This is a genomic window from Pseudomonas sp. N-137, assembly GCF_034555295.1.
Lineage (GTDB): Bacteria > Pseudomonadota > Gammaproteobacteria > Pseudomonadales > Pseudomonadaceae > Aquipseudomonas > Aquipseudomonas rhizophila.
Map to the genome: position 1 here is coordinate 904,949 of NZ_JAXUDQ010000030.1, position 57,671 is coordinate 962,619.

Genomic DNA, 57,671 nt, shown 5'->3' on the forward strand with positions numbered 1-57,671 from the left:
ATTAACCGTCGATTAACCCGGCGACGATCGGCAGGTAGCAATGATCGCCCATGTTTGCCGTACTCGTCGCATAATGTCGGCTTAATCGGCCGGCGGCCTAATGTACCTTTTTCCACGGGGCTTACCATGCACGTACTGGTCTGCGAAGACGATGAGTTGATCGCCAGCGGGATCGTCGCCGGGCTCACGGCCCAGGGCCTGACCGTCGAACACGTCGCCACGGCGTCGGCGGCGCGGGCGATGGTTGGCGTGGCCCGGTTCGACGTCATGGTGCTGGACCTGGGGCTGCCCGACGAGGACGGCCTTAAATTGTTGCGCCAATTGCGCCAGCAAGGTCTGGAAATACCGGTGCTGATCCTCACCGCCCGGGACTCGGTGACCGACCGGGTCGACGGCTTGCAGGCCGGTGCCGATGATTATCTGCTCAAACCCTTTGATCTGCGTGAACTCGCGGCGCGCCTGCACACCTTGCTACGGCGCGTGGCGGGGCGCAGCGTCAATCTGATCGAGCACGGTCGCCTGACTTACGACCCCAGCAGCCGGGAAACCACCCTCGGCGGACAGCCGGTGGACCTTTCCCGGCGTGAGCAGTCATTGCTGCAGGCGCTGTTGCACAGTCGCGGTCGGGTCCTGTCCACCGAGCAACTCAAGGACAGCGTCTACGGGTTCAATGACGAACTGGAAAGCAACGCCCTCAACGTCCATATCCATCACCTGCGGCGCAAGCTCGGCAATGGCATTGTCGAGACGGTCCGCGGGCTGGGTTATCGGCTGGGGCCGGCCGACGACGGGGAGTCCTCCAAGTGATGAGCCTGCGATTGCGCCTGAGCCTGACCCTGGGCGCGGCCTTCGCCCTGATCTGGGCCCTGGCGGCGGCGTGGATGCTCAGTGATCTGCGCAACCAGATGATGTTTTCCCTCGACCAGCGACTGGTGGCTTCGGCGCGGATGGTCGCCGGGCTGCTGGAGCAGATGCCGCCATTGCCCAGCAAAGGTGAAGGCACGCACCTGAGGACCGAGCATGTGAGCATTCCGGGGGGCATGGCTTGCCAGGTCAGCTCCTTGCGGGGGGAGATCCTGGCCCGCAGCCATGGCACCCCAGACCAAACCCTGGAAGCCGAGAAGCTGGGCTTTCACGACCAGATGATCGACGGCGCGCCCTGGCGCAGTTTCACCCTGGCCCGAGGGGATTTGCGCATCACCACCGCCGACCGCCAGATCGAACGCGAAGCCTTGAACATGTCGGTGCTGTTGGCGGCCTCGGTACCGGTCGGCGTGGCGCTGCTGGGCTGCCTGTGCCTGTTATGGCTGGGCATCGGCCAGGGCCTGGCACCGCTCAATCGCATGCGCGATGCATTGATGCGACGCAATGCCGACTCCCTGGAGCCTCTGCAGATCCATCCGCTGCCCAGTGAGCTGCGGCCGTTGCTGGAGACCCAGAACCAGCTGTTCCAGCGTATCGGCAAGACCATTGAGCGCGAGCGCCGGCTGACCGGCGATGCCGCCCATGAGCTGCGCAGCCCGTTGACGGCTATCAAGACTCACCTGCAAGTGGCGCGCATGACCGAAGGCGTCGCCCGCGATCAGTCCCTGGCCCGGGCCGAGGAGGGCGCCGACCGCTTGCACCGCACCCTCGAACAGTTGTTGCTGCTGGCCCGGGTCGAGGGCAGCCTGTCGTTCGACGATGGCGTGCAATGCAACGCCGAGCAAGTGGCGCGACTGGCGATCCAGGATGCGACCGGCGGCGCTCCCCAGCCGATCAAGCTGCACTTGGCACCCGGGGTGTCCGACGCGCCGGTGCAAATGCCGGCGGTGCTTTCCATCGCCGCCTTGCGCAATCTGCTGGACAACGCCTTGCGGCATACGCCGGACGGGACCGAGGTGCAATTGAGCCTGGAAATGATTGGCCAGCGTGTACGCTTCCAGGTTCGCGATCATGGTCCCGGCATTGACGCCGACGATATCCAGTACCTGACCCAGCGCTTCTGGCGCAATGGCCAGAGCACCGGCTGCGGACTGGGGTTGGCGATTGTCCAGGCCATCGTCCAGCGTTGTGGTTGCGGTCTGCATTTCGACAGCCGTCCGGACGGATTGCGGGTTGAATTGACGATGCCTGTACAGGTGGGTTAACCCAGGTCTACCGGGGAGCTGCATACATCCGTTGTAACGACCTGCCATTGGCGCACCCACCTCATCCGGGGCTATGTTTTTCTCAGCTCGACTCAAGGACTGAGGAACACCGCGCCATGGAACCACTCATTGAAATCAGCACCGCCACCCCCAGCGATGCCGGCATCATCAGCCGGATCGCCGAACGCTCCATCCGCCTCGGATGTGCCGCCGAACACCGTAACGACCCGCGCATCGTGGCAGCCTGGATACGCCACAACACCCTCGCTCACCTACAACCCTTACTGCTCGACCCAAGGTTGCGCCTGACCCTGGCGCGTTTGCAGGGGCGGCTGGTGGGCACCGCCATGGCCTCGGTTTCAGGCCGGATCGCGTTCTGCTATGTGCAACCGGAATGGTTTCGCCGCGGTGCCGGGCGAGCGCTGGTACGGGATATCGAGGGGTGGTTGCGCGGTCGCGGGGTCGTCCAGGTGACACTCAACAGCACACGCAGCAGCCATGGGTTCTATCGACATCTGGGGTTCAGGCAAAGCGCCGAGGCGTTCGCCATCGGCGGTGTCACCGCCATTGCCATGCACAAGCCACTGGTCGAGCCTGCGGGGGAAAGTTCGATTCCAGAGTAAATCCTTGCCGCGCCGGTGCGTTTCCACAACAGGAAACCTGCACGTGCGCCCCGACCGGATGCGCACCTGCCCGGTGTGCCATTTGGGTCACTACTACAGTGTATTGCGGGGTCGAGAGATGTCAGTCGCCAATAGTCTTATCGAAGCACAGCCGGCGCGGGTCAGTTGCGCGCCGACCGAGACGCTCTACCAATTCAACGAGTCGCCGCTGCTGGCCCGCCAGAGCCGGCAGGAGTCCAACGCCCGCAGCTATCCACGGCGCATTCCCTTGGCCCTCAAGCGCGCCAGGGGTTTGTATGTCGAGGACGTCGAGGGTCGCACTTTCATCGACTGCCTGGCCGGGGCCGGCACCCTGGCCCTGGGGCATAACCATCCGGTGGTGATCGAGGCGATCCAGCAGGTGCTGAGCGATGAGTTGCCTTTGCATACCCTGGACCTGACCACGCCGGTCAAGGATCGCTTCGTTCAGGACCTGTTCGGCCTGTTGCCGGCGGACCTTGCCGCCGAGGCGAAGATCCAGTTCTGCGGCCCCACCGGCACTGATGCGGTGGAAGCTGCTCTCAAACTGGTGCGCACGGCCACCGGGCGCAGCACCGTGTTGTCGTTTCAGGGCGGTTATCACGGCATGAGCCAGGGGGCGCTGAGCCTGATGGGCAGCCTGGGACCGAAGAAACCCTTGGGCGCCTTGCTCGGTAACGGTGTGCAATTCATGCCTTACCCCTACGATTACCGCTGTCCGTTCGGTTTGGGCGGTGCCTCGGGGGTGAAGGCCAATCTGCATTATCTGGAAAACCTGCTGACCGACCCCGAGGCCGGCGTGCAATTGCCGGCGGCGGTGATCGTAGAGGTGGTGCAGGGCGAGGGCGGGGTCATACCGGCCGATCTGGATTGGTTGCGCGGGTTGCGGCGCATCACCGAGCAGGCGGGCGTGGCGTTGATTGTCGACGAGATCCAGAGTGGTTTTGGCCGCACCGGTAAAATGTTCGCGTTCGAACACGCCGGCATCATTCCAGATGTGGTGGTGCTGTCCAAGGCCATCGGCGGCAGCCTGCCGCTGGCGGTGGTGGTTTATCGCGACTGGCTCGATACCTGGCTGCCGGGAGCCCATGCCGGGACCTTCCGTGGCAATCAAATGGCCATGGCTGCCGGTTCCGCGGTGATGCGCTATCTGGTGGAACACAACCTGCCGGCCCACGCCAGCGCCATGGGCGATCGCTTGAGCGAACACCTGCACGTCCTGCAGCGGGATTTTGCGCAACTGGGCGATATCCGTGGTCGCGGGCTGATGCTCGGCGTCGAACTGGTTGACCCGGCCGGAACGCCGGATGCCTTGGGCCATCCGCCGGTAGATGCGCGCCTGGCGCCACGGTTGCAACGTGAATGCCTCAAACGTGGGTTGATCCTGGAGTTGGGTGGCCGGCAGGGCGGCGTGGTGCGTTTCCTGCCGCCGCTGACCATCACAGCGACGGAGATCGACCGGGTTGCCGAGATTTTCGGACGCGCCTTGAAGGCTGCCGTTGCCCAAGCCTAATTTTCACCCGGCTCCAAACGTTCCTTTCATACCCTGGCTGCGCATGCGCCGCAGTGAACCTCGAGCAAAGATGGAGAGACACCCATGACTTCAGTATTCGACCGCGAGGACATCGTCTTTCAGGTCGTGGTCAACCACGAAGAACAGTATTCGATCTGGCCTGAGTACAAAGCCATCCCCGAAGGTTGGCGTGCGGTTGGCAAAAGCGGCTTCAAAAAGGACTGCCTGGCCTACATCGAAGAAGTCTGGACCGACATGCGTCCCTTGAGCCTGCGCAAGAAAATGGATGAGCAGGTGGCTGTGGTTCACTGACTGCAGAGCATGTAAGAACGCCTCAACCCCTGTGGGAGCGAGCCTGCTCGCGATAGCGGTGGATCAGCGACATTAATGTTGGCTGGCACTCCGCTATCGCGAGCAGGCTCGCTCCCACAGGGTTTTGTGTTGTTGCGGGTTACTTGAACCGCCGCTCCACCCCTTTCTCCACCAGGATCTTCGCCGAAATCTCCTCCACGGAAAAATGCGTGGAGTTGATGTGGGGAATGTTCTCCCGCCGGAACAGGTTTTCTACCTCGCGCACTTCGAATTCGCACTGGGCGTAGCTCGAATAGCGGCTGTTGGGCTTGCGCTCGTTGCGGATCGCGGTGAGGCGATCCGGATCGATGGTCAGGCCGAACAGCTTGTGCTGGTGGGCGCGCAGGGCGCTGGGCAGTTGCAGGCGCTCCATGTCGTCCTCGGTCAGCGGATAGTTGGCCGCGCGGATACCAAATTGCATCGCCATGTACAGGCACGTCGGCGTCTTACCACAGCGCGACACACCCACTAGGATCAAATCGGCCTTGTCGTAATAATGCGTACGGGCGCCATCATCGTTGTCCAGGGCGAAGTTGACCGCCTCGATGCGTTCCATGTAGTTGGAGTTATGACCAATGGAATGGGACTTGCCGACCGAGTAGGACGAATGCTCGCTCAGCTCCTGCTCCAGAGGCGCCAGGAAGGTGGAAAAAATGTCGATCATGAAACCATTGGACGTTGCGAGAATCTCACGGATGTCCTGATTGACGATGGTATCGAAGATAATCGGGCGGAAACCGTCGGTTTCGGCGGCTTTATTGATTTGCTGTACCATGGCCCGCGCCTTGTCGACACTGTCGATGTACGGACGTATGAATTTGGCGAAGGTAATGTTTTCGAATTGCGCCAACAGGCTTTGGCCCAGTGTTTCGGCTGTAATGCCGGTGCCGTCGGAGATAAAGAAAGCAGATCGTTTCATTTGCGCCTTGGGCCCTAGTGAGCTAGTGACGATTCTTGGATATGATAGGCGCGATTTGCCGGCCGCCAGTGGCCCGCATTCTCACTTATTTTCCAGGTCCAGGCCATATCGCCGGTATTTGCTCCCCTGGAGCCACCGGTGCCTTGAGCTTTTCCAACACAGTTAGTGGAGAGATCACCTTGGTAGAGTACGTAGTTTCCCTCGATAAGCTCGGCGTCCATGATGTAGAGCATGTGGGGGGCAAGAACGCATCCCTGGGCGAGATGATCAGTAACCTCGCCGGTGCCGGCGTATCGGTGCCAGGTGGCTTCGCCACGACGGCTCAGGCTTATCGTGACTTTCTGGAACTGAGCGGCCTGAACAAACAGATCCACGACGCGCTCGATGCCCTGGACGTCGATGACGTCAACGCCTTGGCCAAGACCGGCGCCCAGATCCGCCAATGGATCATGGAAGCCGAGTTTCCCGAGAAGCTGAACGCCGAAATTCGCACCGCCTTCGCCAAACTGTCCGAAGGCAATCCCGACGTTGCCGTCGCCGTGCGCTCCTCGGCCACCGCCGAAGACCTGCCGGATGCCTCCTTCGCCGGCCAGCAGGAAACCTTCCTGAATATCCGTGGCGTGGAAAACGTCATCCGTGCCGCCAAGGAAGTCTTCGCTTCCCTTTTCAATGACCGTGCCATTTCCTACCGTGTGCATCAGGGCTTCGACCACAAACTGGTCGCCCTGTCTGCCGGTGTTCAGCGCATGGTCCGCTCCGAAACCGGCACCGCCGGGGTAATGTTCACCCTCGACACCGAGTCGGGTTTCCGTGACGTGGTGTTCATCACTGGCGCCTACGGCCTGGGTGAAACCGTCGTACAAGGCGCGGTGAACCCGGATGAGTTCTATGTCCATAAAGGCACACTGGAAGCCGGTCGTCCGGCCATCCTGCGCCGTAACCTGGGCAGCAAGGCCATCAAAATGATTTACGGCGACGAAGCCAAGGCCGGTCGTTCGGTCAAGACCGTCGACGTGGACAAGGCCGAGCGCGCGCGCTTCTGCCTGAGCGACGCCGAAGTCAGCGAGCTGGCCAAGCAGGCGATGATCATCGAGAAGCACTACAAGTGCCCGATGGACATCGAATGGGCCAAGGACGGTGACGACGGCAAGCTGTATATCGTGCAGGCCCGTCCGGAAACCGTGAAGAGCCGTACCCAGGCCAATGTCATGGAGCGCTATCTGCTCAAGGAAACCGGCACCGTGCTGGTGGAAGGCCGTGCCATCGGCCAGCGCATCGGCGCCGGCAAGGTGCGGATCATCAAGGACGTCTCGGAGATGGATAAGGTCCAGGCCGGCGATGTGCTGGTTTCCGACATGACCGACCCGGATTGGGAACCGGTGATGAAGCGCGCCAGCGCCATCGTCACCAACCGCGGCGGACGTACCTGCCACGCGGCGATCATCGCCCGTGAACTGGGCATTCCGGCTGTGGTCGGTTGCGGCAACGCCACTCAGTTGCTCAAGGACGGCCAGGGCGTCACCGTGTCCTGCGCCGAAGGCGATACCGGCTATATCTTCGAAGGCGAACTGGGCTTCGACATCAAGAAGAACTCCGTGGACGCCATGCCGGACCTGCCGTTCAAGATCATGATGAACGTCGGCAACCCGGATCGCGCCTTCGACTTCGCGCAACTGCCGAACGCGGGTGTGGGCCTGGCCCGCCTGGAATTCATCATCAACCGCATGATTGGCGTGCACCCCAAGGCGTTGCTGAACTACGACGGCTTGCCGCCGGAGATCAAGGACAGCGTCGACAAGCGCATTGCCGGTTACAACGATCCGGTCGGTTTCTACGTCGAGAAACTGGTGGAGGGCATCAGCACCCTGGCGGCTGCGTTCTGGCCGAAAAAGGTCATCGTGCGCCTGTCGGACTTCAAGTCCAACGAATACGCCAACCTGATTGGCGGCAAGCTCTACGAGCCGGAAGAAGAAAACCCGATGCTGGGCTTCCGAGGCGCTTCGCGTTACATCAGCGAATCGTTCCGTGACTGCTTCGAACTCGAGTGCCGCGCCCTCAAGCGTGTGCGCAACGAGATGGGCCTGACCAACGTCGAGATCATGGTGCCGTTCGTGCGCACCCTGGGCGAAGCGAGCCAGGTTGTCGATCTGTTGGCGGAAAACGGCCTGGCCCGTGGTGACAACGGCCTGCGCGTGATCATGATGTGCGAGCTGCCGTCCAACGCGATCCTCGCTGAAGAATTCCTTGAATTCTTCGACGGTTTCTCCATCGGCTCCAACGACCTGACCCAGCTGACCCTGGGCCTGGACCGTGACTCCGGCATCATCGCGCACCTGTTCGACGAGCGGAACCCGGCGGTCAAAAAGCTGCTGGCCAATGCCATTGCCGCCTGCAACAAGGCCGGCAAGTACATCGGCATCTGCGGTCAGGGCCCTTCGGACCACCCGGATCTGGCCAAGTGGCTGATGGAGCAGGGCATCGAAAGCGTTTCGTTGAACCCCGACTCCGTGCTGGAGACCTGGTTCTTCCTGGCTGAAGGTCAGGCTGCAGTCTGATTGAGTGAAGGGGCCTCACCGGTGATGTAAGCCGGGTAACCTTTGTGGGAGCGAGCTTGCTCGCGATAGCGGAGTGTCAGCCAAGATTATTTTTGCTGATCCACCGCAATCGCGAGCAAGCTCGCTCCCACAGTCGTCTTTTTTTTGTGCAAGAGCATTATGCAAAGCAGCAGCAACCTTTTTCCTGTCGCCCTGATCAGCGCCGAGCGGCGTGGTGATCTGAGCGAAGACGTCTATCGTCTGAAGCCCGGCAACAGCCCGGACTACAGCGTTGAACTGGCCGTCACCCGACTGGGCATGGCCGACGGCAGCGAGGTTCGCGGCGTTCCCGTGATCCTGCTGCACGGCAGTTTTTCCAACCGGCGCTTCTGGTATTCGCCTAAGGGCCTGGGACTGGGGGCCTATCTTGCGCGGCTGGGCTTTGACGTGTGGATTCCCGAAATGCGCGGTCATGGCCTGTCCCAGCGCAATCACGACTACCGCAAGAACCGCGTGGCCGATTACGCTCGTTACGACCTGCCGGCCATCGGTGCTTTTGTGCGTGAGCAGAGCGGGCAGGTGCCACACTGGATCGGCCACTCTTTGGGCGGCATCACCCTGGCGGCGGCGTTGGGCGGTCACTATCTGGGCGAGCCGGCGGTGGCTTCGGCGGCGTTTTTTGGCACCCAGGTCAGCCGCACCTATTGGCCGCTGAAGATCCCGCCGGTGGAATGGAGCGGACGTTTCATTCTCAAGCGTTTTGCCCAGTTGTCCGGTTCGCGGCTCAAGCGCGGCCCGGAGGACGAGCCCATCGGCCTGGCGCTGGAGAGCATGCGCTGGTATGGCCTGTTCGGGCGTTTTGGTGATGCGCAGAAGAACTGGTGGGCGGGGCTGGCCGATGTGCAGGTGCCGATACTGGCGGTGAGCGCGGCCGGCGACCAGCAGGATCCGACCTGGGCTTGCCGCAAACTCTTCGAGCAGGTCGGCTCTGCGCACAAGCAGTTTGTCTGCCTGGGTCGGGAGCAGGGCTTTACCGACGATTTCGGCCATGTCGAGATGCTGGTCAGCAAAGCGGCCCATGCTGAGGTCTGGCCGCTGGTGGCGCGTTGGCTGGCAGATCAGCATGCACCGCTACTGGCGGATCCATCCAGGCTGGCCGAAGCGGTTTGAAGCGAAGGCTCTGACAAGGGCATTTCGCTCTTGTCGGCTTGCGGCTAAGATATGACGCGATACGCGGTTCCGGTCACAAACGGTTGCTCACTCAGCCTGACGTTCCAGCCTTTACAGGAGTTGTTCAATGAACCATTACCTCACGCCCGACCTGTGCGACGCCTACCCGGAGTTGGTGCAAGTGTTGGAGCCGATGTTCAGCAATTTCGGTGGCCGCGATTCCTTCGGCGGCGAAATCGTGACCATCAAGTGCTTCGAGGACAACTCCCTGGTCAAGGAGCAGGTGGAACTCAAGGGCAACGGCAAAGTGTTGGTGGTCGATGGCGGCGGCTCACTGCGCCGGGCATTGCTGGGTGACATGCTGGCCGAAAAAGCCGCGAAAAACGGCTGGGAAGGGCTGGTGATTTACGGTTGCATCCGCGACGTCGACGTCATTGCCCAGACAGACCTTGGTGTCCAGGCCCTGGCCAGCCATCCGATGAAAACCGACAAGCGGGGCATCGGCGATCTCAATGTCGCGGTGACCTTTGCCGGCGTGACGTTTCGTCCAGGCGAGTATGTCTATGCGGACAACAACGGCGTGATTGTGTCGCCCAGCCCGCTGAAAATGCCTGAATGAAGCGTCAAAGCCATAAGGGATGAGGATGTTCGAGGAAGAAAACGCGCAATGGGGGCTGGTGCATGCCCTGGTGCTGGACGGTAATGGTGGCGCGCGTTCGATAGCCCGGACAGAACTCGACGATTTGCAGTTACAGGCCCACGAAAGCTTGTGGCTGCACTGGGATCGCAGTCATCCGCAAACCCACACCTGGCTGCGCAAGTCCAGTGGCCTGAGCGAATTCAACTGCGACCTGCTGCTGGAGGAGAACACCCGGCCGCGCCTGTTGCCGCTGCCCAACGCCGAACTGCTGCTGTTTCTGCGCGGCGTCAACCTCAATCCGGGCGCAGAACCGGAGGACATGGTGTCGGTGCGGATCTTCGCGTCCCCCCAGCGAGTGATCTCCCTGCGCCTGCGTCCGTTGCGCGCCACCGATGAACTGTTGACGCAACTGGCCGAGGGCGAGGGGCCAAGGACTGCGTCGGAACTCATCCTTTATATGGCGCAGTACCTGACCAACAAGGTGCAGGATCTGGTCACCCAGCTCTCGGAAATCGTCGATAGCGAAGAAGAAAAGATTGATACCGACGAACGGTATACCCCCGAGCATGATGCCATTTTGCACATTCGCAGAAGGGCGGCCGGGCTGAAGCGGTTCCTGGCCCCCCAGCGGGATATTTTCGGCCAGATGACACGGCTCAAACTGCCGTGGTTTGTCGAGGATGATGGCGATTACTGGAATGAATTGAACAACAGCCTGACCCGCTACCTCGAAGAGCTGGAATTGACCCGAGAGCGCGTGGGGCTTGTGCTGGAGGCCGAGGACCGGCGTCTGTCGGTGCGTATGAATCGCACCATGTACCGCTTCGGCATCATCACCGGGATTTTTCTGCCGATGAGTTTTCTCACCGGTCTTTTGGGCATCAACGTCGGCGGTATTCCGTTCTCCGAAAGCCCTTATGGCTTCCTGGTTGCATGCCTGTTGATGGTCGGCGTGGCCCTCGGTCAGTGGTGGCTGTTCCGCCGTTTGCGCTGGGTTTGACGGGGCGCCATGTGACCTGCCGAAATTTGATCGCGTCTTTCACAGACATCACGAGAGGTGCGTATGCACGATCCGTTTGAACAGTCTTTGCGCGACATGCTCAAGGCTTCGCCGTCCAGCCGGGACGACGATGCATGCCTGGGACGTGTACTGAAAACCGCCAACCGCCAGGTTGGCGCCGGCGATCTGTTCAGCCTGCTGGGCCGCTGGTTGCCCGCGCTGATGATCGCCCTGAATAACGGGTCGGCCCACGTTTCGCCGGTTTCCCGTCGTAAACCTGTTACTCGCACCGCTGATAAGGCTGATTGAATATGGAACTTGATCTCTGGACCCAGAGCCTCGTCACGGCAATGACCGCGTTGTGGACCAAGGTGGCTAATTTCATCCCCAACCTCTTCGGCGCCCTGGTGGTGCTGTTGTTGGGGTTCGTGGTGGCCAAGCTGCTGGACACCCTGCTTTCAAAACTGCTCGCCAAATTGGGGCTCGACCGCCTGATGGGCGGCACCGGCCTGACCAAGCTGCTGTCGCGCGGTGGCATTCAGGTTCCGATCTCGACCTTGGTCGGCAAGATCGTCTACTGGTTCGTTCTGCTGATTTTCCTGGTTTCTGCCGCTGAATCCCTGGGCCTTGAGCGAGTTTCAGCTACGCTCGATATGCTTGCGCTGTATTTGCCGAAGGTTTTCGGTGCCGCGCTGGTATTGCTGGTGGGCGTTCTGCTGGCGCAATTGGCCAACGGGCTGGTGCGCGGCGCGGCCGAAGGTGTCGGGCTTGACTACGCCCAGGGCTTGGGGCGAATTGCCCAGGGCCTGGTGATCATCATCAGTATTTCGGTCGCGATCAGCCAGTTGGAGGTCAAGACTGACCTGCTCAACCATGTGATCGTCATCGTATTGATTACCGTTGGTCTGGCGGTTGCGCTGGCAATGGGGTTGGGAAGCCGGGAAATCGCCGGCCAGATTCTTGCGGGAATCTATGTGCGTGAATTGTATGAGGTTGGGCAACAAGTGCGTGTTGGCGAGGTCGAAGGCCAGATCGAAGAGATCGGCACGGTGAAGACCACATTGCTGACCGAGGAGGGTGAATTGGTATCGCTCTCCAATCGGATCCTACTGGAACAGCATGTGAGTAGCCGCTAACCCGGCAAACCCTGCTAATGTATGCCGCCGCAAAATGCCCGTTAACGCAGGCTGCGGCGCACATTGACCTAGACTGTCGGCCCGACTTGTTTTGAACAAACCCCAATCGCTATCCACGCGCTACGACCCCCGTGATCTCTCCGATGAGGAGTTGGTCGCGCGCGCGCATACGGAACTTTTCCACGTAACGCGTGCTTACGAAGAATTGATGCGCCGTTACCAGAGAACATTATTTAACGTTTGTGCGCGTTATCTGGGGAACGATCGTGATGCTGACGATGTCTGTCAGGAGGTGATGTTGAAGGTGCTGTATGGCCTGAAGAACTTCGAGGGGAAATCGAAGTTCAAGACATGGCTCTATAGCATCACGTACAACGAATGCATCACGCAGTACCGCAAGGAACGGCGAAAGCGTCGCTTGATGGATGCTTTGAGCCTGGATCCTCTGGAGGAAGCGTCTGAAGAAAAGGCGCCCAAACCAGAGGAAAAGGGTGGGCTGGATCGCTGGCTTGTCCATGTGAACCCGATCGACCGGGAAATTCTGGTGCTACGATTTGTCGCAGAGCTGGAATTCCAAGAGATCGCAGACATAATGCACATGGGGTTGAGCGCGACAAAAATGCGTTACAAGCGCGCTCTTGATAAATTGCGTGAGAAATTTGCGGGTATTGCTGAAACTTAGTTCGGCGCAAATATCTCTTACGTGTAGGCAAGTTCTGATAGACTTGTCGCCGAGTTGTCCCCCGGTTTGCGGGACTGCTTTACAATCACCAGATGGGGATTTAACGGATGAAACTGAAAAACACCTTGGGCTTTGCCATTGGTTCTTTGATTGCTGCCACTTCGTTCGGCGCTCTGGCACAAGGCCAAGGCGCAGTTGAAATCGAAGGCTTCGCCAAGAAAGAAATGTTCGACAGCGCTCGCGACTTCAAGAACAACGGCAACCTGTTCGGCGGCTCGATTGGTTACTTCCTGACCGACGACGTAGAACTGCGTCTGGCCTACGACGAAGTGCACAACGCACGTGCCGAAGACGGTCGTAACATCAAGGGCTCCAACACCGCTCTGGACGCTCTGTACCACTTCAACAACCCAGGCGACATGCTGCGTCCTTACGTATCGGCTGGTTTCTCCGATCAGAGCATCGGTCAGAACGGCCGTAGCGGTCGCAACGGCTCCACCTTCGCCAACGTTGGCGGCGGTGCCAAGCTGTACTTCACTGACAACTTCTACGCCCGTGCCGGCGTTGAAGCTCAGTACAACATCGACCAGGGCGACACCGAGTGGGCTCCAAGCGTCGGTATCGGTGTGAACTTCGGTGGCGGCTCCAAGCCTGCTGCTGCTCCAGTTCCAGCTCCGGCTGAAGTCTGCTCCGACAGCGACAACGATGGCGTGTGCGACAACGTCGACAAGTGCCCTGACACCCCAGCCAACGTAACCGTTGACGCTGATGGCTGCCCAGCTGTTGCTGAAGTCGTACGTGTTGAGCTGGACGTCAAGTTCGACTTCGACAAGTCGGTCGTTAAAGAAAACAGCTACGGCGACATCAAGAACCTGGCTGATTTCATGAAGCAGTACCCATCCACCACCACTACTGTTGAAGGTCACACTGACTCCGTCGGTCCTGACGCTTACAACCAGGCTCTGTCCGAGCGTCGTGCAAACGCCGTTAAGCAAGTCCTGACCAACCAGTACGGTGTTGAATCGTCCCGCGTTCAGTCTGTTGGCTACGGCGAATCCCGCCCAGTTGCCGACAACGCTACTGACGCTGGCCGTGCTGTTAACCGTCGCGTAGAAGCGCAGGTTGAAGCCGAAGCTAAGTAATTAGCCCACAGCTTTGGAAAAGCCCGGCTTAGGCCGGGCTTTTCTTTGCCTGCGATTTATGAAAATCAGGGGCGGGGCTGGAGAAACACAAAAAACTGTGGGAGCGAGCCTGCTCGCGATGGCGGTGTGTCAGTCAGCATCAATGTTGCTGATCCACCGCCATCGCGAGCAGGCTCGCTCCCACAGGTTTGCTGGTGTCTGTGCTATAGCGCCGAAGCCTGGACCCAGGCCGGTTGCGCGCCTGCCAGCTCAGCAGCTCTGGCCACCTCGCCAATCACCAGGATCGCCGGGCTCTTGAGTTGAAATGCGCCTGCATCGGCCTCCATCGAGGTCAGGTCACTGCGACAGTCGCGCTGATGGGGCAGAGAGGCATTTTCAATCATCGCCACCGGCGTGTCCGCCGCCAGGCCTCCGGCCAGCAGTTGCTCGCGGATCTCGCTCAGTTTCGCCACCCCCATGTACACCACCAAGGTGGTCCCGCTTTGTGCCAGGGCTTGCCAGTTCAGGCTGCTACCGTCCTGGGTGTGGGCGGTGACCAGCGTCACGCCCCGGGCAATCCCACGCAGCGTCAGCGGAATATCACATTGCGTCGCACCCGCGAGGCCGGCCGTAATGCCATTGACCAGTTCCACTTCGACGCCATGCTCGCGCAGCCACTGCGCCTCTTCGCCGCCCCGGCCGAAGATGCACGGGTCGCCGCCCTTGAGGCGTACCACGCATTTGCCCTGACGGGCATAACGCAGCATCAGCCGATGGATAAAAGCCTGTGGCGTGGAACGGCATCCGCCGCGCTTGCCGACGGCGATGATCCGCGCGCCAGGGCAGTGCTCCAGCACCGCATCGTTGACCAGATCGTCGATCAACACCACGTCGGCTTCGCCCAAGGCGCGCACGGCTTTGAGGGTCAGCAATTCAGGGTCGCCAGGACCTGCACCCACCAGCCAGACTTTTGCGTTCATAGTGTTTTCCTCACGAGACAGCGGCCACCGGTTGCGCGGTGGCAACCAGCAGGCGTTTGATTTCCGGTACACAGGAGCCGCATTGCGTGCCGCAGCCCAGTTCCTGTTTCAGCCCCTGCAAGTCCAGGCCACGTTCAATGCCGGCGCAGATCGCACGCTGGCTGACGTTCATGCAGTTGCACAGTGTTTTGCTGCCGCCAACGGCGGCGCCGGCATTGCCTGGTGGGGCGCTCAAAGGCGCCAGCAGCCAGCGCCGCAACTGCTCATCGGCGCGGCCTTCCAGCCAGAGGTTTTGCAGCCAGTGGCGGGCCAGGGTTTCGCCGGCCAGGCGAATGGCGGTGATGCGACCGTTCTCGATTCGCACCCGTTTACCGATGGAACGACGCGGGTCGTCATAGGCCAGCACCGGCCCTTCGATCAGCCCCAATTGCTCGTCGATCGCCTGCAGCAACTGCGGTTCGGGGGCGACGGCGCTGGCCGCGCGAATCAGCAACGCGGGACGTTCGCGCCCAGTCAGGCTCAGGCTGACGTAGGCAAACGCCTCACACAGTGGTCGCAAAGTCTCCAAGTGCTGTTGAACATCGCCTTCGACCAGGGCGAAAAGCTGCCAGGGCAGGTTCACCGGTTCCAGGCGCACGCCGCTGTGTTTGAGTTCCGGCTGTTTTGACAGGGGGTCGAAGGCCGGTTGAGTCAGGGTATTGACCCCACCCTTGAGAAAGCGGTCGCCCCAGTGCATGGGCAGAAACGCCTGCCCGGGGCGCACGCTGTCGTCGCTGTCCACCGCCACGATCACGGCGCCACGACGGCTCTTGAGGCTGACCAGGTCACCGGCTTGCAGGCGATGGCGAAGCAGTTCGTCAGGGTGCAGGCTGAGCACGGCTTCGTTCACATGACCGAACAATTGCGCGGCGGTGCCGGTGCGGCTCATGCCATGCCATTGGTCCCGCAGGCGACCCGTGTTGAGGGTCAATGGGTAGCGGGCGTCGCGCAACTCTTTGGCGGCGCGATACGGTTCTGCGACAAACCGCGCGCGGCCATTGTCGGTAGGAAAAATCCCGTCCAGATACAGGCGCGGTGTTCCGCTGCTGGCGCCTTGCGGGAAGGGCCATTGCTGAGGACCGAGTTGATCGATCAGGGCATGGCTGATACCGGACAAGTCCAGGTCGCGGCCACGGGTCAGTTGCTTGTATTCATCGAACAACTGGGCCGGGGTTTCAAAGGCGAACAGGCTGGGTTGACCCGGGCGCAGGCGTTTCTCCAGGCGTTGGGCGAAATCCACGGTAATTGCCCAGTCCGGCCGTGCCTCACCCGGTGCGGCAATCGCCCGGCGGACGTGGGAAATACGCCGTTCGGAGTTGGTCACCGACCCTTCTTTCTCGCCCCAACTGGCCGCTGGCAGCAGCAGGTCGGCAAACGCGGCGGTTTCGGTGGTCCGGAAGGCCTCTTGCAGCACCACGAATGGACAGGCTTGCAGGGCTTCCCGGACCGCCGTCTGGTCAGGCATCGACTGCGCGGGGTTGGTGCAGGCAATCCACAGTGCCTTGATCTTGCCACTGCGAACCTGTTCGAACAGTTCGATGGCGCTCAAACCCGTGGTCGCGGGCAATTGTTCAACACCCCAGTAGCGGGCGACTTCGGCGCGATGTTCGGCGTTGGCGGCGTCGCGATGACCCGGCAGCAGGTTCGACAAGCTACCGGTTTCCCGACCGCCCATGGCATTGGGCTGACCGGTCAGCGAGAAGGGCCCGGCGCCCGGCCGGCCGATTTGGCCGGTGGCCAGGTGCAGGTTGATCAACGCGCTGTTCTTCGCACTGCCGGCGGTGGACTGATTCAAGCCCATGCACCACAACGACAGGAAGCTGGGCGACGTGCCGACCCATTCGGCGCACTGGTGCAGTTGCTCGACGCTGATGCCGCAGATCTGGGCGACCATGGCCGGGGTGTAGTCGCGCACCAGGTTCTTGAGGTCCGCCAGGCCTTCGGTGTGGGCCTTGATGAAGCCGCGGTCGACCCAGTCTTCCCACAACAACAGGTGCAAAATCCCATGGAACAAGGCGACATCGGTGCCCGGCAGGATCGCCAGATGCAGGTCGGCAAGGTCGCAGGTGTCGGTACGCCGTGGGTCGATGACGATGATTTTCATCTGTGGTCGGCGGGACTTGGCGTCCTCGAGGCGGCGAAACAGGATCGGATGGGCGTAGGCCATGTTACTGCCGACAATCATCACACAGTCGCTCAGCTCCAGGTCTTCATAGCTGCAGGGCGGGGCGTCGGCACCGAGGCTGCGCTTGTAACCCACCACCGCCGAGGACATGCACAGCCGGGAATTGCTGTCGATGTTGTTGGTGCCCACCAGTGCCCGGGCGAGTTTGTTGAAGGCGTAGTAGTCCTCGGTCAGCAGTTGCCCGGAGATGTAGAACGCCACGCTGTCGGGGCCGTGTTCGGCGATGGTATCGGCGAAGATGCTGGCCGCGTGATCCAGCGCGCTGTCCCAATCGGTGCGGGCGCGGGACAGGCCCTTGCCCAGGCGCAGTTCGGGATATAAGGCGCGCGCGGCGAGGTCGCCGGTCAGGTGCAGGGTCGAACCCTTGCTGCACAGTTTGCCGAAGTTGGCCGGGTGGGCGGGATCGCCACTGACGCCGAGGATACGCTCGTCGTCATGTTCGATCAGCACGCCGCAACCGACCCCGCAATAACAGCAGGTCGAGGCGGTGGTTTGACGGCTCATCAGCTTGCTTCCCGCAATGCCAGCATCACCCGGCCGTTTTCGACCCGCGCCGCATGATGATGAGCGCAACCCACATCCGGGGCCTGGGCCTGGCCGGTTTCCAGGTCGATCTGCCAGTTGTGCAGCGGGCAGGCCACGCGCTTGCCATAGATCAACCCCTGGGACAGCGGGCCACCCTTGTGCGGGCAGCGGTCATCGAGTGCGAAAACCTCATCGTCGCTGGTACGAAAAATCGCGATATCGCCTTTCGGGCCATTGATGATGCGCGAGCCCAGGGCGTTGATCTCTTCCAGTGCGCAGATATCCAGCCAGTTCATGCCGGTACCTCCAGGTTTTTCACGGTGATGACTTCAAACTCTTTCTTCAGCTGGGGCTGTTCCAGGCGTTCTTTCCATGGGTCCTGTTCCAACGACAGGGAGAACTTCAGGCGGTCATGCAAGGCTTTGCGTCGTTGCGGATCTTCAAGTACCGCTTTCTTGATGTGCTCCATGCCGACCCGTTGCATGTAGTGCACGGTGCGTTCGAGGTAGAAGGCTTCTTCGCGGTACAACTGCAGGAATGCGCCGTTGTATTCGCGCACTTCTTCGGCGGTCTTGAGTTTGACGAAGAATTCGGCGACCTCAGTCTTGATCCCGCCGTTACCGCCGATGTACATCTCCCAGCCGGAATCGACGCCGATAATGCCGACATCTTTGATGCCCGCTTCCGAGCAGTTGCGGGGGCAACCGGAAACGGCCAGCTTCACTTTGTGGGGCGACCACATGTTGAAGAGGTCGTGCTCCAGCTCGATTCCCAATTGGGTGGAGTTCTGCGTGCCAAAACGGCAGAATTCGCTGCCTACGCAGGTTTTTACGGTGCGGATGGATTTGCCATAAGCGTGGCCGGACGGCATGTCCAGGTCTTTCCAGACTCCGGGTAGATCCTGCTTTTTGATCCCTAGCAAGTCGATACGCTGGCCGCCGGTGACCTTGACCATCGGCACGTTGTATTTGTCGGCCACATCGGCAATGCGCCGCAACTCAGACGGATTGGTCACGCCACCCCACATCCGCGGGACGACGGAGTAAGTGCCATCTTTCTGGATGTTGGCGTGGGCACGCTCGTTGATCAGGCGCGACTGCGGATCGTCGTGCGCTTCGCCGGGCCAGGTGGAAATCAGGTAGTAGTTGAGCGCCGGGCGGCAGGTGGCGCAGCCGTTTGGGGTGCGCCAGTTCAGGTAGCTCATGGTTGCGGCGATGGTCAGCAGATGCTGGTCGCGGATCGCCTGGCGAATCTGCCCGTGGTTGAGATCGCTGCAACCGCAGATGGCTTTTTCGCTTTTCGGTTTGACGTCCGCCGCGCCGCCCACGGTGTTGATCAGGATCTGCTCCACCAAACCGGCGCAGGAGCCACAGGAACTGGCGGCCTTGGTGTGTTTTTTCACATCATCGACGCTGAACAGCCCATGCTCCTGGATCGCCTTGACAATGGTGCCCTTGCACACGCCGTTGCAGCCGCAGACTTCGGCGGTGTCGGCCATGTTCATGGCTTTGTCCTGGCCCTGGTGTCCTACGTCTCCCAGGGCGTTTTCCCCAAACATCAGGTGATCGCGGATCTCGCTGATGGTGTGGTTCTCACGGATCTGACGGAAATACCAGCCACCGTCTGCCGTATCGCCGTACAGACAGGCGCCGACCAGCACGTCATCCTTGATCACCAGTTTTTTGTAGACGCCACCAATCGGGTCGGAAAGGGTGATGGTCTCGGTGCCTTCGCCGCCCATGAAGTCCCCGGCGGAGAACAGGTCGATGCCGGTGACTTTGAGTTTGGTCGAGGTCACTGAACCCTTGTAGGTGGCGAAGCCCAGTTGCGCGAGGTGGTTGGCACAGACCTTGGCTTGCTCGAACAGCGGTGCCACCAGGCCGTAGGCGGTTCCACGGTGGCTGGCGCATTCACCGATGGCATAGATGCGCGGGTCGTAGGTTTGCATCGTGTCGTTGACCAGAATCCCGCGGTTGCAAGGGATGCCGGACTTTTCCGCCAGTTCGGTATTGGGGCGGATACCGGCGGCCATCACCACCAGATCGGCCGGGATGATGTCACCGTTCTTGAATTGCACCGAGCCGACCCGGCCATTGCCGGCGTCGTGCAGGGCTTGCGTTTGTTCGCTCAGGCGGAATTTCAGCCCGCGATTTTCCAGGGCGGTTTGCAGCAACTGACCGCTGGTCTTGTCCAACTGACGCTCCAGCAGCCATTCACCCAGGTGCACCACTGTCACGTCCATGCCCCGCAGTTTCAAGCCGTTGGCGGCTTCCAGGCCGAGCAGCCCGCCGCCGATCACCACGGCGTGTTTGTGGGTCTTGGCGGTGTTGATCATCGCCTGGGTGTCGGCGATGTCGCGGTAGCCAATGACGCCCTCCAGGGTGTTGCCGGGAATCGGCAGGATGAATGGCGTGGAGCCTGTGGCGATCAGCAGACGGTCGTATTCGGCTTCGCTGCCGTCCTCGGCGATGACCCGGCGCTTGACTCGGTCGATCTCCACGACCTTGCGGTTGAGCAGCAGCTTGATGTTGTTGTCCAGGTACCAGCTCAGGTCGTTGAGCACGATCTCTTCAAACGTCTGCTCCCCGGCGAGCACGGGCGAGAGCAGGATGCGGTTGTAGTTGGTATGAGGCTCGGCGCCGAACACCGTGATGTCGTATAGCTCATTGCTCAGCTTGAGCAGTTCTTCGAGGGTTCGAACCCCGGCCATGCCGTTGCCGATCATCACCAGTTTGAGTTTCTTCATCAGGGTTCTCCGCAAGCTCAGGCCCGGTTCATCACGGTGCTCGGACTGGCTCGATATTTTTACGAAAACAAAAAAAGGCGTCCCGCTAGTTGCCTAGCGAGGACGCCTTTGTCCTTGTCCCGTTCTCTCGGGAAGCACCGCCCTCATCGTTGGAGGCGTTGCTTTATGTATGGTGAGAGAGGTTATGCAGTGGTTGTGCCAACTGGCTTGAGGGCGCGGATTTATTGGAGGGGAGGCGGGTTGTGCGGATTGGAGCGAGATTTATTGCACCGAATCAAAGCGTGTTGCCCGGTAATGGAGCGTCCCGCAGGCGCAGTTGCAGGGACCATCGGGCCGCCATCGCGAGCAGGCTCGCTCCCACATTGGATCTGTGGTGGACACAAAACCTGTGGGAGCGAGCCTGCTCGCGATAGACGCGACTGGGTTTCAGCCATGAAACGCTAAATACAGCAGCACCAGATTCACCACCAAAGACACCAGCGCCAATGTGCGCCAGACCTTCAGCGGCTCCCTTTCCAGTAGCGGCCGAGGCCTGACGCTCAAGCTGCGCCGTTCACCCTGTTCCAGCAGTAACAGCCATTCCTCGGCGGTTTCAAACCGTTGCCCAGGATCCGCCGCCACGGCACGCTCCAGGCTTTGCCCAAGCCATTCGGCCAGGTCCGGTCGATAGCGATGGGCACTGACCGGTATGCCAAAGCGCGGTCGCTGGAACGCCTCGATTTCGCCGTAGGGATAGTGCCCGGTGAGCAGGAAATACAAAGTCACGCCGACCGCATACAAGTCTTGTTGCGCCGTCGGCGGCGCACCCCCGAAGGCTTCCGGGGCGATATAGCTGGGCGTGCCGGGCAGCACGTTAGCCTGGTCTTCGGACAATCCCGGGCAATACGCCAGTCCGAAATCCAGCAAGCGCAGTTCCCCATCCTCGCCCAGGTGCAGGTTCTCCGGCTTGATATCGCGGTGAAAGATCTGTCTTCGATGCAACAGGCCCACCGCGTGCACCAGCCGCTGCGCCAGGTCCTGCCACTGGGGCAGAGGCAACGGGCCGCCCTGGTTGAACAGCTCGGCCAGGGTCTTGCCCGAATATTCCCGCATGACGTAGTACAAATGCTGACGCTGGGCAACGCCGTGGACTTCCGGAAACTGCCTCCCGGCGACCCGCCTGAGGAACCACTCTTCCGACAGCAACGACTGCCCGGCCTGAGTATCGTCCCGTAGATGCCCCGGCAAGGTTTTCAGCAACCATGGTTGGCCCTGGCCATCGTGTACCCGGTAGAGCAACGATTGCTGGCTCTGGCCGAGCAGGCTTTCGATCTGCCAGCCCTCGAACACTTGCCCCGGTTTCAATGCCGGGGGAAGGGGCCATTGCTGCAACTGGGCCAGCGCATCGCCAATGCTCGCTTCGCCCACCGCATCGACCCGCACCAGCAGTGCGCTGGCGTTGTCCTGGCTGCCGGCCAGGTGCGCAGCGTTGACCAGGGTTTGCGCGGCAATGTCCAGGTCCGGCTGGTCGCGAAGGATACCGGCGATGGCCGTGTCCCCCAGAACCGCCCAGACGCCATCGCTGAGCAGTACGAAGGTCTCGTCGGTGCGCAGTTCGCCATCGAGGAAGTCCAGGATCAGGTGCTGATCCAGCCCCAGGGCACGCTTGAGCACGTGCTGCATGCCCTGTTGTTCCCAGACGTGATCCTCACTGACCCGCTGCAGATGATTGTCGTGCCAGCGGTAGACCCGGCAATCGCCCACGTGGGCCAGGGTGAAGCGCCGGCCCCGCAGGACCAGCGCGCTGACGGTGGTGAGCAGCGGTTGCCCGCCACCGTTGGCTTGCAGCCAGCGATTCTGTGCCAATAACAGCCGGTCCAGCGCTTGGGCCACACCCCAGGTTTGCGGCGTGGAATAGTAGTCCAGGGCCAGGGCCTGCAAGGTCGAACGGGCGGCCAGCCCGCCATCGGCGCATTGGCTCACACCGTCGGCGATGGCGAACAGGTACCCCTTGCTCGCGGCCAGGGCCGGCGCCGGGGTCACCAGGCGCAGGGCGTCCTGGTTTTCTTCCCGAGGGCCAATGGCACTGGCTTCGGCAAAACTCAGTTGCAGGCTCATGGAGGCTATTTATACCCGAGCCGCGGTGACAGCGGCCGAACCCCAGGTGGTCCTCCAGCGACGCTTGACGCCGTACAGGCCGAACCAGGCCAGGACGCCGAGGCTGGCGAACAACCACAGTGCCAGTTGATAGCTGCCGGTGCTTTGCTTGATCGCGCCCATGCCTGCCGCCAGGGCGAAACCGCCGATGCCGCCGGCCATGCCGATCAATCCGGTCATCACGCCGATCTCGCGACGGAAGCGTTGTGGCACCAGTTGGAATACCGCGCCGTTGCCCGCACCCAAACCGAGCATGGTGCAGACGAACAGGGCCAGGGCCGCGTAGGAGCTTGGCAGATTGAAGCCCACTGCCGCGATGCAGACAGCGGCCACGGTGTACATGCCCAACAGGGTGCGAATGCCACCGAAACGATCCGCCAGGGCGCCGCCCAGTGGACGCATCAGGCTGCCCCCGAAGACGCAAGCGGCGGTGTAGTAACCGGCGGTCACCGGGCTCAGGCCGTACTGGTCGTTGAAGTAGCCGGGCAGTGCGCTGGCCAGGCCGATGAAGCCGCCGAAGGTCACACTGTAGAAGAACATGAACCACCAGCTGTCCCGGTCGCCCAGGGCCTTGAGGTAGTCGCCCATGGATTTGGCTTTTGGCCGCTCGGGAGCGTTCTTGGCCAGCCAGGCGAAGAGGATCAGGGTCACGATCAGCGGGATCAGCGCGAAACCGAACACGTTGCTCCAGCCGAATGCCACTGCCATTACCGGTGCGATCAGCGCAGCCAGTACGGTGCCCGAGTTACCAGCGCCGGCAATGCCCATGGCCTTGCCCTGGTGCTGTGGCGGATACCACTGGGAGGCCAGCGGCAGGGCCACGGCGAATGACGCACCGGCCACGCCCAGGAACAGCCCCAGCAGCAAGGCTTGTTCGTAGCTGTGGATGCCCAGTTTCCAGGCACAGAACAGTGCACCGATCACAATCACCTGACCGACCATACCGGCGGTTTTCGGTGAAATCCGGTCGGCCAGCAGGCCCATGAACAAGCGCAGTACGGCACCGGCCAGGATCGGCGTAGCCACCATCAGGCCGCGTTGCTGGGTGGTCAGGTGCAGGTCGGCAGAGATCTGCACCGCCAGTGGACCGAGCAGGTACCAGACCATGAAACTCAGGTCGAAATAGAGGAAGGCCGCGAACAGTGTCGGGGTGTGGCCGGATTTCCAGAAGCTTGAATTCATCGCGCACCTCAGCTGTAAAAGTCTCGAGAAATGAGTCAGTGCCTTGAAGCAGTGCGCCGCCTGTGGCTGCACCACCGACCCCGGACTGTGGGATCAAAACAAAAAAACGCCGCAACCCGAATCGCCAGGGGGCGAGGAGGGTGTGCGACGTCTTTGTCGTAGGTGGGGCAACCGCCGTTGGTTACCTGTGGCTTTGCTAAAGCGAGAACTGTGCCAACAGGGGAGCAGTGTGAGACCTATCGCGAGCAGGCTCGCTCCCACAGTGGATCTTCAGTGGCCATGAAACCTGTGGGAGCGGGCCTGCTCCCACATTGGAGTTCCAGTGGCCACAGGATCTGTGGGAGCGAGCCTGCTCGCGATAGCGCCAGGTCTGGCGCTGCAAGGCTTTCAGCCGAGCAGCTCATTCATCGCAATGATCTGCTCGGCCACCTGGATCAGCTTCTGCTGGCGACTCATGGCCTGGCGGCGCATCAGGGTGTAGGCCTGTTCTTCGTTGCATTCTTTCATCTTCATCAGCATGCCCTTGGCCAGTTCGATGCGTTTGCGCTCGGCCAGTTGCTGGTCCCGGGCCAGGAGCTGGGCGCGCAGGGCCTGGTCGCTTTCGAAGCGGGCCATGGCCACGTCGAGGATCGGTTGCAGGCGCGCGGCGTGGATGCCTTCGACGATGTAGGCGCTCACGCCCGATTTGATCGCCTGGCGCATTACATCCGGGTCGTGCTCGTCGGTAAACATGACGATCGGTCGTGGCTGGTCGCGGCTGACCAGCACCACTTGCTCCATGACATCGCGTCCGGGTGACTCGGTATCGATCAGGATCACGTCCGGACGCACTGTTTCGACGCGTGCCGGCAGGTCGATGGTCAATCCGGATTCATCGATGACTTCGAACCCGGCCTCAATCAGGGCCGCTTTGAGACGGCCGACTTTTTTCGCGGTGTCGTTGATCAGCAGGATACGCAGCATGGTCGTGGCTCCTGTCAGCGGCTGGCGAAGAGGGGAGCCGCATCGCTCAAAGCGTGCAGTTTGAAGCTTTTGGCATAAGCGGCCGGATCCGAGCCGTCCCAGATGGTGCCGTCGATCAATTGGCTGCTGCGCATGTCCTGGCGGGGGGCGGCGATGTCCAGTGCCGCGCAGGCTTGACGGTATAGCCTGAGCTGCTGGACTTGCTGTGCCACGGCCAGGTAATCCGGGTCTTCACGCAGCAGGCCCCAGCGGCGGAACTGGGTCATGAACCACATGCCATCGGACAGGTAGGGCAGGTTCACTTCGCCGTTGCCGTGGAAACGCATCGCGTGAGGGTCCTGCCAGCTGTTGCCCAGCCCGTCGGCGTAAATCCCCAACAGGCGCGGCTCGATGCAATCCAACGGCGCATCCAGGTATTCGGGCGCACTCAATAGTTGTGCGGTGCTGCGGCGGTTCTCGGTGCTTTGCTCAATGAAGCGACTGGCTTGCAGGATCGCCATCACCAGTGCGCGGGCGGTATTGGGGTATTGCTCGACGAATGCACGGGTGCAGCCGAGGACTTTTTCCGGGTGATCGGGCCAGATGGTTTGAGTCGTCGCCAGGGTGAAGCCCAGGTTCTGTTTTACCGCACTGGCGCACCACGGCTCGCCCACGCAGAACCCGTCGATCCGTCCGGCCTGCAGGTGGGCGATCATTTGCGGCGGCGGTACCACCACGCTGTCGACATCCGACAGCGGATGGATGCCTTGAGCGGCGAGCCAGTAATAGAGCCACATGGCGTGGGTGCCAGTGGGGAAGGTCTGGGCGAAAGTCAGTTTCGGGCGAGTTTGGTGCACATGCTGTTCCAGTGCCTCAGGACTGGTCACGCCTTGGGCCTGCAAGCCATGGGAAAGGTTGATGCTCTGGCCGTTCTGGTTCAGCCCCATCAACACCGCCATGTCGGTCGGCGCGACCCCGCCGATGCCCAGGTGCACCGCGTAGATCAGGCCATACAGGCTGTGGGCGGCATCGATTTCACCACTGACCAGCTTGTCCCGCAGGTTGGCCCAGGACGCTTGGCGCTTGAGGTTCAAAGTCAGCCCGTAAGGCTGGGCAAAGCCCTGGGTGGCGGCCACCACCAGCGGCGCGCAGTCGCTCAAGGCCATGAAGCCAAGATTGATCGCGCTCTTTTCCGGGGCATCGCTGCCGTTGACCCAGGCCAGGGGGTTGGCTGGAACTTCATTCATCGCGCATCACCTTTCCACAAAAAAAGGCGCCGTATCCGGACGTTTGCAAGGCCGGATGACGACGCCGTTGTCCTTCAAATACAGTGTGGCACTCATTCCGTCGTTGGCATGGGTGCCGATGAACGCAAGTGGTGCAAGGCATATGCCATCGCCGCTGTTTTGTGCAGGCGCCTCGCGTGCGTCGTCGTAGCCCGGCTATAATCGCCGCCTCATTTCGTCGCCTGAGTCCAAGCCGCCCATGTACACCCTGGCCCGTGAACTGCTGTTCAAACTTTCCCCGGAAACCTCCCACGATCTGTCCCTGGACCTGATCGGTGCGGGTGGACGTTTGGGCCTCAATGGTCTGCTGTGCAAGGCGCCGGCTAAATTGCCGGTGAATGTGATGGGGCTTGAGTTCCCCAACCCGGTCGGGCTGGCGGCGGGTCTGGACAAGAATGGCGCGGCCATCGACGGTTTTGCCCAGTTGGGGTTCGGTTTCGTGGAAATAGGCACCGTCACCCCGCGTGCCCAGCCGGGCAACCCCAAGCCACGGATTTTCCGCCTGCCGCAAGCCGAGGCGATCATCAACCGCATGGGCTTTAACAACCTGGGCGTCGACCATTTGCTGGGTCGTGTGGCTGCCGCCAAGTACAAGGGCGTGCTGGGCATCAACATCGGCAAGAACTTCGATACACCGGTGGAGCGCGCGGTCGACGATTATCTGATCTGCCTGGACAAGGTCTACGCCCACGCCAGTTATGTGACCGTCAACGTCAGTTCCCCGAACACTCCGGGGCTGCGCAGCCTGCAATTTGGTGATTCGCTCAAGCAACTGCTGGCTGACCTGGCTCGACGTCGCGCCGAATTGGCGGTGATCCATGGCAAGCATGTGCCACTGGCCATCAAGATCGCCCCGGACATGACCGACGAAGAGACCGCACAGGTGGCCCAGGCCCTGATCGACACCGGAATGGACGCGGTGATTGCCACCAACACGACGCTGGGTCGCGAAGGCGTCGAAGGGGTGGAACACGCCGACGAGGCGGGCGGGCTGTCCGGTGCGCCGGTGCGGGACAAGAGCACCCATACCGTGAAAGTGCTGGCCGCCGAACTGGCGGGGCGCTTGCCGATCATCGCGGCGGGTGGCATCACCGAGGGCAAGCATGCTGCCGAAAAAATCAGCGCAGGCGCGAGCCTGGTGCAGATTTATTCGGGCTTTATCTATAAGGGGCCGGCGTTGATTCGGGAATCGGTGGATGCGATTGCTGCACTGCGTTGATTCTCAAGGTGCAACGCGATTCAACTGTGGCGAGGGGATTTAACCCCGCTGGGGCGCGAAGCGGCCCCAAACAGCTCACTCGTTAAACCTGACACTCTGAGGGGCTGCTGCGCAGCCCAGCGGGGTTAAATCCCCTCGCCACAACTGTATTCACAGCCCAGCTTTTTGCAGTGTTCATGAAACCCAGGCATTAAAAAGGGCTCCTCGAAGGAGCCCCCTGGGCCGAAGCCCGCCGTCCGGATGGGACGTGCGTGGTTAAATCGATGTGAGTATCAAATTGTCGAGTTCTTGAGTGTTAAGCCCTGTGTCAGCCGACGGCGTGAAGTTCGTTGAGTCTATGGATACCCGCAGTGCCGGTCATACCGTCCCAGTTGTCGCCGCGTCCTTCTCGCCAGCCATTGATCCAGGCTTGACGTACCGACGGTAGAGTAAAGGGGCAAAGCTCACGGGATTTACCACCAACGCCATATTGGTAACCGCGTAAAAATGCTCTTTCCAACGGATCACGCTTAAGTCTTCTCATAGGGTGTTGCCCTCACTTGTTGACTGTTGCTTAGCGTCGACCTCTATCGAGGCCGGGGCAGAATCATTCTGCCGTTGGCGGCTCGTTGCCGGCGTGACGAGCCAAGGTGTTGACGCCGTTGCGACGTCAACCTGTGTTGAGTTCTAACCAAAGCGTCACATGGATGGAATGATCGTTTTGTCATAAGCACGTAACAATAAAGATGTTAGGGCGATAAGTAACATGATGTTCGTCACCCGCTTTCAGGCAAGACCCCTGTATGATCGGCCCTGCATCGAAGGGTGCAGCCCTCAGGCGAATGAGAATGTCCCCCCGTTGCACTCGGGTACTATTCGACGAAAGGGTCGAGTTTTCACAATTTGTTGCACAGAATTTTTTATCTGCCCTCGCCTCTAAGCTCTTTTAACCTGAGCGGCGAGGGTGGCACGGCACACTTTCGTGCCACACGGGTGCTCTTGAGAAAAGCACCTGATTGAACCCGGCCCGGCAATGCGTTGCCCGGTCCACTTAGCCAAAGGCTCTGGAAATCCCATGTCCGATCGTTTCGAACTCTTCCTCACTTGCCCCAAAGGTCTTGAAGGCCTGCTGATCGAGGAAGCCGTCGGGCTTGGCCTTGAAGAGGCGCGTGAGCACACCTCGGCCGTGCGCGGCATGGCCGACATGGAAACGGCTTATCGCCTGTGCCTGTGGTCGCGCCTGGCCAACCGCGTATTGCTGGTGCTCAAGCGCTTCCCGATGAAGGATGCCGAAGACTTGTACCACGGCGTGCTGGATGTGGATTGGCAAGACCACATGCTCGCCGATGGCACCCTGGCGGTGGAGTTCAGCGGCCACGGCTCGGGTATCGACAACACCCACTTCGGCGCCTTGAAGGTCAAGGACGCCATTGTCGACAAGCTGCGTACCCCGACAGGCGAGCGGCCATCCATCGACAAGCTCAACCCGGACCTGCGCATCCACCTGCGCCTGGACCGCGGCGAAGCGATCCTTTCCCTGGACCTTTCTGGCCACAGCCTGCACCAGCGCGGCTATCGCCTGCAGCAAGGCGCCGCGCCCCTGAAAGAAAACCTCGCCGCGGCCATCCTGATCCGTGCCGGCTGGCCGCGTATTGCCGCTGAAGGCGGGGCGTTGGCTGACCCGATGTGCGGCGTCGGTACCTTCCTGGTGGAAGCCGGCATGATCGCCGCCGACATGGCGCCGAACCTGCGTCGCCAGCAGTGGGGTTTTACCGCCTGGCTCGGCCATGTGCCGGCGTTGTGGAAGAAGCTCCACGAAGAAGCCACCGAGCGTGCCGCTGCCGGCCTGGCCAAGCCACCATTGTGGATTCGCGGCTACGAAGCCGACCCACGGCTGATCCAGCCGGGCCGCAACAACGTTGAGCGGGCGGGCCTGAGCGAGTGGATCAAGATTTATCAGGGGGAAGTCGCCACGTTCGAACCCCGCCCGGACCAGAACCAGAAAGGCCTGGTGATCTGCAACCCGCCGTACGGCGAGCGTCTGGGCGACGAAGCCAGCTTGCTCTATCTCTATCAGAACCTCGGCGAGCGCCTGCGCCAGGCCTGCCTGAACTGGGAGGCCGCAGTGTTCACCGGCGCGCCGGACCTGGGCAAGCGCATGGGCATTCGCAGTCACAAGCAGTATTCGTTCTGGAACGGCGCCTTGCCGTGCAAATTGCTGCTGATCAAGGTCCTGCCCGATCAGTTCGTCACCGGCGAGCGTCGTACCCCGGAACAGCGCCAGGCCGAGCGTGAGCTGGCTGAGTACGATCAGGCGCCGGAAGTACCGCAAGAGCGCCAGTACAACAAGAACGGTAACCCGATCAAGCCGGCTCCGGCTCCGGCTCCTGTGGTCGAGCAGGCCCGTTTGAGCGAAGGCGGGCAGATGTTCGCCAATCGCCTGCAAAAAAACCTCAAGCTGCTGAGTAAATGGGCCAAGCGTGAAGGCGTGGACTGCTACCGGGTCTACGATGCCGACATGCCGGAATACTCCATGGCCATCGACCTGTACCACGATTGGGTTCACGTCCAGGAATACGTCGCGCCAAAATCCATCGACCCGGAAAAGGCCTCGGCCCGGCTGTTCGACGCCCTGGCGGCGATTCCCCAGGCACTGAACGTTGACAAGAGCCGAGTGGTGATCAAGCGTCGCGAGCGGCAGAGCGGCACCAAGCAGTACGAGCGCCAGAGCACCCAAGGCAAGTTCACCGAGGTCAACGAAGGCGGCGTGAAGCTGCTGGTCAACCTCACCGACTACCTGGACACCGGGCTGTTTCTCGACCACCGGCCGATGCGCCTGCGGATCCAGAAAGAGGCGGCCGGCAAGCGCTTCCTCAATCTGTTCTGCTACACCGCGACCGCCAGTGTCCACGCCGCCAAGGGCGGTGCGCGCAGTACCACCAGTGTCGACCTGTCGAAAACCTACCTGGACTGGGCGCGGCGCAATCTGTCGCTCAATGGCTTCTCGGACAAGAATCGCCTGGAGCAGGGCGACGTGATGGCTTGGCTCGAAGCCAGTCGTGACGAATACGACCTGATCTTCATCGATCCGCCGACCTTCTCCAATTCCAAGCGCATGGAAGGGGTGTTTGACGTGCAGCGCGATCACGTCCAACTGCTGGACTTGGCCATGGCCCGTCTTGCACCGGGTGGTGTGCTGTACTTCTCCAACAACTTCCGCAAGTTTCAGCTTGAGGACAATCTGGCGGAGCGTTACGCGGTGGAGGAAATCACCGCCAAGACCATCGATCCGGATTTTGCCCGCAATGGCAAGATTCACCGTGCCTGGAAAATCATGGCCCGCTGACCTGTAGCCGATTGGATCCATGAAAGCCTTGAAACTCAAGGCTTTCAGGCGTTTTTGTGCTGGTCAAAGTGATGGCTAATAGCTATAACTTAAGCCTGTGGATAGGGCAGTACCTACTGCCTGCCCCTTTCTGAGTTGTATTTATGGCATTGCATCAGGTACGCCCCAGAATCCTGGGTTTTATCAGCGAAGATGTGTCGGCCTGGCTGGTGGCTTCGCTGGTGCTGCTGGCCGGTGCGTTCCTGACCGGTTTGCTGACCTGGGCGATGGCCAATCTGTTTGACCAGCAATTGCGCCAGCGCTTTGAACTGCAAGCCGATGAACGCTTTAGCCGTATCGAGGAACGTTTTCAGAACCAGGAGCAACGTCTCGACAGCCTGAGGCGTTTCTTTGCCAATTCGGTCGGGGTTTCCGAGAGGGAATTCCATGGCTATGCCGAAGCGTTGCTGCGGCGCACTCAGGCGTTCGCCTGGGCGCCTCGGGTGCTGCGCGACGAACGATCATCGTTCGAACAACAAGCCCGCACCGAGGGGGGCGATACGTTTTCCATCCGTGAGCCGGACGACTCCGGTGGCTTGCGTCTGGCCGCCGAACGGGACGAATACGTGCCGGTGTTGTACCTCCAGAATCAACCTTCCTTCAAGGCTCCACGGGGCTTGGACCTGCTCGCCCATCCCTTGCGCCGTGCCACCCTTGAGCGCGCTCGCCATCGGGAGACCATAGTGGTATCGCAACCTTTGGACCTGGCGGGAGAGGCCGCCACCGCCACCCGCGGGGTGTTGCTGGTCGCGCCGGTCTCCAAGGCGTGGTCCAAGGAACCTTTCGGTTACGTCGTGGCTGCCGTCAGCATGCGCCAACTGGTGGGTGATGGCCTGCCGGCGCCCGGTCAGGACAACCTTTCGATGCGGGTCATGGACCTGTCCACGGACGATCGGGAGGAAGTGCTGTTCGAGTCACTCGATCCACCGGGCGAAAGTGACTTGTCGGCGACCCGCCTGTTGCGCCTGGCCGATCGTGACTATCGGATAGAGTTGCGGCCCAGTCACATGTTCCTGTCCACCAACCCTTCCTCGGTGGCCAGCCTGGTGGTATTGGGGGGCTTGCTCAGCCTGCTCCTCAGTGCGCTGCTGTATGTGCTGGTCAGCCAGCGACAGCGGGCCCTGCAGTTGGTCGAGCTGCGGACCCGAGAGCTGCGCGAGCGTGAGCAGGAACTGCGGGGCACTCATGGTCAGTTGCGTGGTGTGCTGAATGCCGCGACCCAGGTTGCGATCATCGCCACGGATCTTCGCGGGGTGATCACCACGTTCAATGCGGGCGCCGAGCAGATGCTTGGCTACGACAGCGGCGAGGTTCTGCACTGCATGACCCTCGAAAGCCTTCACTTGCCGCGCGAGCTCCAGGCCCGGGCCGTACAACTTGCTGCGCGTTATGGCAAACCGATTCCCACGTGCCACGCAATGTTGGTCGAGGGCGGCGAACAGGGTGGCCAGCAGGCCCGGGAATGGACTCTGGTGCGCCGCGATGGCAGCCATCTGACCGTGAACATGCTGGCGACACCGATGCTCGATGATCAGGGGCTGTGGGTCGGGCATCTGGCGATCTGCATCGACATCACCGAACGCAAGCGCGTTCATGAGGCCTTGGCCGCCCGGGACCTGTTGCTGAAAAAGCTCAGTGCCCACGTGCCTGGGGGCATCTACCAGTTCAAGATGGATTTCAATGGGCGTTTCAGCGTGATTTATGCCAGTGATGGCATTCGCGATATCTATGAACTGGAGCCCGAGACACTGGTGCGCAACGCCGAATCGATTTTCTCGCGCATCCATCCGCTGGACAGTGCGCGCGTGCGCAGATCGATCCGCACTTCGGCCGACACCCTGAGCCCATGGCGCGAGGAGTATCGCCTGCAGCTGCCGCAGCGGGGGTTGCGTTGGGTGCGCGGCGAGGCCACGCCTGAGGAGCTGCCAGGCGGCGGGGTGTTGTGGCACGGTTATATTTCCGACATTTCCGATCTCAAGCGGGTGGAAGAAGAACTGCGAGCCTTGTCAGTGACCGACGCCCTGACAGGTATTCGCAACCGGCGCTATTTCCAGGAGCGCCTGACCACGGAGATGGCGCGGGTGGAGCGGGGCACCGGCGAGTTGGCGGTCATCATGCTCGACATCGATCACTTCAAGCGCATCAACGATCAGCATGGTCATGCAGTGGGCGATCGGGTGTTGCAGGCGGTTTGCCAGCGCATCACCCAGCGGCTGCGACGTACCGACGTGTTCTGTCGGCTGGGCGGTGAAGAGTTCGTGGTGTTATGCCCGGACACCGACGGCGAAAGTGCCCAGGCCTTGGCCACAGGGTTGTGGGAAGGGCTGCGCAGCGCGCCGATCGAGGACGTGGGTGTCATCACGGCCAGCTTCGGTATCGCCACCTGGCGGGTCGGGGAGGGGGCGGATGCGCTGCTGCTGCGGGCCGACTCGGGGGTGTACGCGGCCAAGCAGGCCGGACGGGATCGGGTTGAGGTGCAGTTGGGGTAGGCGTTCGCGCCGGTGATCGATGTGGGAGCGAGCCTGCTCGCGATAACGGTGTGCCATTCAACATCGCTGTTCACTGGCTGACGCATCGCGAGCAGACTCGCTCCCACATTCAATTTGGTACGGGTTTAGAGCACCGAAGCCGTCTGCGGCAGTTTCGGCTGGCGGTACAGGTCCAGCAGTACCTGGTCCAGCACCGACGAAGCGCCCCATGGCCGCGGATCGTTGAGAATCGCCACGACGGCCCAGGTGTTGCCGTTGATGTCACGGCTGTAGCCCGCGATGGCGCGAACGGTGTTCAGGGTGCCGGTCTTGACGTGCGCTTCGCCGGCCATGGCGGTGGTCTTGAGACGTTTGCGCATGGTGCCGTCGGTGCCGGCGATGGGCATCGAACTGATGAATTCGGCGGAGTACGGGCTGCGCCACGCGGCTTGCAGCATTGCCGCCATTTCCCGGGCACTCACCCTTTCGGCGCGGGACAGGCCGGAGCCGTTTTCCATGACCAGGTGCGGCGCGGTGATGCCTTTCCTGGCCAGCCACTGGCGTACCACCCGCTGTGCCGCTTTGGCGTCGTCACCGTCGGCTTCGTTGCGGAACTCTGCGCCCAGGCTCAGGAATAATTGCTGGGCCATGGTGTTGTTACTGTATTTGTTGATGTCGCGAATGATCTCCGCCAGGTCCGGCGAGAACGCCCGGGCCAGCACCTTGGCGCTGCTCGGGGTCGCCGCCAGGCGGTCCTTGCCCTGAATGCTGCCGCCCAGTTCCTTCCAGATCGCCCGCACCGCTCCGGCGGTGTAGGTGGGGTGGTCCAGCAGCGCCAGGTAAGTCTGGGAGCTGCAACCGTCACCGAGCTGGCCGCCGACGGTCACGGTCACGCTGCCGTCTGCCTGGGGCACCGGGTTGTAGCGCACGCCACCGGTGCATTGCTTGGAGTTGAGTGCCTTGACCTGGTTTTCGATGCGAATGCTGGCAATCGGCGGCTCCACCGACACCAGCACCCGGCCGGCGTCATTGCGGGCGACAAAACGCAGGGCCTTGAGGTTGACCAGCAAGGAGTCGGGCTTGACCAGGAACGGTTTGTTCTTGTCGTTGCCGTCGTCGTTGAATTCAGGCAACTGCGGTTTGATGAAGAAACCACGGTCCAGCACCAGGTCCCCGGTCACCTGTTGCACGCCATTGGCCCGCAGGTCGCGCATCAGCAGCCAGAGTTTTTCCATGTTCAGCTTGGGGTCGCCGCCACCCTTGAGGTACAGGTTGCCGTTGAGAATCCCGCCGCTGAGGGTGCCGTCGGTGTAGAACTCGGTTTTCCACTGGTGATTGGGCCCCAGCATCTCCAGGGCGGCATAGGTGGTCACCAGCTTCATGGTGGAGGCCGGGTTCACCGAGACGTCGGCGTTGTACAGGGTCGGGGTGCCAGGGCCGTTGAGCGGGATCATCACCAGGGACAAGGCGTTGTTTTGCAGCTTGCTGTTCTTGAGGGCCTTTTGCACATTGGGCGTAAGGGCCGTGTTGATAGTGGCGGCGCTGGTGGATGCGGGCAGGGCCAGGGGAAGAAGAAGGCTGGCCAAAAGCAGTGGACGCAAAGATCTGATCATTTGAAATAAAACCCTACGGGCGAGGGGGAAAAAAACGAGGACATGAAAATGAACGCCCTCAACGTCATGAAAGTGTCGGCATTATGCCCCAAGGTGCAACGGCTTGTGCCGTGCCTGAGCCCTTCGGGGCGCTATTTTTTACCGACGGTAGGCCCACACACCCGATCAGGCGGGCAAACAGTGCACCAAACTGGTAGAGTGCCGGCCGTTATTACTTATGAGGATTGTTCCAATGGCGACTAACCGTTCCCAGCGTCTGCGCAAAAAACTGTGCGTGGATGAATTTCAAGAGCTGGGTTTCGAACTGAACCTGGATTTCAAAGAAGATCTGGCCGATGAGGCCGTTGACGCTTTCCTCGACGCTTTCCTGAAAGAAGCCATGGAAGCCAATGGCCTGGGCTATGTTGGCGGCGACGACTACGGTCTGGTTTGCCTGCAGAAGCGTGGCTCGGTGTCCGAAGAGCAGCGTGCGGCCGTTGAAGCCTGGCTCAAGGCGCGTCCTGAGCTGACCAGCGTTGAAGTCAGCCCGCTGATGGACGTCTGGTACCCGGAAAAGCCGATCAATCCGGTCGCTTGATGGTCTGAAACCGGCAGCCCATTTGGGGGCCGGTTTTTTTGTGCCTGTCGGTTGGGGGTATCGTTCCCACGCTCCGCGTGGGAATGCCTCTAGGGACGCTCCGCGTCCAGTGACGCGGAGCGTCACGGGTGGCATGCCCACGCAGAGCGTGGGCACGATCAATCGTTACGCCAGTTCAGGATCACTAAGGTCAACACCCCCGCCACAATCCCCCAGAACGCCGAACCGATGGAAAACAGCGTCAACCCCGATGCCGTGACCATGAAGGTGATCAGTGCTGCCTCCCGTTCCCGGGCTTCGCTCATGGCGATGCTCAAGCCATTGATGATTGAGCCGAACAGCGCCAGCGCCGCGATGGACAGTACCAACTCCTTGGGCAGCGCCGCGAACAACGCCGCCAGTGTCGCGCCGAACACCCCGGCAAGCCCATAGAAAACCCCGCACCAGACTGCTGCCGTGTAGCGTTTGTTACGATCCTCATGGGCGTGGGGCCCAGTGCAGATGGCCGCGCTGATGGCCGCCAGGTTAATGCCGTGGGAGCCGAACGGCGCCAGCAGCAGCGAGGCGATGCCGGTGCTGGTGATCAGCGGCGAGGCCGGTACGTTGTAACCGTCGGCCCGCAGCACCGCGATGCCAGGCATGTTTTGCGAAGTCATCGCCACCACGAACAATGGAATGCCGATGCTGATGGTGGCCGCCAGGGAGAAGTGCGGCGTGGTCCATACCGGTGTGGCGACTTCCAGGGCAAAGCCGCTGAAGTCCAGCAGCCCCATCAAGCCTGACAGAGCTGTACCGATCAGTAACGCCGCCAGCACTGCGTAGCGCGGCGACAGGCGCTTGACGATCAGGTAGGTGAAAAACATCCCCAGCACCAGACCGGTTCGATGCTGGGTGGCGACGAAAATCTCGCTGCCGATCTTGAACAGGATCCCCGCCAGCAACGCCGCCGCCAGCGAGGCCGGAATGCGCTTGACCAGGCGCTCGAAGCTGCCGGTCAGGCCACAGATCGTCACCAGCACCGCGCAGGTGATGTAGGCGCCGATGGCCTCGCCATAACTGACCCCGCCCAGGCTGGTGATCAGCAGCGCCGCGCCGGGTGTCGACCAGGCGATGGTGATCGGTGTGCGATACCGCAACGACAGGCCAATGGAGCACACGGCCATGCCGATGGAAATCGCCCAGATCCACGAAGAAATCTGCCCGCTGGTCAGCCCTGCCGCCTGTCCGGCCTGGAACATCAACACCAGCGAACTGGTGTAGCCGGTCATCATGGCGATGAAACCGGCGACGATCGCCGATGGCGATGTATCGGCCAACGGACGAAGTGGCGTGGTCGTGACTTCGGTCATGGTGGGCGGTGGTCCTTGTTGTAAATTGCAGGAGGGCGGGGGCCACAGATTCGGGGTTTAAGCCTAAACTCAACTCCATTGCCAATTGCAATACAGCCACGTCCGTAAACAGCCGTACAGTCGTGTTGCCATCAGAGGTTGTGTACAATCGACGTATTATTTACGTGATACTTGTCAGCGACCCGCTGAGGCGTATTACAGTCACGGTCAATTCGCCGCAGTTCTCCGACTCGAGTGCCCATGAACGAACAGTTGCAGCCCCTCAAGAAACAACCGCGAGCAGGCAAAGCCGGCCGCAGCGGAACCCAGGACGATATTGTCTATGCGCATATTTTCGAGGCCATCCTCGAACAGCGTCTGGCGCCCGGTACAAAGTTGAGCGAAGAGGCGTTGGGGGAGATTTTCGGGGTCAGTCGCACCATCATTCGCCGCGCGTTGTCACGCCTGGCCCACGAAGGCGTGGTGCTGTTGCGGCCCAATCGCGGCGCCGTGGTGGCCAGCCCGAGTGTTGAAGAGGCCCGCCAGGTATTCATGGCCCGGCGTCTGGTGGAGCGGGCCATCACCGAACTGGCCGTGCAGCACGCCACCGCCGAGCAGCTTGCCGAGCTGCGGCAGATGGTCAGCGACGAGCGCGACAGTTTTTCCCGTGGTGACCGTGGCGCCGGCATCCGCCTGTCAGGCGAGTTCCACCTCAAGCTGGCCGAGGCGGCGAGGAACGCCCCGCTGATCAGCTTCCAGCGCAGCCTGGTGTCGCAGACCTCGCTGATCATCGCCCAGTATGAAAGCGGCAACCGCTCCCACTGTTCCTACGACGAACACACCCAATTGATCGACGCCATCGAGGCCCGCGATGCCACCCTGGCGGTGGACCTGATGATGCACCACATGGACCACATCGACAGCAAGCTCAACCTCGACGAAGAAAGCGCGTCGGATGATTTGCATGCGGTGTTTTCGCATTTGTTGCAGAGCAAGAAGCCAGGGCGGTCGACGGCCAAGCTTTGATGAGTTGAATCAGTCATACCGAGTTGCCTTCATCGCGAGCAGGCTCGCTCCCACAAGGGTTATGTGATTGACACAAATCCACTGTGGGAGCGAGCCTGCTCGCGATTGGCAGTCTGACAGGCGCTAGAAATCTAGCGCTGATGCACCAACCGGCCCGCCGCAAAGGTCTGCGCCACCGTCCGGTCATCCCCCAGTGTCATCAACACAAACAACTTCTCGGCAATGTCCCGGGCCTGCTTGAGGCGATAGCTCAACAGCGGCGTGGCGTTGTAGTCCAACACCAGAAAGTCCGCATCGCTGCCCTGCTGCAAGGTCCCGATCCGGTCTTCCAGGCGCAAGGCCCGGGCGCCGCCAAGCGTGGCCAGGTACAGCGACTTGAACGGGCTCAGGCGGGCGCCCTGCAACTGCATCACCTTGTAGGCTTCGTTCAGGGTTTGCAGCAGCGAAAAACTGGTGCCGCCCCCCACATCCGTACCCAACCCCACGTTCACTTTGTGCTTCTCGGCCATTGGCAGGTTGAACAGGCCGCTGCCGAGGAAAAAGTTCGAGGTCGGGCAGAACGCGATGGCCGAACCGGTCTCGGCCAGGCGCGCGCATTCGTCGTCACACAGGTGCACGCCGTGGGCGAACACCGAGCGTTCGCCGAGCAGTTGGTAGTGGTCGTAGACGTCCAGATAACCTTTGCGCTCGGGGAACAGTTCCTTGACCCATTGCACTTCCTGCAGGTTCTCACTGATGTGAGTCTGCATGTACAGGTCGGGATATTCCCCCAGCAACTGACCCGCCAGGGCCAGTTGTTCCGGCGTGCTGGTCGGCGCAAAACGCGGGGTCACGGCGTAATGCAGGCGGCCCTTGCCATGCCAGCGCTCGATCAGCGCTTTGCTTTGGGTGTAGCTGGATTCGGCGGTGTCGATCAGGTAGTCCGGGGCGTTGCGATCCATCATCACTTTGCCGGCGATCATCCGCAGGTCGAGTTTCTCGGCCACCTCGAAAAACGCGTTCACCGATTGCGGGTGCACACTGCCAAACACCAGCGCGGTGGTGGTGCCGTTGCGCAGCAGTTCCTTGACGAAAATATCGGCGACGGCGTCGGCATGAGCCTTGTCGGCGAACTGACTTTCGCAGGGGAAGGTGTAGGTGTTGAGCCAGTCCAGCAATTGCTCGCCGTAAGCCCCGACCATGCCGGTCTGCGGCAGGTGGATGTGGGTGTCGATGAAGCCGGGCGTGATCAGTGCGTCCTGGTAATGAGTGATCTCGATGTCGGCCGCCAGGGTCGGCAGCAATTCGCTGGCGTGGCCGATGGCGCTGATCTGGCCGTTTTCCACCACCAGCAGGCCGTCTTCAAAATATTCATAGGACGCTTCAATGCCGACTTCGGCAGGGTCGGCGAGGCTGTGGAGCAGGGCGGCGCGGTAGGCTTTACGTGTCAGGGGCATGGGAATTCTCAACGATTGTTCAACGGTTCGCCTGGCTGCGGCGCGAGGCCGGCAACAGCTTGGCAATCGGTTCGGCGCGCGTGGTGTGCTGGCCGAAATCCGCGTTATAGGTGGCGATGATTTCACCGGCGATGGAGATGGCGATTTCCACAGGCAACTTGCCTTTGACGTCGCCAATGCCCATCGGGCAGCGCATGCGCTGCAAGGTGCTGCTGTCGAAGCCGCGCTCGCGCAGGCGATGTTCGAACTTGACCCGTTTGGTTTTCGAACCGATAAGGCCGAAGTAAGCGAAGTCGTTGCGCTTGAGGATCGCGGCGCTCAGTTCCAGGTCGAGCTGATGGTTGTGGGTCATGACGATGCAGTAGCTGCCGGCGGGCAGTTCGTCGATTTCATCCAGCGGCTCTTCGCTGACGATCTTGCGCACGCCGTGGGGCAGGTGTTCAGGAAACTCCGCTTCCCGGGAGTCGATCCAGCGCACCTTGCAGGGCAGGCTCGCCAGCAGCGGCACCAGGGCGCGGCCGACGTGGCCGGCGCCGAATACGGCGATCTGCGCCTGGACCTGGCCCATGGGTTCGAACAGCAACACGGTCACGCCGCCGCAGCACTGGCCCAGGCTGGCGCCGAGGCTGAAGCGCTCCAGATGGGTGCTTTGCTGGCCGCTGGCGAGCATCTGCCGGGCGATCTCCATGGCTTTGTATTCCAGGTGGCCGCCACCGATGGTGTCGAACGTCTGGCTGGCGCTGATCACCATCTTCGAACCGGCATTGCGTGGGGTCGAGCCGAGTTCTTCGATGATCGTCACCAGCACGCAGGGTTCACCGCGATCTTGCAGGTCGGCGAGGGCGCTGATCCAGTTGTACATATTTCACCTCAACTGATCGTTCCCACGCTCTGCGTGGGAATGCATCTTTGGACGCTCCGCGTCCGCTCTTCAAACTTCGACGCAGAGCGTCGGGGGTTGCATTCCCACGCAGAGCGTGGGAACGATCATCAAATGGCTTCGGGCTCGGCTTCCTTAACCTTCGCCACCCGCAACCCACGCATCTGCTCACACCCCCACAACACCCGCTCCGGTGTCGCCGGTGCATCGATTTTCGGCTGGTGCTGGTAATCCCCCAGGCTCGCCACGGCATCCTTGATGGCGCACCACGCGGCGATGCCGAGCATGAACGGCGGTTCGCCCACGGCTTTGGAATGGAACACCGTGTCTTCCGGGTTCTTGCGGTTTTCCACCAGCTTGACCCGCAGATCCAGCGGCATGTCGGCCACCGCCGGAATCTTGTAGCTGGCCGGGCCGCAGGTCTGTAGCTTGCCTTTGTCGTTCCATACCAGCTCTTCCATGGTCAGCCAGCCCATGCCCTGGATGAAACCGCCCTCGACCTGGCCGATGTCGATGGCCGGGTTCAGCGAGGCGCCGACGTCGTGGAGGATGTCGGTGCGCAGCATCTTGTATTCGCCGGTCAGGGTGTCGACGATTACCTCGGCGCACGCTGCGCCGTAGGCGTAGTAGTAGAACGGCCGGCCCCGGGCCTGGCTGCGGTCGTAATAGATTTTCGGGGTCTTGTAGAAACCGGTGCTCGACAGCGAGACCTGGGCGAAATACGCCTGCTGCACCAGCGCCTCGAACGTCAGGATGTGATCGCGCACCCGCACATGGCCGTTGTGGAACGCCACGTCTTCTTCGCTGACCTTGTACTGCCGCGCGGCGAACTCCACCAGGCGCTGCTTGATGGTTTCGGCGGCATTCTGCGCAGCCTTGCCATTGAGGTCGGCACCGCTGGAGGCAGCGGTGGGCGAGGTGTTCGGCACCTTGTCGGTATTGGTCGCGGTGATCTGTACCCGGTCCATTTCCACCTGGAACACTTCGGCCACCACTTGCGCGACTTTGGTGTTCAAGCCCTGGCCCATTTCCGTGCCGCCATGGTTCAGGTGGATGCTGCCGTCGGTATAGACATGAATCAGCGCCCCGGCCTGGTTGAGGAAGCTGGCGGTGAAGGAAATACCAAATTTCACCGGGGTCAGCGCCAGGCCTTTTTTCAGGATCGGGCTATTGGCGTTGTAGCGGCGGATCGCTTCGCGGCGCTCGGCATACTGGCTGCTTTGCTCGAGTTCGGCGGTCATCTCCTCGAGCATGTTGTGCTCGACGGTCTGGTAGTAGTGGGTGACGTTACGCTCGGTCTTGCCGTAGTAGTTGGCCTTGCGCACCGCCAGCGGATCCAGCCCCAGATGCCGGGCGATGGCGTCCATCACCTCTTCGATGGCGACCATGCCTTGCGGCCCGCCGAAGCCACGGTAAGCGGTGTTCGACGCGGTATTGGTCTTGCAACGATGGCCGTTGATGGTTGCATCGCCCAGGTAGTAGGCGTTGTCGGCATGGAACATCGCCCGGTCGACAATCGAGGCCGACAGGTCTGGCGAGCAACCGCAGTTGCCGGCCAGCTCCAGGGCAATACCGTGCAGGCGCCCGGTGCTGTCGAAGCCGACGTCGTATTCGATGTAGAAAGGGTGGCGCTTGCCGGTCATCAGCATGTCTTCGACCCGGGGCAGGCGCATCTTGGTCGGTTGGCCGGTGAGGTGGGCGATGACCGCGCACAGGCACGCCGGGCTGGCGGCCTGGGTTTCCTTGCCACCAAAGCCGCCGCCCATGCGGCGCATGTCCACCACGACTTTGTTCATCGAAATGTCCAGCACTTCGGCCACCAGTTTCTGCACTTCGGTGGGGTTCTGTGTGGAGCAGTAGACGATCATGCCGCCGTCTTCGGTGGGCATCACCGAGGAAATCTGGGTTTCCAGGTAAAAGTGTTCCTGGCCGCCAATGTGCAGCGAGCCCTGGATGCGATGCTCGGCGCTGGCCAGTGCCGCCGCCGAATCTCCGCGCTGGTGGGTGTGGCTATCCAGCACGAAATGCCGCTTGCGCAGGGCCTCGACCACGTCCAGCACCGGTTCCAGATCTTCGTATTCGATGATGGCCGCCATCGCTGCCTTGCGCGCGGTTTCCAGGTCCCTGGCGGCAACGGCCAGCACCGGTTGGCCGACGAACTGCACGTCATCGATGGCCAATAGCGGGTCACCGGGCAGCAGCGGGCCGATGTCCTTGAGGCCGGGCACGTCTGCATGGGTGATGGCGATGCGCACGCCTTCGAAGGCGTAGCAAGGCGCGGTGTCGATGCGCAAGATCCGGGCGTGGGCGCGGTCCGACAGCCGGGCATAGACGTGCAACTGGTTCGGAAATTCCAGGCGATCATCGATGTACTGGGCTTCGCCGGACACATGCTTGGCGGCGCTGTCATGCTTGACGCTGCGGCCCACGCCGGTGGTCAGGTCGCGGGCGAACAGTTCGGCCAGCTCGGCTTGAGTCTTCTCTACGGCGTGATGGTTAGACATAAGCGGTCACCCGAGTCTCGATGTGCGGCGTTTGCAGTTCGATGAAGTATTTGCGCAGCAGGTTGCGGGCGCTGAGCAGGCGGTATTCCTTGCTGGCGCGGAAGTCCGACAGCGGTGTGAAGTCCTCGGCCAGTGCGGCGCAGGCACGTTCGACGGTGTTGTCGTTCCACGCGGCACCGATCAACGCGGCTTCACAATGCTTGGCGCGCTTGGGCGTCGCGGCCATGCCACCGAAGGCCATCCGGGCGTCCTGGACCACGCCATGCTCGATACGCAGGTTGAACGCCGCGCATACGGCGGAAATGTCATCGTCCAGGCGCTTGGAGACCTTATAGGCGCGGAACGCCTGCTCGGCGCTGGCCCGGGGCACGATGATCTTCTCGATGAATTCGCTTTCCTGGCGGGCGGTCACCCGGTAATCGATGAAATAGTCTTCCAGCGCCAGGGTGCGACGGGTCTGGCCCTTGCACAAGACGATCTGCGCGCCGAGGGCGATCAGCAAGGGCGGCGAGTCGCCAATCGGCGAGGCGTTGCCGATGTTGCCGCCCAAGGTGCCCTGGTTGCGGATCTGCAACGAAGCGAAGCGCTGCAGCAGTTCGCCGAAGTCCGGGTATTCAGCCTGCAAGGCTTCGTAGCAGTCGGAGAGTGCGGTGGCGGCGCCAATCTCCAGGCGATCGGCGAAACGCTCGATACGCTTGAGCTCAGCGACGTTGCCCACGTAGATCATCACCGGCAGGGTGCGATGGAACTGGGTGACCTCCAGGGCCAGGTCCGTGCCACCGGCCAGCAGGCGCGCCTGGGGATACGCGTCATAAAGATCGGCCAGGTCGGCCACGGTCAACGGCACCAGGCAGCGTTTGTCGCCGCTGTTGAGTTCACCCGTGTCAGTCGGTGCGATGGCTTTGAGGCGAGTGATGGTCTCGGCTTCGCGGGCGTCGAACTGGTCCGCTTGCCTGGCGCAGCAGACCTGCTCGGCGGCCGCCAGAATCGGCCGGTAGCCGGTGCAGCGGCACAGATTGCCGGCCAAGGCTTCGTGGGCCTTATGGGCGTCGGGCTGTTCGCTGTTCTTTTGCAGGGCGAACAGGGACATCACGAAGCCCGGTGTGCAGAAGCCGCATTGCGAACCGTGGCAATCGACCATCGCCTGTTGGACGCTGTGCAACTGGCCCTGGTGCTTGAGGTCTTCGACGCTGATCAACTGCTTGCCGTGCAGGGACGAGACGAAGGTCAGGCACGAATTGAGGCTGCGATAACGAATGCGTTCACGGCCGTCCTCGTCGGTCTGCAACTCGCCCACCACCACGGTGCACGCACCACAGTCGCCGCTGGCGCAGCCTTCTTTGGTGCCGGATTTGCCGAGGTGTTCGCGCAAATAGTTGAGCACGGTCAGGTTCGGGTCCAGGGCGTGCTCGCTACGGAGTTCCTGGTTGAGTAAAAACTGGATCACGGAAGGCCTCGCAGACTCATTATTGTTGTATCGACTTGGGCTGAATTTAGCAGGTCTGACTTTGCGGTCAACGATTTTCTGACTTAAAGGTCAAGAAAATCCGCTTGGTCGATGAACAACGGTCTATAGACACTGTAGAACCCTGTGGGAGCCGAGCTTGCTCGCGATGACGGCGGTACATTCAGTATGGATGCATGCTGACAGACCGCTATCGCGAGCAAGCTCGGCTCCCACAGGTTCTTCCACAGATTCTGTTTCAGGATGAGGGCTCAAACTTTTTTGCTTGGATCGTGCCAAAAACCCGCTGCAGGCCCTGCGCCATGACGTATTGAGTGCGCTACACTGCGCCGCTTGTGCAAATCGAAGAGTTTGAAGGACAACCATGACGTTCAAGGCCCCGGACAGCCTCGCCGAGCAAATCGCCCATCACCTGGCCGAGCGCATCATTCGTGGTGAAATGAAGCCGGGCGAGCGCATCCAGGAGCAGAAGGTCACGCTGGCGCTCAACGTGAGTCGCGGTTCGGTCCGTGAGGCTTTGCTGATACTGGAGCGCCGGCATCTGATCGCGATCCTGCCGCGCCGTGGTGCACACGTCACCGAATTGAGCGAACACAAGGTGCGCAGCCTCTGTGCGCTGATGAGCGAGCTGTACATCCTGCTGGGCAATGCCGTGGCTCATGGCTGGCAGGAACAGGCCGACATGGCGCCGTTCATCGAGATCCAGCAGCGTCTCCAGGACGCCTTCGCGCGCCAGGACATCCGCACCTTCGTCGATGAAAGTTTCAGCGTGATGCGCGCCGCGTATCCCTTTGCCAACAACCCGTACTTGCAGGAAACCGTCGAGAACCTGCAACCGGCCATGAGCCGCGCCTACTTCCTGGCCCTGGAACAACGCAAGGCCGAGATGAGCGAATTCCTCGACCTGTTCCAGCGCCTGCTGACTGCTGTGCTGGCCCGTGATTTGCCGCAGATCCGCATCGTGCTGACGGCCTATGCCCAGCGCAGTTGCGATCTGGTGGTTTCTGCCCTGACGGCGGCCTGAACGTGCGGCTCAAATGCATCAAACTGGCGGGGTTCAAATCCTTCGTCGACCCGACCACGGTGAACTTCCCCAGTAACATGGCGGCGGTGGTCGGGCCCAACGGTTGCGGCAAGTCGAACATCATCGACGCCGTACGCTGGGTGATGGGCGAGAGCTCGGCCAAGAACCTGCGCGGCGAGTCGATGACCGACGTCATCTTCAACGGCTCCACCAGTCGCAAACCGGTGAGCCAGGCGAGCATCGAGCTGGTGTTCGACAATTCCGACGGCACCCTGATTGGCGAGTACGCGGCCTACGCGGAAATCTCCATTCGCCGCAAAGTGACCCGCGACAGCCAGAACAGTTATTTCCTCAACGGCGCCAAATGTCGACGTCGCGATATCACCGATATTTTCCTCGGCACCGGCCTCGGCCCGCGCAGCTATTCGATCATCGAGCAGGGCATGATCTCCAAGCTGATCGAGGCCAAGCCCGAAGACCTGCGCAACTTCATCGAAGAAGCCGCCGGCATCTCCAAGTACAAGGAGCGGCGCCGCGAGACCGAAAACCGCATCCGTCGCACCCACGAAAACCTGGCCCGCCTGACCGACCTGCGCGAAGAACTCGAACGCCAGCTCGAGCGCTTGCACCGCCAGGCCGAAGCCGCCAAGAAATATCAGGAATACAAAGGCGAAGAACGTCAGCTCAAGGCCCAGCTTTCGGCCCTGCGCTGGCAGGCGCTGAACGAGCAGGTCGGCCAGCGCGAGGCGATCATTGGCAATCAGGAAGTCAGCTTTGAAGCCCTGGTGGCCGAGCAGCGCAATGCCGACGCCGCCATCGAGCGCCTGCGTGACGGCCACCACGACCTGTCCGAACGCTTCAACCTGGTGCAAGGGCGCTTCTATTCGGTGGGTGGCGACATCGCCCGGGTCGAGCAGAGCATCCAGCACGGTCAGCAACGGCTGCGCCAGCTGCAGGATGATTTGAAAGAGGCCGAGCGCGCGCGCCTGGAAACCGAATCCCACCTGGGCCACGACCGCACGTTGCTGCTGACCCTGGGCGAAGAACTGGACCGGCTCACGCCCGAGCAGGAACTCACCAGCGCCGCCGCCGAAGAGGCTGCCGCCGCCCTGGAAGAAGCCGAGCTGAGCATGCATGGCTGGCAAGAGCAGTGGGACAGTTTCAACCTGAGCTCTGCCGAGCCGCGGCGTCAGGCCGAAGTCCAGCAGTCGCGCATCCAGCAACTGGAAGCCAGCATGGAACGCCTGGCCGAGCGTCAGCGCCGTTTGGCCGAAGAGCGCGCCTTGCTCGCGGCGGACCCTGAAGACGCGGCGATTGTCGATCTGAGCGAACAACTGGCTGCCAGCGAAGCCACCCTTGAAGACTTGCAAGCCAGCGAAGATGCCCAGGTCGAGCGGCTCGAGCAACTGCGCCAGGCCTTGCAACTGGCCCTGCAGAATCAGCAGCAGGCCCAGGGTGAATTGCAGCGCCTCAATGGCCGTCTGGCTTCGCTGGAGGCCTTGCAGCAAGCGGCGCTGGACCCCGGCACCGGCGCTGCCGAATGGCTGCGCGACCAGCATCTGGCCGAGCGTCCGCGACTGGCCGAAGGCCTGAAGGTCGATGCCGGTTGGGAACTGGCGGTGGAAACCGTGCTGGGCGCCGATCTGCAAGCGGTGCTGGTGGATGACTTCGCAGGCTTCGATCTGTCGGGCTTCACCCAGGGCGATCTGCGCCTGCTCAGCCCGGCTGGCGATGGCGTGCGGATGCCGGGCAGCTTGCTGGATAAAGTCGAGGCCCAGGTCGACCTGTCTCCCTGGTTGGGGCAGGTGAAACCGGTGGACAGCCTTGAACAGGCCTTGGCCCTGCGCGGACAACTGGCGGCCGGGGAAAGCCTGATCAGCCGGGACGGCTATTGGGTCGGTCGGCATTTCCTGCGGGTGCGCCGGGCCAGCGAAGCCGAGAGCGGCATGCTTGCCCGAGGCCAGGAAATCCAGCGCCTGAGCGCCGAGCGTGAAGAACGCGAAGCGAGCGTCGAAGCCCTGGAAACCGAATTACAGAATCTGCGGGCGCAACAGCGCCAGCAGGAGAATGGTCGCGAACACTTGCGTCGGTTGTTGCAGGACGAAGCACGCCAGCAGGGCGAGCTCAAGGCGCAGTTGTCCGCCGGCAAGGCCAAGGTTGAACAACTGGCCTTGCGCCGCACGCGCCTTGAGGAAGAAATCGCCGAGCTGGGCGAGCAGCGGGCGCTGGAGCATGAGCAGATCGGTGAAGCGCGCCTGCAACTGCAGGAAGCCCTCGATGCCATGGCCGTGGACACCGAGCAGCGCGAGTTGCTGCTGGCTCAGCGCGACAGTCTGCGCGAACGCCTCGACCGGGTGCGCCAGGATGCCCGCCAGCATAAGGATCACGCCCATCAGTTGGCGGTGCGCCTGGGCTCGCTCAAGGCCCAGTACGATTCCACGCGCCAAGCGTTGGAGCGGCTGGAAATGCAGTCCGAACGCCTGACCGAAAAGCGCGAGCAATTGAGCCTGAACCTGGAGGAGGGCGAAGCGCCGCTGGAAGAGTTGCGCCTCAAACTCGAAGAGTTGCTCGACAAGCGCATGAGCGTTGATGAAGAACTCAAGACTGCGCAAATTGCCCTGGAAGATGCCGACCGCGAACTGCGCGACGCCGAAAAGCGTCGTAGCCAGGCCGAACAGCAATCCCAGCTGATCCGCAGCCAGATGGAACCGCAACGCATGGAATGGCAGGCCCTGACGGTGCGCCGCAAAGCCTTGCAGGACCAATTGCTGGAAGACGGCTACGACCTCGACGGCGTGCTCTCCACGTTGGTGGCCGGGGCCAACGAGAAAGACGCCGAAGAAGAGCTGGAACGCATCGCCGCGCGCATTCAGCGTCTGGGCGCTATCAACCTGGCGGCCATCGACGAGTACCAGCAGCAGTCCGAGCGCAAGCGCTATCTGGATGCCCAGAACGACGATCTGGTGGAAGCGTTGCAGACCCTGGAAAACGTCATCCGCAAGATCGACAAGGAAACCCGTAATCGCTTCAAGGATACCTTTGATCAGATCAACGGCGGTTTGCAGGCACTTTTCCCGAAAGTTTTCGGTGGCGGCAGCGCTTACTTGGAACTGACGGGCGAAGATTTACTCGATACAGGGGTGACCATCATGGCGCGTCCCCCGGGCAAGAAGAACAGCACCATCCATTTGCTCTCCGGGGGTGAAAAAGCGCTGACGGCATTGGCCCTGGTTTTTGCCATTTTCAAATTGAACCCGGCGCCGTTCTGCATGCTCGATGAGGTGGACGCGCCGCTGGACGACGCCAACGTGGGGCGTTATGCGCGGCTGGTAAAAGAGATGTCTGAAACGGTGCAGTTCATCTACATCACCCACAACAAGATCGCCATGGAAATGGCCGACCAGTTGATGGGCGTGACCATGCATGAGCCGGGTTGCTCGCGTCTGGTGGCCGTGGATGTGGAGGAGGCGATGGCGATGGTGGACGCGTGAAACACTGCTTGTAGGGCATCTATTTAGGATGCTGTAGGATTTTTTTGAGCCTTGGGCTTGTCGTTCAATTCACAGAATGGCGCAAGCCTACGCGACAGACGGTGTAAAGTTATCTTTGGTCGTGCTAGTTTAATGTCAATTTTTCGTATGCGTGGGCAAAACGCCATTCAGAACATAGAGTTGGCGCCACGTTTTAAAGCGGTTTGCACATAGCTAAGCCCCTTATTTTTCAGCATTTTTATAGAGGCACGGGATTACATGGAAATCGGTCTGCGCGAGTGGCTGATCGTCATCGGCATTATTGTCATTGCCGGTATTCTTTTCGACGGCTGGCGCCGCATGCGCGGCGGCAAGGGGAAACTCAAGTTTCGTCTCGACCGCAGCCTGTCGAACCTGCCGGATGACGATGGCAATGCCGAGCTGTTGGGCCCGCCCCGGGTGCTGGATACCCATAAGGAGCCGCAACTGGATGAGCATGACCTGCCGTCGATGAGCGCGCCAGTGCGCGAGCCACGGGAAACGGGTTCCAAGCGCGGCAAGCGCAACAGCGAACCGTCCCAGGGCGACCTGAACCTCAATCTTGACCTGGACGGCGGCCCGAGCTTCAGCAGCCGCGACGACGACTTCCCGGACGAGAACAAACCCGTGCGCGGCGACAAGGACCAGGCCCAGGCCGAGGAAGTGCTGGTGATCAGCGTGATCTGCCGCGACCCGGCCGGCTTCAAGGGCCCGGCGCTGTTGCAGAACATCCTGGAGAGCGGCCTGCGTTTTGGCGAGATGGACATTTTCCACCGCCATGAAAGCATGGCCGGCAACGGCGAGGTGCTGTTCTCCATGGCCAACGCGGTCAAGCCAGGCGTGTTCGACCTGGACGACATCGACCATTTCAGCACCCCAGCGGTGAGCTTCTTTCTCGGCCTGCCCGGCCCGCGTCATCCCAAGCAGGCCTTTGACGTGATGGTGGCCGCGGCGCGCAAGCTGTCCCAGGAACTCAACGGTGAGCTGAAGGACGACCAGCGCAGCGTGCTGACCGCCCAGACCATCGAACACTACCGCCAGCGCATCGTCGAATTCGAACGCCGGGCGCTGACCCAGAAGCGCTAAAGTCGGCAGAATTTTTCTGGCTGAAGGGCTTTTGTGGCGAGGGGATTTATCCCCGCTGGGCTGCGCAGCAGCCCTAAATCCTGGCCCCTTGGCCTTATCAGCTAGTTGAGTCGTTAGCTTTGGGACTGCTTCGCAGCCCAGCGGGGATAAATCCCCTCGCCACAGGTTGTATGTTCGGCGGGCTCAGGTCCGACTGCCGATGATTTCAAAAAATTGAGCAGCCTAGGCTGCTCTTTTGCTTTATGAGAGAACATCCATGACTGCCGTCCAAACCCGCATCCAACAGCTGCGTACCGAGCTGGATCAGCACAACTACCGCTACCACGTCCTCGACGAACCGAGCATCCCGGACGCCGAGTACGACCGCCTGTTCCATGAGCTCAAGGCCCTGGAAGAGCAGCATCCGGAGCTGGTGACCAGCGACTCCCCGACCCAGCGTGTCGGCAGTGTTGCACTGTCGGCCTTCAGCCAAGTCCGCCACGAAATCCCGATGCTCAGCCTGGGTAACGCCTTCGACGAAACCACCATGCGCGAATTCGACCGCCGGGTGACCGAAGGCCTCGACCTGCCCATGGGCGACTTGCTGGGCGGTGGCGCTGCGGTGGAGTACAGCTGTGAGCCGAAGCTCGACGGCCTGGCGGTCAGCCTGCTGTACCAGGACGGCCTGCTGGTGCGCGGCGCCACGCGCGGCGACGGCACCACCGGCGAAGACATCAGCGTTAACGTGCGCACGGTGCGCAACATCCCCCTCAAGCTGCAGGGCAGTGGCTGGCCGCCGGTGCTGGAAGTGCGCGGCGAGGTGTACATGTCCAAGGCCGGCTTCGAACGTCTCAACGCCACGCAACTGGAGGCGGGCGGCAAGACCTTCGCCAACCCGCGCAACGCGGCCGCGGGCAGCCTGCGCCAGCTGGATTCGAAGATCACCGCCAATCGTCCGCTGGAATTCTGCTGTTACGGCATCGGCCAGGTGACGGCGGACATTGCCGACACCCACATCGGCAATCTCAAGCAGCTCAAGGCCTGGGGCTTGCCCATCAGTCGCGAACTGAAACTGGCCCACGGCATCGACGAGTGCCTGGACTACTACCGTGACATCGGCGAGCGGCGTAACGCGCTGCCATACGAAATCGATGGCGTGGTGTTCAAGGTCAACAGCATCGCCTCCCAGCGCGAACTGGGTTTCCGCGCCCGGGAACCGCGCTGGGCCATCGCCCATAAATTCCCGGCCAGCGAAGAACTCACCGAACTGTTGGACGTCGAGTTCCAGGTCGGCCGCACCGGCGCCGTGACACCCGTGGCGCGGCTCAAGCCGGTCAAGGTAGCCGGTGTGACCGTGGCCAACGCCACGCTGCACAACATGGACGAAGTGGCGCGCCTGGGCCTGATGATCGGCGACACGGTGATTATCCGCCGCGCCGGTGACGTGATCCCGCAAGTGGTGCAAGTGGTCACCGAGCGTCGCCCGGAAAACGCCCGTCCCGTTGAAATCCCGCAACAGTGCCCGGTGTGTGGCTCCCATGTGGAGCGTACGCAGCTGGTCAAGCGCAGCAAGGGTCGTGAAACCATCAGCGAAGGCGCGGTGTACCGCTGCGTTGGTCGTCTGGCCTGTGGTGCGCAGCTCAAGCAGGCAATCATTCATTTCGTGTCGCGCCGGGCCATGGACATCGAAGGCCTGGGCGAGAAGAGCGTCGAACAGTTGGTGGACGAGGGGCTGGTGGGCTCGCCTGCGGATCTGTATGCCCTGACCTTCGAGCAAGTGGTCGACCTGGAAGGCTTCGCCGAACTGTCGAGCAAGAACCTGTTGGCGGCCATCGTCGACAGCAAGAAGCCGAGCCTGGCGCGCTTCATCTACGCCCTCGGCATCCCGGACGTGGGCGAGGAAACCGCCAAGGTCCTGGCCCGCTCCCTCGGCTCACTGGAGCGTGTGCAAGCGGCCTTGCCGCAAGTGCTCACGTACTTGCCGGACGTCGGCCTGGAAGTGGCCCACGAGATCCACAGCTTCTTCGAAGACTCGCACAACCGCCAGGTGATCGAGGGCTTGCTGCGCCATGGCCTGGATATCCAGGACCAGGGCGAACTGGGCGCCGAGTTCTCCGCCAGCACCACCCTGGGCGGTTTCCTGGACAAGCTGAACATTCCCTCGGTCGGGCCGGGCGGGGCGCAGAAGCTGGCGGACAAGTTCGGTTCGCTCGAAGCGGTGATGAACGCCGACTGGCTGGACATGCGCCAGGCCCTGCCGGAAAAACAGGCCAACGCCGTGCGCGAGTTCTTCGCCATCGCCGCCAACCGCCAACAAGCCGAAGCCGCCGAGAAGCAACTGCAGGCCTTCGGCATGCACTGGCAGAGCGAGAAAAAAGTCGTCGAAGGTTTGCCCGAAGCCGGGCACACCTGGGTGCTGACCGGATCGCTGGAGTTGATGAGCCGCGATGTCGCCAAGGACAAACTGGAAAGCCTGGGGGCCAAGGTGGCCGGTTCCGTGTCGGCGAAAACCCATTGCGTCGTCGCCGGGCCGGGGGCCGGGTCGAAACTGACCAAGGCCAATGAGCTGGGGCTCAAGGTGCTGGATGAAGAAGCGTTTGTGGCGTTCTTGAGTCAGCACGGCATCACGGTTTAGTCATGTCGCCAGGAAACTCGGACCCATTGTGGCGAGGGGATTTATCCCCGCTGGGCTGCGCAGCAGCCCTAAAATCTGCCATCTCGGTCTGTCTGGTTGATTGAGTCGAAAGGATTGGGGCCGCTGCGCGGCCCAGCGGGGATAAATCCCCTCGCCACAGGGTTATGTGGCGAGTCGGCTAGCGCGGGTCGACGTTATCCAGTGCCCGATTCGCCAGCAACCCTCCCAGCTCGATCAACTGCTGAATACCCAGCGCCACATGCCGCCGCGAACCCTCCAGCTCGAACGCCAGATCACTGATCATGGCATCGGCCGAAGCCAGGGTTTCACTGAGGTTGGCGAGCAGGCATTCGGTGTCGATGCCGTTGATCACGGTGAAGAGCTGAGCGGGTGCGGGATCAGCTTCCGGCGTTTCCGGTTTTGGCTTCAGGTAGAAGTCGAGGGCGCGCTCGGCGGCTTCGTCGAGTTTCTTAGCGGCGGCGGTTTTGTGCGGGGATGTTGGATCGGTGTCCGGTGGGTTGGGGGTTGCTTTGAACATGGTGACGCTCCTATGGGATGGAGCCACCAAGGCCTGTCGCTAAACAGAAATGGTGGCGGCTGCACGCAGGTTAGCGAACCGGTCATAGGCACCCGGCAGACTCGAAGGTCTCCCACATACAGCCGCCATAACGTCATTGCAGTTAGACCTGCAACGAAGCATGGGCCGCTTATGCACCTAGAATGATCCGGGTCGCTAAACCCGATCGCTGATTCGTCAGCGACCCGGAAACGATAAAGTCCGGCCCATAGGCGCACAAGCCGGCGGATTCTGGCGCAGTTGTAGGCAATGGCGCAAGGCGGGGTAGCCCGACCCGGCAGCGTCCTACACAATGCTCACAATCTTCGGATGATTCGCACGCTCCTGGGAACGATCACGCACAGGAGGGGATCTAGTCTTGCAGGCCCCCGGAGATCACCATGTACCGCTTCTTCGAGCAACTGAGTTCACGCATCGCCGCGCCCTTTACGGGCGATCGCTCGCGTAACAGCAAAATCTGGCCGTGTCGTTGCGGCCAGTCGCTGTTTTTTCGCAACAGCCAGTGCCTGGCCTGCCAGGCGGTGTTGGGCTATCAGCCCGAGCAAAGCCGCTTGTCGTCCCTGCAACCCGGCGAGCAGCCTGGCACCTGGACCCTGGATGCCGACCCACAAGCCGGGTTGTTTCGCCGTTGCGCCAACCTCGACACGCCGGCGGCCTGCAATTGGCTGCTGCCGGCCAATGGGCACGACACCTTGTGCATCGCCTGTAGCTTGAACCGCACCATTCCCGACCTGTCGATCCCGGAAAACCCCGAACGCTGGTGCAAGGTCGAAACCGCCAAGCGGCGGCTGGTGGCGCAATTGATCACCCTCGGTTTGCCTGTCATCCCAAAAACCGTCAGTGAAAGTGAGGGGCTGGCCTTCGATTTCATCGGCGTCGACCTCGATGGCACGCCTCCGACCACCGGCCACGCCAGCGGGTTGGTCACGCTCGACATCAAAGAGGCCGACGATGCCCACCGCGAGCATGTGCGCCAGCAGATGCGCGAGCCGTATCGCACTTTGCTCGGGCATTTTCGTCATGAGGTGGGGCACTACTACTGGGACCGGTTGATCGCCAACAGCCATTGGCTCGATGCATTTCGCGAGCAGTTTGGTGACGAGCGGGCCAGCTATTGCGATGCCCTGGAACGTCACTATCAGCAAGGCGCGCCGCTGGACTGGCAAACCCACTACGTCAGCGCCTACGCCACCATGCATCCTTGGGAAGACTGGGCGGAAACCTGGGCGCATTACCTGCATATGATGGACGCGGTGGACACGGCCCTGGGTTTTGGCATGAGCGCCGGGGAAATGGATTTCGACTACCAGCCGTTCCCGCCCGAGACCTTGTTCGACCCTGAACATACGGGGGGCGTGGCCTTTCTTTCGTTCGTCAACGCCTGGATCGAACTGGCCGGCATGCTCAACGAACTGTCGCGCAGCATGGGCCAACCGGATTTCTACCCGTTCGTCGTACCCGCCGCGGTGATCACCAAGCTGCATTTCATCCATCTGGTGATTCAGGAGGAGGGCGGCCGGGCTGACGAGGTGCTGCTGTAACCGCCGACTTGTGGGAGCAAGCTTTGTTCTCACAGGCAAGTGCTTGAACATCTTCAGTTTTTTAATCCGGCGCGAACGGTTGTAACTTCTCGTCAGATAGGTACAATGGCGCGGCTCGCCGTCAGGCGGGCGTCGTTATGGTGACCCCATCGGTCCCCCCGCAACGATTACCCGTGAACCTGGTCAGATCCGGAAGGAAGCAGCCACAGCGGGAACATTGTGTGCCGGGGTGTGGCTGGTGGGGTTGCCTCCATAACGCCCAGGCCTTCGTTCGCAAGGTTTGTCGAATTTTCTTATCTACTTTGTTTGTTGATCGATTACCGGTCGATATTTTCTGCTGCCTGATGGAAAGCAAAGAGCTCCAGTGCGTTGCTGCGCAGTGGGGCTTTTTGACTGGAGGGGGCAAAGGATTTGCGTACGGGCCTTTGCAGTGCTCGTTCTCGATATCGCACCAATAGTATGATAATTTTGCGTGAGTCGATCATTTTCCCGAGGCTCATCATGGGTACCGTTCGAAAAACCATCACCGTCACCGACCAACAAGACGGCTGGATCAAGGCTCAGATCGAAGCGGGTCACTACACCAATGATAGCGAATACATTCGCGATCTGATTCGGCGCGAGCAGGAGCGTAGCGCTGAACTTGAGGCTATCCGGTCCGCCCTGAAAGAGGGTGAATCCAGTGGAAAACCTCAACCATTCGATCCCGATGCGTTCAAGAAGAGAATGCTGACAGCGCATGGCTGAATACCGCCTTACACCTGCCGCCGAGCGTGATCTTGAAATTGTCTGGACCTATACCGCCCAACGATGGGGCGTGGCGCAGGCCAATCGATACGTTGATACCATCATTGCGGCGTTTTCTGAACTGGCGCAGCAGCCTAAGATAGCTCCAGCCTGTGACCATGTTCGAACTGGTTATCGCCGACGTAGTGTCGAACGACACATGATTTACTTTCGGATCACGGCTTATGGGATTGCGGTGATTCGTGTCTTGCATGATCGGATGGATACACTTCGGAATTTGTGACAGTAGCCTTTCAATAGAGCCGGACAGCGAACAAGCAAAAAAGCCAAAGAGGAACCCGATCCGTCGCACACCGACAGCCCGGACTCCTCTTTTTTCATGTCTGCTTCAAGGCTTCGACAGTGCCTGGTCTACCGCCGCAATCAGCTTCCCCAGATCCTTCGCGGTGGCTCTGTGTATGACACCAAACAGGTACGCTCGCTGTTCGTCCTCATCGTCCATGTCGGCAAAAAATGCTTTGAGCTGCACATCCAGTTTGTCGGCAAGCAAGACCAAGGCTTCCATGCTCGGGGTGTAGGTGCCGGTTTCGAAGCGGCTGATGGTTTTGGGGTCAAAACCGGTTTTTTCGCCAAGTTCAGCCTGAGTAAGCCCCGCTACTTTGCGATAGCGTCTGATGGCCGGACCCAAACTTGAAATTTGCATCGCTTAATTCCCATTTAGAATCAAGAACTTAACGATAGATTTTTGCATTAGGCAACCGCATGATCCATCACCTTGCTTTGCAAAATGTGATGTGTTTCGTAGAATCGGCCTTTGGCACGGGCATTTGGTGACCTGCTTCAGAAGCCTGGATGTGCGAAAAAGGCGAGCCTTGCGTTTTCTTGTTGTACACAAGGCGACGCTTGGCGCCTTCAGGTAGCACCGCCACGGCCCGCGCTCCAGCGTATCTCAAGGTGTTTGAGCCTAGTTGATTTTTCGCCTGTCCTGGGGCGGTGCAACCGCGCGCGACAAATGAGCCTGACTCATGGATGACTGCTTCGATGGATAAGAAGTACCGCAGAGCCGTTGACGCCGCCGCGATTTTTTCTGAAACCGATCTGAGCGGGCGCATTACCTACGTCAACGACCAGTTCTGTAAGCTTTTTGGCTACCCGCGCGATGAGCTGTTGGGGGCTAACCATCGCCTGATCAACTCCGGCCAGCACCCGGACGAGTTCTTCAGCGCCATGTGGCGCACCATCGCCCTGGGGCAGGTCTGGAAGGGTGAGATCTGCAACCGGGCCAAGGACGGTACGCTGCATTGGGTCGATACCACTCTGGTGCCGGTGATCGACGATGCGACCGGTCAGATCGAGCGCTATCTGGCGATTCGTTTTGATGTCAGCGAGAAGCGTCAGTTGTTGCATTCGCTGCAATGGCGGGTCGGTCACGACGTGTTGACCGGGTTGCCCAACCGCACCTACCTGTCCGACCTGCTGGATCAGGCCCTGGAATTTTCCAGGGCGCAGAGCTTGCCCCTGGCGGTGTGCATGCTTGACCTGGATGGCTTCAAGGCTGTGAACGACGGCCACGGCCATGCCAGTGGTGACCAGTTGCTGGTGGAGGTCGCCCGGCGTCTGCGCAGCATCGTGCGGGGGGAGGATGTGGTGGCGCGGTTGGCCGGCGATGAGTTTGTGCTGGTACTGCGCCATGTATGCGGGCTTGAGGAATTGCATGCCGCGTTGAACCGGGTGCTGATTGCCGTCTCCATGCCGTATGCCATTGATGGCAAGGCCATCAAGGTCTTCGCCAGCATTGGCGTCACCCTGTTTCCCGGTGACAACGAAGACGCCGATACCTTGTTGCGCCACGCCGACCAGGCGATGTACGTGGCCAAGCAGAGCGGCCGCAATCGCTTTCATTTGTTCGACGTGTCCCGGGACCAGGAAGTGCGGGCCACTTACCAGACCGTCGAGCGGGTGCGGCAGGCCATGGCCGGCAACGAATTGCGCCTGCATTTTCAGCCCAAGGTCAACATGCGCCATGGCACGGTGGTGGGGCTCGAGGCGCTGCTGCGCTGGAAACACCCCCAACGGGGCCTGGTACCGCCCCGGGAGTTCCTGCCGCTGGTGGAGGAAACCGACCTGATCGTCGAGATCGGTGAGTGGGTCATGGAGCAGGTGCTGATTCAGTTGCGGCAATGGCAGCACGCGGGGCAAGTCTGGCCGGTGAGCATCAATATCTCGGCGCGGCATTTCCAGCGGGCAGATTTCGTCGAGCGGTTGCGGCAGGTGCTGCAACGGCACCCGGCGGTGTCGCCGCGCATGCTGGATCTGCAGATCGTTGAATCCTTGGCGGTGGAAAACCTTGCCCACGTCAGCGCCTGTCTCCAGGCGTGCCAGGCCTTGGGCGTGGGGTTTTCCCTGGGCGGTTTCGGCACGGGATACTGTTCGCTCAATGACCTCAAACACCTGCGCACGCAGACCATCAAGATCGACAAGACCTTTGTCCGCGACATACTCAATGACCGCGATGATCTGGCGCTGACCGAAGCGGTCATCGGTTTGGCCAGGGCGTTTGGGCGCCAGGTGGTGGCGGAGGGGCTGGACAGCCTGGAGCATGGTCAATTGCTGCTGCGCCTGGGCTGCGAAGTGGCCCAAGGCTATTTCATCGCCCGGCCCATGCCACCCGACCAGGTGCCTGGCTGGGTGAAAGGATTTGTTTCGCCGCCGCAATGGCAGCATCAGTCGGACGTTCAGGGCGAATCGGATCCGGCTTGCGGCGATTCTTTATGTCCGGTGTAGGACTGGATGATCGCGTCGATTTCCCCCGACGTTTTCATCTTCAATAAGGTGC

The 57,671-nt window shown here is 61.3% G+C and carries 45 protein-coding genes and 1 other RNA gene (1 of these 46 cut by a window edge); 27 read left to right on the forward strand and 19 right to left on the reverse strand.

The window, feature by feature from the left end; translation table 11 throughout:
• The first annotated feature begins 126 nt into the window (after positions 1–126).
• The 5 genes from T3A99_RS25205 (at position 127) to T3A99_RS25225 (ending at position 4,595) form a co-directional block, all read left to right on the forward strand.
• The gene (locus tag T3A99_RS25205) at positions 127–807 is read left to right on the forward strand and encodes a response regulator (RefSeq protein WP_047227135.1); all 681 of its coding nucleotides are present in this window, start codon (positions 127–129) and stop codon (positions 805–807) included.
• Entirely contained in the window at positions 804–2,129 is a 1,326-nt protein-coding gene (locus T3A99_RS25210; protein WP_322834917.1) for an ATP-binding protein, read from the forward strand. Before T3A99_RS25205 ends, T3A99_RS25210 begins: the two co-directional genes overlap by 4 nt.
• A gap of 116 nt (positions 2,130–2,245) precedes the next feature.
• The gene (locus tag T3A99_RS25215; RefSeq protein WP_076385663.1) at positions 2,246–2,752 is read left to right on the forward strand and encodes a GNAT family N-acetyltransferase; all 507 of its coding nucleotides are present in this window, start codon (positions 2,246–2,248) and stop codon (positions 2,750–2,752) included.
• Positions 2,753–2,870: 118 nt separating this feature from the next.
• Positions 2,871–4,283, forward strand: a complete 1,413-nt coding sequence (locus T3A99_RS25220) for an aspartate aminotransferase family protein (RefSeq protein WP_160891973.1) — start codon at positions 2,871–2,873, stop codon at positions 4,281–4,283.
• Between the two features lie 84 nt (positions 4,284–4,367).
• The gene (locus T3A99_RS25225; RefSeq protein WP_047227138.1) at positions 4,368–4,595 is read left to right on the forward strand and encodes an MbtH family protein; all 228 of its coding nucleotides are present in this window, start codon (positions 4,368–4,370) and stop codon (positions 4,593–4,595) included.
• Between the two features lie 139 nt (positions 4,596–4,734).
• On the opposite strand, the gene T3A99_RS25230 is transcribed toward T3A99_RS25225, so the two are convergent.
• The gene (locus T3A99_RS25230) at positions 4,735–5,553 is read right to left on the reverse strand and encodes a pyruvate, water dikinase regulatory protein (protein WP_003199510.1); all 819 of its coding nucleotides are present in this window, start codon (positions 5,551–5,553) and stop codon (positions 4,735–4,737) included.
• 179 nt (positions 5,554–5,732) lie between these two features.
• Between T3A99_RS25230 and ppsA the strand changes: the two genes are divergently transcribed.
• The 8 genes from ppsA to T3A99_RS25270 all read left to right on the forward strand — a co-directional run bounded on the left by ppsA (position 5,733) and on the right by T3A99_RS25270 (position 13,857).
• Positions 5,733–8,108: a phosphoenolpyruvate synthase gene (gene ppsA / locus T3A99_RS25235; protein WP_047227140.1), complete on the forward strand. Its 2,376-nt coding sequence runs from the start codon at positions 5,733–5,735 to the stop codon at positions 8,106–8,108.
• 159 nt (positions 8,109–8,267) lie between these two features.
• Positions 8,268–9,257 (forward strand): alpha/beta fold hydrolase, encoded by a 990-nt coding sequence (locus T3A99_RS25240; protein WP_047227141.1) that lies wholly within the window; start codon positions 8,268–8,270, stop codon positions 9,255–9,257.
• Positions 9,258–9,384: 127 nt separating this feature from the next.
• Complete coding sequence (gene rraA / locus T3A99_RS25245; RefSeq protein ID WP_047227142.1) at positions 9,385–9,876, forward strand: ribonuclease E activity regulator RraA; 492 nt, start codon at positions 9,385–9,387, stop codon at positions 9,874–9,876.
• 25 nt (positions 9,877–9,901) lie between these two features.
• Entirely contained in the window at positions 9,902–10,897 is a 996-nt protein-coding gene (locus tag T3A99_RS25250; protein ID WP_047227143.1) for a zinc transporter ZntB, read from the forward strand.
• Between the two features lie 63 nt (positions 10,898–10,960).
• Complete coding sequence (locus tag T3A99_RS25255; protein WP_014337331.1) at positions 10,961–11,206, forward strand: hypothetical protein; 246 nt, start codon at positions 10,961–10,963, stop codon at positions 11,204–11,206.
• Between the two features lie 2 nt (positions 11,207–11,208).
• Entirely contained in the window at positions 11,209–12,033 is an 825-nt protein-coding gene (locus tag T3A99_RS25260; protein ID WP_047227144.1) for a mechanosensitive ion channel family protein, read from the forward strand.
• Between the two features lie 91 nt (positions 12,034–12,124).
• Positions 12,125–12,715, forward strand: coding sequence for an RNA polymerase sigma factor SigX (gene sigX / locus T3A99_RS25265; RefSeq protein ID WP_042729583.1), 591 nt, complete (start codon positions 12,125–12,127; stop codon positions 12,713–12,715).
• Positions 12,716–12,822: 107 nt separating this feature from the next.
• Entirely contained in the window at positions 12,823–13,857 is a 1,035-nt protein-coding gene (locus T3A99_RS25270; RefSeq protein WP_076385661.1) for an OmpA family protein, read from the forward strand.
• Positions 13,858–14,060: 203 nt separating this feature from the next.
• Here the strand turns inward: T3A99_RS25270 and cobA are convergent, their stop codons facing one another.
• From cobA to T3A99_RS25310, 8 genes are all read right to left on the reverse strand, one after another.
• Positions 14,061–14,816: a uroporphyrinogen-III C-methyltransferase gene (gene cobA / locus T3A99_RS25275; RefSeq protein ID WP_047227146.1), complete on the reverse strand. Its 756-nt coding sequence runs from the start codon at positions 14,814–14,816 to the stop codon at positions 14,061–14,063.
• Between the two features lie 10 nt (positions 14,817–14,826).
• Complete coding sequence (locus tag T3A99_RS25280) at positions 14,827–17,544, reverse strand: nitrate reductase (protein WP_107322191.1); 2,718 nt, start codon at positions 17,542–17,544, stop codon at positions 14,827–14,829.
• A complete protein-coding gene (nirD, locus tag T3A99_RS25285) occupies positions 17,544–17,861 on the reverse strand; it encodes a nitrite reductase small subunit NirD (protein ID WP_047227148.1) in 318 nt (105 codons plus the stop codon). Before nirD ends, T3A99_RS25280 begins: the two co-directional genes overlap by 1 nt.
• Positions 17,858–20,311, reverse strand: coding sequence for a nitrite reductase large subunit NirB (gene nirB, locus T3A99_RS25290; RefSeq protein ID WP_160891977.1), 2,454 nt, complete (start codon positions 20,309–20,311; stop codon positions 17,858–17,860). Before nirB ends, nirD begins: the two co-directional genes overlap by 4 nt.
• 426 nt (positions 20,312–20,737) lie before the next feature.
• Positions 20,738–22,408, reverse strand: a complete 1,671-nt coding sequence (locus T3A99_RS25295; RefSeq protein ID WP_160891979.1) for a bifunctional protein-serine/threonine kinase/phosphatase — start codon at positions 22,406–22,408, stop codon at positions 20,738–20,740.
• 9 nt (positions 22,409–22,417) lie between these two features.
• On the reverse strand, positions 22,418–23,629 hold the full coding sequence (locus T3A99_RS25300) for a nitrate/nitrite transporter (protein ID WP_047227151.1): 1,212 nt from the start codon (positions 23,627–23,629) through the stop codon (positions 22,418–22,420).
• A gap of 387 nt (positions 23,630–24,016) precedes the next feature.
• On the reverse strand, positions 24,017–24,592 hold the full coding sequence (locus T3A99_RS25305; RefSeq protein ID WP_025212689.1) for an ANTAR domain-containing response regulator: 576 nt from the start codon (positions 24,590–24,592) through the stop codon (positions 24,017–24,019).
• Positions 24,593–24,606: 14 nt separating this feature from the next.
• Positions 24,607–25,818, reverse strand: a complete 1,212-nt coding sequence (locus tag T3A99_RS25310; RefSeq protein ID WP_322834918.1) for a CmpA/NrtA family ABC transporter substrate-binding protein — start codon at positions 25,816–25,818, stop codon at positions 24,607–24,609.
• A 238-nt stretch (positions 25,819–26,056) separates the two neighbouring features.
• Between T3A99_RS25310 and T3A99_RS25315 the strand changes: the two genes are divergently transcribed.
• Positions 26,057–27,076 (forward strand): quinone-dependent dihydroorotate dehydrogenase, encoded by a 1,020-nt coding sequence (locus T3A99_RS25315; RefSeq protein ID WP_047227154.1) that lies wholly within the window; start codon positions 26,057–26,059, stop codon positions 27,074–27,076.
• A gap of 307 nt (positions 27,077–27,383) precedes the next feature.
• Here the strand turns inward: T3A99_RS25315 and rmf are convergent, their stop codons facing one another.
• Positions 27,384–27,599 carry a ribosome modulation factor gene (gene rmf, locus T3A99_RS25320; protein ID WP_003223300.1) on the reverse strand — a complete coding sequence of 72 codons (216 nt, stop codon included), beginning with the start codon at positions 27,597–27,599 and terminating at the stop codon, positions 27,384–27,386.
• Between the two features lie 531 nt (positions 27,600–28,130).
• Here rmf and rlmKL point away from each other — a divergent pair.
• On the forward strand, positions 28,131–30,401 hold the full coding sequence (rlmKL, locus tag T3A99_RS25325) for a bifunctional 23S rRNA (guanine(2069)-N(7))-methyltransferase RlmK/23S rRNA (guanine(2445)-N(2))-methyltransferase RlmL (protein WP_139050738.1): 2,271 nt from the start codon (positions 28,131–28,133) through the stop codon (positions 30,399–30,401).
• A gap of 143 nt (positions 30,402–30,544) precedes the next feature.
• The gene (locus T3A99_RS25330; RefSeq protein ID WP_322834919.1) at positions 30,545–32,929 is read left to right on the forward strand and encodes a diguanylate cyclase; all 2,385 of its coding nucleotides are present in this window, start codon (positions 30,545–30,547) and stop codon (positions 32,927–32,929) included.
• Between the two features lie 125 nt (positions 32,930–33,054).
• On the opposite strand, the gene dacB is transcribed toward T3A99_RS25330, so the two are convergent.
• Complete coding sequence (gene dacB / locus T3A99_RS25335) at positions 33,055–34,521, reverse strand: D-alanyl-D-alanine carboxypeptidase/D-alanyl-D-alanine-endopeptidase (RefSeq protein ID WP_076385650.1); 1,467 nt, start codon at positions 34,519–34,521, stop codon at positions 33,055–33,057.
• 232 nt (positions 34,522–34,753) lie between these two features.
• Between dacB and T3A99_RS25340 the strand changes: the two genes are divergently transcribed.
• A complete protein-coding gene (locus tag T3A99_RS25340; RefSeq protein ID WP_047227158.1) occupies positions 34,754–35,098 on the forward strand; it encodes a YggL family protein in 345 nt (114 codons plus the stop codon).
• A 158-nt stretch (positions 35,099–35,256) separates the two neighbouring features.
• Here T3A99_RS25340 and T3A99_RS25345 read toward each other — a convergent pair whose 3' ends face one another.
• Positions 35,257–36,447 (reverse strand): benzoate/H(+) symporter BenE family transporter, encoded by a 1,191-nt coding sequence (locus T3A99_RS25345; RefSeq protein ID WP_173407159.1) that lies wholly within the window; start codon positions 36,445–36,447, stop codon positions 35,257–35,259.
• 240 nt (positions 36,448–36,687) lie between these two features.
• On the opposite strand from T3A99_RS25345, the gene T3A99_RS25350 reads away from it, so the two are divergent.
• Positions 36,688–37,452, forward strand: a complete 765-nt coding sequence (locus tag T3A99_RS25350; RefSeq protein WP_058545542.1) for a GntR family transcriptional regulator — start codon at positions 36,688–36,690, stop codon at positions 37,450–37,452.
• Between the two features lie 131 nt (positions 37,453–37,583).
• Here the strand turns inward: T3A99_RS25350 and guaD are convergent, their stop codons facing one another.
• The 4 genes from guaD to xdhA all read right to left on the reverse strand — a co-directional run bounded on the left by guaD (position 37,584) and on the right by xdhA (position 43,719).
• A complete protein-coding gene (gene guaD, locus T3A99_RS25355; RefSeq protein ID WP_173407158.1) occupies positions 37,584–38,888 on the reverse strand; it encodes a guanine deaminase in 1,305 nt (434 codons plus the stop codon).
• 19 nt (positions 38,889–38,907) lie between these two features.
• Positions 38,908–39,750, reverse strand: a complete 843-nt coding sequence (xdhC, locus tag T3A99_RS25360; RefSeq protein ID WP_173407157.1) for a xanthine dehydrogenase accessory protein XdhC — start codon at positions 39,748–39,750, stop codon at positions 38,908–38,910.
• Positions 39,751–39,878: 128 nt separating this feature from the next.
• Positions 39,879–42,272: a xanthine dehydrogenase molybdopterin binding subunit gene (gene xdhB / locus T3A99_RS25365; protein WP_173407156.1), complete on the reverse strand. Its 2,394-nt coding sequence runs from the start codon at positions 42,270–42,272 to the stop codon at positions 39,879–39,881.
• Positions 42,265–43,719, reverse strand: a complete 1,455-nt coding sequence (xdhA, locus tag T3A99_RS25370; RefSeq protein WP_173407155.1) for a xanthine dehydrogenase small subunit — start codon at positions 43,717–43,719, stop codon at positions 42,265–42,267. The genes xdhB and xdhA overlap by 8 nt, the downstream gene beginning before the upstream one ends.
• Positions 43,720–44,101: 382 nt before the next feature.
• On the opposite strand from xdhA, the gene T3A99_RS25375 reads away from it, so the two are divergent.
• From T3A99_RS25375 to ligA, 4 genes are all read left to right on the forward strand, one after another.
• Positions 44,102–44,761 carry a GntR family transcriptional regulator gene (locus tag T3A99_RS25375; RefSeq protein ID WP_047227164.1) on the forward strand — a complete coding sequence of 220 codons (660 nt, stop codon included), beginning with the start codon at positions 44,102–44,104 and terminating at the stop codon, positions 44,759–44,761.
• A gap of 2 nt (positions 44,762–44,763) precedes the next feature.
• Positions 44,764–48,252, forward strand: coding sequence for a chromosome segregation protein SMC (gene smc / locus T3A99_RS25380; RefSeq protein ID WP_322834920.1), 3,489 nt, complete (start codon positions 44,764–44,766; stop codon positions 48,250–48,252).
• Between the two features lie 258 nt (positions 48,253–48,510).
• A complete protein-coding gene (gene zipA / locus T3A99_RS25385; RefSeq protein WP_047227166.1) occupies positions 48,511–49,356 on the forward strand; it encodes a cell division protein ZipA in 846 nt (281 codons plus the stop codon).
• 256 nt (positions 49,357–49,612) lie between these two features.
• Positions 49,613–51,970, forward strand: a complete 2,358-nt coding sequence (gene ligA / locus T3A99_RS25390) for an NAD-dependent DNA ligase LigA (protein ID WP_076385642.1) — start codon at positions 49,613–49,615, stop codon at positions 51,968–51,970.
• 178 nt (positions 51,971–52,148) lie between these two features.
• On the opposite strand, the gene T3A99_RS25395 is transcribed toward ligA, so the two are convergent.
• Positions 52,149–52,508 carry a DUF6124 family protein gene (locus tag T3A99_RS25395; protein WP_160891993.1) on the reverse strand — a complete coding sequence of 120 codons (360 nt, stop codon included), beginning with the start codon at positions 52,506–52,508 and terminating at the stop codon, positions 52,149–52,151.
• Between the two features lie 419 nt (positions 52,509–52,927).
• On the opposite strand from T3A99_RS25395, the gene T3A99_RS25400 reads away from it, so the two are divergent.
• The 4 genes from T3A99_RS25400 to T3A99_RS25415 all read left to right on the forward strand — a co-directional run bounded on the left by T3A99_RS25400 (position 52,928) and on the right by T3A99_RS25415 (position 55,118).
• Entirely contained in the window at positions 52,928–54,088 is a 1,161-nt protein-coding gene (locus T3A99_RS25400) for a zinc-binding metallopeptidase family protein (protein ID WP_047227169.1), read from the forward strand.
• 147 nt (positions 54,089–54,235) lie between these two features.
• Positions 54,236–54,332, forward strand: an RNA gene (ffs, locus tag T3A99_RS25405) — signal recognition particle sRNA small type.
• 257 nt (positions 54,333–54,589) lie between these two features.
• Positions 54,590–54,835 (forward strand): type II toxin-antitoxin system ParD family antitoxin, encoded by a 246-nt coding sequence (locus T3A99_RS25410; RefSeq protein WP_047227170.1) that lies wholly within the window; start codon positions 54,590–54,592, stop codon positions 54,833–54,835.
• A complete protein-coding gene (locus T3A99_RS25415; RefSeq protein WP_076385640.1) occupies positions 54,828–55,118 on the forward strand; it encodes a type II toxin-antitoxin system RelE/ParE family toxin in 291 nt (96 codons plus the stop codon). The genes T3A99_RS25410 and T3A99_RS25415 overlap by 8 nt, the downstream gene beginning before the upstream one ends.
• A gap of 105 nt (positions 55,119–55,223) precedes the next feature.
• Here the strand turns inward: T3A99_RS25415 and T3A99_RS25420 are convergent, their stop codons facing one another.
• Positions 55,224–55,538, reverse strand: a complete 315-nt coding sequence (locus T3A99_RS25420; protein WP_047227171.1) for a helix-turn-helix domain-containing protein — start codon at positions 55,536–55,538, stop codon at positions 55,224–55,226.
• A 338-nt stretch (positions 55,539–55,876) separates the two neighbouring features.
• On the opposite strand from T3A99_RS25420, the gene T3A99_RS25425 reads away from it, so the two are divergent.
• On the forward strand, positions 55,877–57,619 hold the full coding sequence (locus tag T3A99_RS25425) for a putative bifunctional diguanylate cyclase/phosphodiesterase (protein WP_322834921.1): 1,743 nt from the start codon (positions 55,877–55,879) through the stop codon (positions 57,617–57,619).
• On the opposite strand, the gene T3A99_RS25430 is transcribed toward T3A99_RS25425, so the two are convergent.
• A protein-coding gene (locus T3A99_RS25430) for a substrate-binding periplasmic protein (protein WP_322834922.1) crosses the window boundary here: on the reverse strand, positions 57,571–57,671 show its 3' portion. The gene runs 667 nt beyond the window's last position; the window shows 101 of its 768 coding nt (coding positions 668–768); its start codon lies off the right edge, out of view; the stop codon is at positions 57,571–57,573. The genes T3A99_RS25425 and T3A99_RS25430 overlap by 49 nt on opposite strands.

Bases quoted from the DNA above. Each gene is read 5' to 3' on its own strand.
- ligA (WP_076385642.1), top strand. From the start codon at position 49,613: ATGACTGCCGTCCAAACCCGCATCCAACAGCTGCGTACCGAGCTGGAT.
- T3A99_RS25270 (WP_076385661.1), top strand. From the start codon at position 12,823: ATGAAACTGAAAAACACCTTGGGCTTTGCCATTGGTTCTTTGATTGCT.
- T3A99_RS25375 (WP_047227164.1), top strand. From the start codon at position 44,102: ATGACGTTCAAGGCCCCGGACAGCCTCGCCGAGCAAATCGCCCATCAC.
- T3A99_RS25330 (WP_322834919.1), top strand. From the start codon at position 30,545: ATGGCATTGCATCAGGTACGCCCCAGAATCCTGGGTTTTATCAGCGAA.
- T3A99_RS25350 (WP_058545542.1), top strand. From the start codon at position 36,688: ATGAACGAACAGTTGCAGCCCCTCAAGAAACAACCGCGAGCAGGCAAA.
- T3A99_RS25315 (WP_047227154.1), top strand. From the start codon at position 26,057: ATGTACACCCTGGCCCGTGAACTGCTGTTCAAACTTTCCCCGGAAACC.
- xdhC (WP_173407157.1), bottom strand. From the start codon at position 39,750: ATGTACAACTGGATCAGCGCCCTCGCCGACCTGCAAGATCGCGGTGAA.
- T3A99_RS25240 (WP_047227141.1), top strand. From the start codon at position 8,268: ATGCAAAGCAGCAGCAACCTTTTTCCTGTCGCCCTGATCAGCGCCGAG.
- T3A99_RS25250 (WP_047227143.1), top strand. From the start codon at position 9,902: ATGTTCGAGGAAGAAAACGCGCAATGGGGGCTGGTGCATGCCCTGGTG.
- nirB (WP_160891977.1), bottom strand. From the start codon at position 20,311: ATGAAGAAACTCAAACTGGTGATGATCGGCAACGGCATGGCCGGGGTT.
- T3A99_RS25420 (WP_047227171.1), bottom strand. From the start codon at position 55,538: ATGCAAATTTCAAGTTTGGGTCCGGCCATCAGACGCTATCGCAAAGTA.
- rmf (WP_003223300.1), bottom strand. From the start codon at position 27,599: ATGAGAAGACTTAAGCGTGATCCGTTGGAAAGAGCATTTTTACGCGGT.
- T3A99_RS25260 (WP_047227144.1), top strand. From the start codon at position 11,209: ATGGAACTTGATCTCTGGACCCAGAGCCTCGTCACGGCAATGACCGCG.
- T3A99_RS25205 (WP_047227135.1), top strand. From the start codon at position 127: ATGCACGTACTGGTCTGCGAAGACGATGAGTTGATCGCCAGCGGGATC.
- guaD (WP_173407158.1), bottom strand. From the start codon at position 38,888: ATGCCCCTGACACGTAAAGCCTACCGCGCCGCCCTGCTCCACAGCCTC.
- T3A99_RS25415 (WP_076385640.1), top strand. From the start codon at position 54,828: ATGGCTGAATACCGCCTTACACCTGCCGCCGAGCGTGATCTTGAAATT.
- T3A99_RS25255 (WP_014337331.1), top strand. From the start codon at position 10,961: ATGCACGATCCGTTTGAACAGTCTTTGCGCGACATGCTCAAGGCTTCG.
- T3A99_RS25310 (WP_322834918.1), bottom strand. From the start codon at position 25,818: ATGAATGAAGTTCCAGCCAACCCCCTGGCCTGGGTCAACGGCAGCGAT.
- T3A99_RS25225 (WP_047227138.1), top strand. From the start codon at position 4,368: ATGACTTCAGTATTCGACCGCGAGGACATCGTCTTTCAGGTCGTGGTC.
- T3A99_RS25345 (WP_173407159.1), bottom strand. From the start codon at position 36,447: ATGACCGAAGTCACGACCACGCCACTTCGTCCGTTGGCCGATACATCG.
- T3A99_RS25410 (WP_047227170.1), top strand. From the start codon at position 54,590: ATGGGTACCGTTCGAAAAACCATCACCGTCACCGACCAACAAGACGGC.
- T3A99_RS25295 (WP_160891979.1), bottom strand. From the start codon at position 22,408: ATGAGCCTGCAACTGAGTTTTGCCGAAGCCAGTGCCATTGGCCCTCGG.
- nirD (WP_047227148.1), bottom strand. From the start codon at position 17,861: ATGAACTGGCTGGATATCTGCGCACTGGAAGAGATCAACGCCCTGGGC.
- rlmKL (WP_139050738.1), top strand. From the start codon at position 28,131: ATGTCCGATCGTTTCGAACTCTTCCTCACTTGCCCCAAAGGTCTTGAA.
- T3A99_RS25300 (WP_047227151.1), bottom strand. From the start codon at position 23,629: ATGAATTCAAGCTTCTGGAAATCCGGCCACACCCCGACACTGTTCGCG.
- T3A99_RS25230 (WP_003199510.1), bottom strand. From the start codon at position 5,553: ATGAAACGATCTGCTTTCTTTATCTCCGACGGCACCGGCATTACAGCC.
- xdhB (WP_173407156.1), bottom strand. From the start codon at position 42,272: ATGTCTAACCATCACGCCGTAGAGAAGACTCAAGCCGAGCTGGCCGAA.
- T3A99_RS25340 (WP_047227158.1), top strand. From the start codon at position 34,754: ATGGCGACTAACCGTTCCCAGCGTCTGCGCAAAAAACTGTGCGTGGAT.
- T3A99_RS25425 (WP_322834921.1), top strand. From the start codon at position 55,877: ATGGATAAGAAGTACCGCAGAGCCGTTGACGCCGCCGCGATTTTTTCT.
- T3A99_RS25280 (WP_107322191.1), bottom strand. From the start codon at position 17,544: ATGAGCCGTCAAACCACCGCCTCGACCTGCTGTTATTGCGGGGTCGGT.
- T3A99_RS25305 (WP_025212689.1), bottom strand. From the start codon at position 24,592: ATGCTGCGTATCCTGCTGATCAACGACACCGCGAAAAAAGTCGGCCGT.
- cobA (WP_047227146.1), bottom strand. From the start codon at position 14,816: ATGAACGCAAAAGTCTGGCTGGTGGGTGCAGGTCCTGGCGACCCTGAA.
- rraA (WP_047227142.1), top strand. From the start codon at position 9,385: ATGAACCATTACCTCACGCCCGACCTGTGCGACGCCTACCCGGAGTTG.
- T3A99_RS25400 (WP_047227169.1), top strand. From the start codon at position 52,928: ATGTACCGCTTCTTCGAGCAACTGAGTTCACGCATCGCCGCGCCCTTT.
- dacB (WP_076385650.1), bottom strand. From the start codon at position 34,521: ATGATCAGATCTTTGCGTCCACTGCTTTTGGCCAGCCTTCTTCTTCCC.
- T3A99_RS25395 (WP_160891993.1), bottom strand. From the start codon at position 52,508: ATGTTCAAAGCAACCCCCAACCCACCGGACACCGATCCAACATCCCCG.
- T3A99_RS25215 (WP_076385663.1), top strand. From the start codon at position 2,246: ATGGAACCACTCATTGAAATCAGCACCGCCACCCCCAGCGATGCCGGC.
- T3A99_RS25220 (WP_160891973.1), top strand. From the start codon at position 2,871: ATGTCAGTCGCCAATAGTCTTATCGAAGCACAGCCGGCGCGGGTCAGT.
- zipA (WP_047227166.1), top strand. From the start codon at position 48,511: ATGGAAATCGGTCTGCGCGAGTGGCTGATCGTCATCGGCATTATTGTC.